The sequence below is a fragment of the Sphingopyxis sp. USTB-05 genome (assembly GCF_023822045.1).
Classification (GTDB): domain Bacteria; phylum Pseudomonadota; class Alphaproteobacteria; order Sphingomonadales; family Sphingomonadaceae; genus Sphingopyxis.
Map to the genome: position 1 here is coordinate 3,457,744 of NZ_CP084712.1, position 57,671 is coordinate 3,515,414.

42 protein-coding genes (2 of these 42 only partly in view) are annotated in these 57,671 nt (G+C 65.0%); 26 read left to right on the top strand and 16 right to left on the bottom strand.

Features of this window, described 5'->3' with window-relative positions:
- On the bottom strand, positions 1 to 872 hold the 5' portion of the coding sequence (locus KEC45_RS16170; protein ID WP_062176582.1) for an NAD(P)H-quinone oxidoreductase. The gene continues 109 nt to the left of window position 1, outside the view; the window shows 872 of its 981 coding nt (coding positions 1–872); it begins with the start codon at positions 870 to 872; its stop codon lies beyond the left edge, outside the window.
- A 139-nt stretch (positions 873 to 1,011) separates the two neighbouring features.
- Between KEC45_RS16170 and KEC45_RS16175 the strand changes: the two genes are divergently transcribed.
- Complete coding sequence (locus KEC45_RS16175; RefSeq protein ID WP_062183336.1) at positions 1,012 to 1,209, top strand: DUF1192 domain-containing protein; 198 nt, start codon at positions 1,012 to 1,014, stop codon at positions 1,207 to 1,209.
- A 46-nt stretch (positions 1,210 to 1,255) separates the two neighbouring features.
- Here the strand turns inward: KEC45_RS16175 and KEC45_RS16180 are convergent, their stop codons facing one another.
- Positions 1,256 to 2,740, bottom strand: a complete 1,485-nt coding sequence (locus tag KEC45_RS16180; RefSeq protein WP_062176579.1) for a heme peroxidase family protein — start codon at positions 2,738 to 2,740, stop codon at positions 1,256 to 1,258.
- 193 nt (positions 2,741 to 2,933) lie between these two features.
- Positions 2,934 to 4,406 carry an ATP-binding protein gene (locus KEC45_RS16185; RefSeq protein WP_238586529.1) on the bottom strand — a complete coding sequence of 491 codons (1,473 nt, stop codon included), beginning with the start codon at positions 4,404 to 4,406 and terminating at the stop codon, positions 2,934 to 2,936.
- A gap of 278 nt (positions 4,407 to 4,684) precedes the next feature.
- Between KEC45_RS16185 and KEC45_RS16190 the strand changes: the two genes are divergently transcribed.
- On the top strand, positions 4,685 to 4,954 hold the full coding sequence (locus tag KEC45_RS16190; protein ID WP_062183329.1) for a hypothetical protein: 270 nt from the start codon (positions 4,685 to 4,687) through the stop codon (positions 4,952 to 4,954).
- Between the two features lie 319 nt (positions 4,955 to 5,273).
- Here the strand turns inward: KEC45_RS16190 and KEC45_RS16195 are convergent, their stop codons facing one another.
- Entirely contained in the window at positions 5,274 to 8,348 is a 3,075-nt protein-coding gene (locus KEC45_RS16195; protein WP_062176576.1) for a TonB-dependent receptor, read from the bottom strand.
- Positions 8,349 to 8,526: 178 nt separating this feature from the next.
- Here KEC45_RS16195 and KEC45_RS16200 point away from each other — a divergent pair, with 178 nt between their 5' ends.
- The 10 genes from KEC45_RS16200 to glnA all read left to right on the top strand — a co-directional run bounded on the left by KEC45_RS16200 (position 8,527) and on the right by glnA (position 27,291).
- Positions 8,527 to 8,859 (top strand): phosphoribosyl-ATP diphosphatase, encoded by a 333-nt coding sequence (locus tag KEC45_RS16200; protein WP_062176573.1) that lies wholly within the window; start codon positions 8,527 to 8,529, stop codon positions 8,857 to 8,859.
- An 11-nt stretch (positions 8,860 to 8,870) separates the two neighbouring features.
- Positions 8,871 to 9,248: a histidine triad nucleotide-binding protein gene (locus tag KEC45_RS16205; protein WP_062176570.1), complete on the top strand. Its 378-nt coding sequence runs from the start codon at positions 8,871 to 8,873 to the stop codon at positions 9,246 to 9,248.
- A 136-nt stretch (positions 9,249 to 9,384) separates the two neighbouring features.
- A complete protein-coding gene (locus KEC45_RS16210; RefSeq protein WP_062176566.1) occupies positions 9,385 to 15,225 on the top strand; it encodes an alpha-2-macroglobulin in 5,841 nt (1,946 codons plus the stop codon).
- Positions 15,226 to 15,390: 165 nt separating this feature from the next.
- Positions 15,391 to 17,529: a penicillin-binding protein 1C gene (gene pbpC / locus KEC45_RS16215; RefSeq protein ID WP_062176564.1), complete on the top strand. Its 2,139-nt coding sequence runs from the start codon at positions 15,391 to 15,393 to the stop codon at positions 17,527 to 17,529.
- A 103-nt stretch (positions 17,530 to 17,632) separates the two neighbouring features.
- Positions 17,633 to 19,171, top strand: coding sequence for an amino acid permease (locus KEC45_RS16220; protein ID WP_062176561.1), 1,539 nt, complete (start codon positions 17,633 to 17,635; stop codon positions 19,169 to 19,171).
- 404 nt (positions 19,172 to 19,575) lie between these two features.
- The gene (gene clpA / locus KEC45_RS16225; RefSeq protein WP_062183326.1) at positions 19,576 to 21,915 is read left to right on the top strand and encodes an ATP-dependent Clp protease ATP-binding subunit ClpA; all 2,340 of its coding nucleotides are present in this window, start codon (positions 19,576 to 19,578) and stop codon (positions 21,913 to 21,915) included.
- Positions 21,916 to 21,977: 62 nt separating this feature from the next.
- Complete coding sequence (gene map, locus KEC45_RS16230; RefSeq protein ID WP_062176558.1) at positions 21,978 to 22,817, top strand: type I methionyl aminopeptidase; 840 nt, start codon at positions 21,978 to 21,980, stop codon at positions 22,815 to 22,817.
- Between the two features lie 236 nt (positions 22,818 to 23,053).
- Entirely contained in the window at positions 23,054 to 25,240 is a 2,187-nt protein-coding gene (locus tag KEC45_RS16235; RefSeq protein WP_062176555.1) for a PQQ-dependent dehydrogenase, methanol/ethanol family, read from the top strand.
- Positions 25,241 to 25,468: 228 nt separating this feature from the next.
- Positions 25,469 to 25,807, top strand: a complete 339-nt coding sequence (locus KEC45_RS16240; protein ID WP_037518110.1) for a P-II family nitrogen regulator — start codon at positions 25,469 to 25,471, stop codon at positions 25,805 to 25,807.
- A 71-nt stretch (positions 25,808 to 25,878) separates the two neighbouring features.
- Positions 25,879 to 27,291 (top strand): type I glutamate--ammonia ligase, encoded by a 1,413-nt coding sequence (gene glnA, locus KEC45_RS16245; RefSeq protein ID WP_062176552.1) that lies wholly within the window; start codon positions 25,879 to 25,881, stop codon positions 27,289 to 27,291.
- Between the two features lie 64 nt (positions 27,292 to 27,355).
- Here the strand turns inward: glnA and KEC45_RS16250 are convergent, their stop codons facing one another.
- Together KEC45_RS16250 and KEC45_RS16255 are read right to left on the bottom strand one after the other, a co-directional pair.
- Positions 27,356 to 28,006 (bottom strand): hypothetical protein, encoded by a 651-nt coding sequence (locus KEC45_RS16250; protein WP_252171148.1) that lies wholly within the window; start codon positions 28,004 to 28,006, stop codon positions 27,356 to 27,358.
- A gap of 8 nt (positions 28,007 to 28,014) precedes the next feature.
- On the bottom strand, positions 28,015 to 28,227 hold the full coding sequence (locus KEC45_RS16255) for a helix-turn-helix transcriptional regulator (protein ID WP_062176548.1): 213 nt from the start codon (positions 28,225 to 28,227) through the stop codon (positions 28,015 to 28,017).
- 142 nt (positions 28,228 to 28,369) lie between these two features.
- Here KEC45_RS16255 and KEC45_RS16260 point away from each other — a divergent pair, with 142 nt between their 5' ends.
- The 6 genes from KEC45_RS16260 (at position 28,370) to KEC45_RS16285 (ending at position 35,335) form a co-directional block, all read left to right on the top strand.
- Positions 28,370 to 28,888, top strand: a complete 519-nt coding sequence (locus tag KEC45_RS16260) for a hypothetical protein (protein ID WP_062176546.1) — start codon at positions 28,370 to 28,372, stop codon at positions 28,886 to 28,888.
- A 108-nt stretch (positions 28,889 to 28,996) separates the two neighbouring features.
- A complete protein-coding gene (locus KEC45_RS16265; RefSeq protein ID WP_062176543.1) occupies positions 28,997 to 30,466 on the top strand; it encodes a PQQ-dependent sugar dehydrogenase in 1,470 nt (489 codons plus the stop codon).
- Between the two features lie 82 nt (positions 30,467 to 30,548).
- On the top strand, positions 30,549 to 31,859 hold the full coding sequence (locus tag KEC45_RS16270; RefSeq protein ID WP_062176540.1) for a M20/M25/M40 family metallo-hydrolase: 1,311 nt from the start codon (positions 30,549 to 30,551) through the stop codon (positions 31,857 to 31,859).
- A gap of 95 nt (positions 31,860 to 31,954) precedes the next feature.
- Positions 31,955 to 33,388: an aldehyde dehydrogenase family protein gene (locus tag KEC45_RS16275; protein WP_062183323.1), complete on the top strand. Its 1,434-nt coding sequence runs from the start codon at positions 31,955 to 31,957 to the stop codon at positions 33,386 to 33,388.
- A gap of 104 nt (positions 33,389 to 33,492) precedes the next feature.
- Complete coding sequence (gene argJ / locus KEC45_RS16280) at positions 33,493 to 34,719, top strand: bifunctional glutamate N-acetyltransferase/amino-acid acetyltransferase ArgJ (protein WP_062176527.1); 1,227 nt, start codon at positions 33,493 to 33,495, stop codon at positions 34,717 to 34,719.
- Between the two features lie 4 nt (positions 34,720 to 34,723).
- Positions 34,724 to 35,335, top strand: coding sequence for a glutathione S-transferase family protein (locus KEC45_RS16285; protein WP_062176524.1), 612 nt, complete (start codon positions 34,724 to 34,726; stop codon positions 35,333 to 35,335).
- A gap of 41 nt (positions 35,336 to 35,376) precedes the next feature.
- Here the strand turns inward: KEC45_RS16285 and trxA are convergent, their stop codons facing one another.
- The 8 genes from trxA to ahcY form a co-directional block, all read right to left on the bottom strand.
- Entirely contained in the window at positions 35,377 to 35,697 is a 321-nt protein-coding gene (trxA, locus tag KEC45_RS16290) for a thioredoxin TrxA (RefSeq protein WP_062176521.1), read from the bottom strand.
- Positions 35,698 to 35,730: 33 nt separating this feature from the next.
- On the bottom strand, positions 35,731 to 39,222 hold the full coding sequence (addA, locus tag KEC45_RS16295) for a double-strand break repair helicase AddA (RefSeq protein WP_062176518.1): 3,492 nt from the start codon (positions 39,220 to 39,222) through the stop codon (positions 35,731 to 35,733).
- Positions 39,219 to 42,227: a double-strand break repair protein AddB gene (gene addB, locus KEC45_RS16300; protein WP_062176514.1), complete on the bottom strand. Its 3,009-nt coding sequence runs from the start codon at positions 42,225 to 42,227 to the stop codon at positions 39,219 to 39,221. The genes addA and addB overlap by 4 nt, the downstream gene beginning before the upstream one ends.
- Positions 42,220 to 42,939: a nucleotidyltransferase family protein gene (locus KEC45_RS16305; protein WP_238586527.1), complete on the bottom strand. Its 720-nt coding sequence runs from the start codon at positions 42,937 to 42,939 to the stop codon at positions 42,220 to 42,222. The genes addB and KEC45_RS16305 overlap by 8 nt, the downstream gene beginning before the upstream one ends.
- A complete protein-coding gene (locus KEC45_RS16310) occupies positions 42,936 to 43,907 on the bottom strand; it encodes an aminoglycoside phosphotransferase family protein (RefSeq protein ID WP_062176507.1) in 972 nt (323 codons plus the stop codon). The genes KEC45_RS16305 and KEC45_RS16310 overlap by 4 nt, the downstream gene beginning before the upstream one ends.
- A complete protein-coding gene (gene tsaE, locus KEC45_RS16315) occupies positions 43,904 to 44,356 on the bottom strand; it encodes a tRNA (adenosine(37)-N6)-threonylcarbamoyltransferase complex ATPase subunit type 1 TsaE (RefSeq protein WP_062176504.1) in 453 nt (150 codons plus the stop codon). Before tsaE ends, KEC45_RS16310 begins: the two co-directional genes overlap by 4 nt.
- The gene (locus KEC45_RS16320; RefSeq protein WP_062176501.1) at positions 44,353 to 46,716 is read right to left on the bottom strand and encodes a PAS domain-containing sensor histidine kinase; all 2,364 of its coding nucleotides are present in this window, start codon (positions 46,714 to 46,716) and stop codon (positions 44,353 to 44,355) included. Before KEC45_RS16320 ends, tsaE begins: the two co-directional genes overlap by 4 nt.
- Before the next feature lie 171 nt (positions 46,717 to 46,887).
- Complete coding sequence (gene ahcY, locus KEC45_RS16325) at positions 46,888 to 48,303, bottom strand: adenosylhomocysteinase (protein ID WP_062176498.1); 1,416 nt, start codon at positions 48,301 to 48,303, stop codon at positions 46,888 to 46,890.
- Positions 48,304 to 48,696: 393 nt separating this feature from the next.
- Between ahcY and KEC45_RS16330 the strand changes: the two genes are divergently transcribed.
- On the top strand, positions 48,697 to 49,095 hold the full coding sequence (locus tag KEC45_RS16330) for a hypothetical protein (RefSeq protein WP_062176495.1): 399 nt from the start codon (positions 48,697 to 48,699) through the stop codon (positions 49,093 to 49,095).
- 105 nt (positions 49,096 to 49,200) lie between these two features.
- Here the strand turns inward: KEC45_RS16330 and KEC45_RS16335 are convergent, their stop codons facing one another.
- A complete protein-coding gene (locus KEC45_RS16335; protein ID WP_062183320.1) occupies positions 49,201 to 49,764 on the bottom strand; it encodes a YqgE/AlgH family protein in 564 nt (187 codons plus the stop codon).
- Positions 49,765 to 49,894: 130 nt separating this feature from the next.
- Here KEC45_RS16335 and KEC45_RS16340 point away from each other — a divergent pair, with 130 nt between their 5' ends.
- The 4 genes from KEC45_RS16340 to KEC45_RS16355 all read left to right on the top strand — a co-directional run bounded on the left by KEC45_RS16340 (position 49,895) and on the right by KEC45_RS16355 (position 53,286).
- Positions 49,895 to 50,377 carry a peroxiredoxin gene (locus tag KEC45_RS16340; protein ID WP_062176492.1) on the top strand — a complete coding sequence of 161 codons (483 nt, stop codon included), beginning with the start codon at positions 49,895 to 49,897 and terminating at the stop codon, positions 50,375 to 50,377.
- A gap of 179 nt (positions 50,378 to 50,556) precedes the next feature.
- Entirely contained in the window at positions 50,557 to 52,038 is a 1,482-nt protein-coding gene (locus tag KEC45_RS16345) for an AMP nucleosidase (protein ID WP_062176489.1), read from the top strand.
- Positions 52,035 to 52,805: an SDR family NAD(P)-dependent oxidoreductase gene (locus tag KEC45_RS16350; protein WP_062176486.1), complete on the top strand. Its 771-nt coding sequence runs from the start codon at positions 52,035 to 52,037 to the stop codon at positions 52,803 to 52,805. Before KEC45_RS16345 ends, KEC45_RS16350 begins: the two co-directional genes overlap by 4 nt.
- A 187-nt stretch (positions 52,806 to 52,992) precedes the next feature.
- Positions 52,993 to 53,286, top strand: coding sequence for a hypothetical protein (locus tag KEC45_RS16355; RefSeq protein WP_252171149.1), 294 nt, complete (start codon positions 52,993 to 52,995; stop codon positions 53,284 to 53,286).
- A 152-nt stretch (positions 53,287 to 53,438) separates the two neighbouring features.
- Here KEC45_RS16355 and KEC45_RS16360 read toward each other — a convergent pair whose 3' ends face one another.
- Positions 53,439 to 54,659 carry a polyhydroxyalkanoate depolymerase gene (locus KEC45_RS16360; RefSeq protein WP_062176480.1) on the bottom strand — a complete coding sequence of 407 codons (1,221 nt, stop codon included), beginning with the start codon at positions 54,657 to 54,659 and terminating at the stop codon, positions 53,439 to 53,441.
- A 275-nt stretch (positions 54,660 to 54,934) separates the two neighbouring features.
- Here KEC45_RS16360 and KEC45_RS16365 point away from each other — a divergent pair, with 275 nt between their 5' ends.
- The 3 genes from KEC45_RS16365 to KEC45_RS16375 form a co-directional block, all read left to right on the top strand.
- Positions 54,935 to 55,192, top strand: a complete 258-nt coding sequence (locus KEC45_RS16365; RefSeq protein ID WP_062176477.1) for a YjhX family toxin — start codon at positions 54,935 to 54,937, stop codon at positions 55,190 to 55,192.
- Between the two features lie 143 nt (positions 55,193 to 55,335).
- Positions 55,336 to 57,135 (top strand): ABC transporter transmembrane domain-containing protein, encoded by a 1,800-nt coding sequence (locus KEC45_RS16370; RefSeq protein WP_062176474.1) that lies wholly within the window; start codon positions 55,336 to 55,338, stop codon positions 57,133 to 57,135.
- A gap of 30 nt (positions 57,136 to 57,165) precedes the next feature.
- Positions 57,166 to 57,671: the 5' portion of a DUF1993 domain-containing protein gene (locus KEC45_RS16375; protein WP_062176471.1), read on the top strand. It continues 31 nt past the right edge of the window; only the first 506 of its 537 coding nucleotides appear in the window; the start codon lies at positions 57,166 to 57,168; its stop codon lies off the right edge, out of view.

The window sequence follows — 57,671 nt, forward strand, 5'->3', positions numbered from 1 at the left end:
CGGCCCTCGGCAAGGCGCGGCCAAAGCGTGCGGTGAATCTCGTCGGCGAGCGACGCCTTGAAATCGGCGCTGCGCGCGCGGAGCGTCGAACCCGTCAGCGTCAGCCGGCGGCGCATCACATCGGCGATGTCGAACTCGCCCTTGGCGCCCCGCTGGAAAGCGATCGAGACATGGCGGCCGTCTTCGGCAAGGCAGGCAAGATTGCGCGGCAGATAATCGCCGCCGACCATGTCGAGCACGACGTCGACGCCCCTGCCATTGGTAAAGCCCTTCACCGCCTCGACATAATCCTCCGCCGAATAGTCGACGGCAAGATCGGCGCCGAGAGCGGTCGCCGCGGCGCATTTCTCAGCGCTGCCGCAGGTCACGATGATCCGCACATCGAACAATTTGCAAAGGCCGATCGCGGTCGTGCCGATGCCGCTGGTGCCGCCATGGACCAGCACGGTCTCGCCGTCGCGGACATAGCCGCGCTCGAACAGATTATGCCACACGGTAAAGACGGTTTCGGGCAGCGCCGCCGCCTCTTCCATCGAAAAGCCCTTGGGCACCGGCAGGCAGCTACCGACCGGCGCGGTGCAATATTCGGCATAGCCGCCGCCCGCGATCAGCGCGCACACCGCCTGGCCGAGGAGTTCGGGATCGCCGCCCGGGCCGACCGCGACCACCGTGCCCGCAACCTCCAGCCCGGGAAGGTCCGATGCGCCCGGCGGCGGCGGGTAAAAGCCCATGCGCTGCAACACGTCGGGGCGATTGACCCCTGCGGCGGCGACGCGGATCAGCACTTCGCCGGGTCCGGGCTGCGGTACGGGCCGCGTCTGCGGTTGCAAAACCTCGGGTCCGCCGGGCTCGCTGATGGCGATGGCGGTCATTTCTGCTGGCACGCTCGTCACTTGGTACAATCCCCCACTGGTCCACTCATTCCCGCACCCCTGCCCCGCCTTATTGACAGTGCTGCGACACGGGTCAACAGTCGCGCGCCTTTTCGGCCTCAGGATCAGGAGGATGCGCGTGGACGATGACGACCTTCCCCGCCGCCGCGACGATGTGTTGACGGCGCTGACCAGACAGCCGCTCGATCCGCTGTCGGTCGACGAACTCGACGACCGCATCGCCGCGCTCGAGGGAGAGATTGCGCGCATCAAGGCGCATCGCAGCGCCGCGACGAGCCAGAAGGCCGCCGCCGAAGCGCTGTTCCGTAAGAGCTGAACGGGAAATCGCCGACGCCCGCAAGGGACGCCGGCGACATCGCCCCTTACGCGACCTCTGCGTAGCGAAGCAGGTCGATCATCCGAAAGTCGTCGCCTTTCTTCGAAGCGTCGACCGTCGGCAGGAACGGCTGCCATTCGGGGTCCTGCGACAGATAGGATCCCTTGTCGCCCTGTAGCAGCCCCAGGAACACCTCGGTGACGATCCGCGCCCCGACCGGCCCCAACCGCTCGCCATTTTGCGTCACCTGCGCCTCGCGCAGGATATAGAACCACAGCGGCGTCCGGTCGTCGAAACCATGCGGCTTGAGGTCGGCAAGATCGCCCTTCGACAATTCGGGCAGCTTCATCGCGCGCGCCACCCGCTGTCCCGACGGCAGCGAAAAGGTCAGGTGGCGGAGCAGATTGCGCTGCGCGAGCGAGGCCGGGTTCGATTTCGCATCGGGGTTGGGCACGACCGATCCCGGCAGGCGGAACAACGAAGTCGACAAAGTGGAATCGATCTTCTTGTTCGGTTTCACATTGCCGTCGCTGAAATCGAAGAAGGTCGGCCAATCGACGAAGCGCCGCGGCGCGCGGCAGCCGCCCGACAGATCGTCGGGATCGTTCGGATCCGACGGCGTCGGGGTAAAGATCATCGCAAAGAACGGACTGCCGCCATTGCCGGTGAAATTCGCGCGATACGACGGCCGCACCTGGCTGTGCCCGAAACGATAGGCAGCGACCGAAAATTCGACCGGGATATAAGGCTCGTTGTGCCAGCTATAATATTTGCGGCCGTTCGTCAGCACATCGTCGACCACCGCGTCGCCGCACGTCTTGCGCAGGAATTCATGGACGATGATCCACTGATAATGCCAGCGCACGATCCGCTGCGCCTCCGCGAAAATCTCGTCCGAACCGGTCAGCTTGATCTTGGTCTTCACATATTCGACGACTTCATTGTGAAACTTCAGGAACGCGACCTGAAGCTGGCTGATGATCAGATTCTCGTCGTCGCGCGGGTCGCCGATCAGCGCGACTTTCTGGCTGTTGCGCGGCACGTCGAACTTGTTCGCCGTCCCTGTCGGCTCGAGCAGGAACTTGCCGCCCTTGCCGCCCTGCGTGTCGTACAGATGCGGACTGCCGCCGGGTCCCGCGCCATACACATTGTCGAGGCCAAGGCTTGGGGTGCGAAAATTGGCGATCTGTTCGGGATCGACCTGCCGCTCGAGGCTCGATGTCGGGTCAAAGGTCATATCATGGTCAAGGAATTGGCCGAGAAAGGTGAACCCCGCAGTCAGCGTCGGATTGTCGCTATTCTTCGCCGAAAGCGCCGGGTTGGTGATCAGTTCGGCGGGGGTCTTGGTCAGATTGTCCTTGGCATCCATGATCCCGCCCACCTTGCCGATTTCCATCAGCGCGGCGCGTACATCGGGGGTGTCGGCGGCAAAGGGCGGCAATTCGCCGAACATTCGGCCAAAGCGGCCAGCATCGGAATATTTGGAGCGCGGCGGAACGATGTCGCGCGGATATACGCCGTGACGAGGCATGGCAGTCTCTCCTCTATGGTTATGGTCTGGATTCGGGACGATCCACCCACCAAGGAGAGCTGGCATCCGCTGTTTTAGGCGCGAACCTGCGGACCGGATTGCGCCGATCCGCGCCCGGTCCCAAGATTTTAGGTGCCTAATTCGCGATTAACATGCCCGGTCGCGGCGGAATCGCGACGGAATGAGGGTTCGCCTATTCGGCCTCGGTGCTCAGCCCGAGTTCGGGGATGCCGATCGACCGCCGGCCACCGAAATCGGCGCGCACGACGATCACGCCCTGCTTTTCCATATATTCGACCAGGCGGCGGATGCGCCCCGGCGATCGGCTGCCATAGGCGCGGCCGAGGATCTCGTCGTCGGGACAGGGTTCGCCGTCCATCGCGGCGCGCGCGATCTGCAGAAAGGGCGCGAACATGTCGTGCGGCAGCCGGTCGGCGACGGCGAGCATCTCACGCCAACGCGGCTCGGCGGGGTCGAACACCCCACCCTTCGCCAAGGCGAAGCGACGGCGAAAGGCGGCAAGGTCGAGCGGCACCTTCTTCAGCTTCTGCATCCGGCAGCGCACCGAAAAATCCTGATAGAGGAAGGATTCGGGCTGAAACGCGCAATCGGGGTCGGACAGCATTTCCTGCAAAGTCTCGATCACCACCGCATCGCTTTGCTCGGCTTCCTCGACCGCGTCGATGATGTTGAGCACCGGCGGCGCATCGAGATCCTCGTGCAGCCCTTCGCTCGCCGCGATCCGCTCCAACAACTCGCTTGCCGCGACCGGTTCGGGTTCGGGCGCAAAGACGCGCGGGGCGACCGGCGCCTCCATCTCGGTGAACAGCATCGATCGCATATCCTCGCCCCCCGCCGACGGCAGCGGCATCAGGCCGTGCGTCCCAAGGCGCGTCGAGGTCTGCGTCGAACCGATGCGCACGGCGATCGGCCGGCGCGAGATCGCGGGGCCGAGCCCCAGGAAATGCCCGCGCTCCAGGTCGCGGATCGCCTCGGCCTGCCGCCGCTCCATGCCGAGCAGGTCGGCGGCGCGCGCCATGTCGATGTCCAGAAAGGTGCGCCCCATCAAGAAATTGCTCGCCTCGGCGGCGACATTCTTCGCAAGCTTGGCCAGCCGCTGCGTCGCGATCGCCCCGGCCAGACCGCGCTTGCGCCCGCGGCACATCAGGTTCGTCATCGCCGACAGGCTCGCGCGGCGAACATTGTCGGCGACGTCGCCCGCGACGCTCGGCGCGAACATCTGCGCCTCGTCGACCACGACCAGCGCGGGGAACCAATGCTCGCGCGGCGCATCGAACAGCGCGTTCAAAAACGCCGCGGCACAGGTCATCTGCGCCTCGATATCGAGCGATTCCAGGCTGAGGATGATCGACGCGCGATGCTCGCGGATGCGCGCGCCCATCGCGGCGATCTCGCGCTCGTTATAATCGCCGCCGTTGATCACGACATGGCTGTACGCGTCGGCAAGCGTCACGAAATCGCCCTCGGGATCGATCACGATCTGCTGCACCAGTTCGGCGCTTTCCTCCAGGATGCGGCGGAGAAGATGCGACTTGCCCGACCCCGAATTGCCCTGGACGAGCAGGCGCGTCGCGAGCAGTTCCTGCACGTCGATGCGTACGCCCTGCCCCGCGGCGTCGGTCCCGATGTCGATGCTGGTCTTCACAGGCGCCGCCCTATCGGGGCGCTCGGGCAAAGACAACCGCATCGACACCCTTCCCCCTCGATGGGGGAAGGATACGCAGCCTTGTCGCGAAGCGACTAGGTGAAGTTGGATGGGGGTGATGGTGCGTCCTTCAACCAAAGTTCAGGGGCGCAACCGCACCCCCACCGCTGCGACTAGCGAACAAGTTCGCAAGTCTCGCAGCCTCGCCCATCAAAGGGGGCGGGCAATGAGCTCCGATGGGGTTTTCCAATCGGCCAAATTCGGCCAAAGACTCGATCATGGATTTCGACGACCAGCTCCGCCGCTATTTCGGAACCGCCGACATTGCGGCGATCCACCCGGAGGCCCACGCCGCGGGCACCGAACGCATGCGCGTCGACTTCGGGCTCGAAACCAATCCCGGCCGCCGCTTCGCGCTTTGGGCGTTGATGTACATGCTCGGCGTCGCGCCCGACCTCGACGTCGCCTTCAAGGACGAGGGCGAGCGCAACGTGGCGCGCGACTTTATGGATTTGGTCGACAGGTCGGGCGAAGCCGAAGCCGGCTAAGGGCCCGAAATCGCCCAATCTTTCCTCGTCACCCCGGACCTGATCCGGGGTGACGCTTGAAATCGAAGCCAGTCCGTGCGGAAGAAAAGCGGCATCCCGGGTCAAGCCTGGGATGACGAAAGGCAGGGAGCAACCGGGAGCTGCTCTATATATCCTCGTCACCCCGGACTTGATCCGGGGTCCCGCTTGAGGTCGAAGTCAGTGAATGCGTCAAAAAGCGGGATCCCGGATCAAGCCCGGGATGACGAGAGACAAGAAACGGCGGAAATCAGGCGATAGAGATGTCCCCCCCTTCGCCGGGGAGTACAATGTCTCAGCGCTAAATCTTGCCGCGCACGCTCAGGAAAAAGCGGCGCCCCAGATAATCATATTGCGTGCCGAACGCCGGCGCCTGCCCGATAACCAGCGGCGTCGCGGTGATGACGGTCGATACGCGCGGCGGCGGGGTGTCGAACAGATTCGCGACGCCAAGCGTGATGCGGAACCGCTCGGCAACATCGCGGCTCAGCGACAGCGAGTGATAGAAGGTCGCGGGCACGCTGACGTCGGGGCAGAAGCGCCCGCCCGGACGGAAGCTTGAGGTGCGGCATGCATCGCCGCCCTGCGCCTTCAGCAGATCCGCTTCATTCGAAGCCGCGCCGGTGACGTCGATTCCATAGAAGAGCGTCCAGCCGTCTTTCATCCAGCCAAGATTGAAATCGCCGACCCATTTCGGATTGCCGATCTTGCCATTGTCATTGACCTCGGTGCCGGGGAAGAGCGCGACCTTGTCCTTCACCTGCCAGGTCATCTGCGCGCGGAAGGCGAGCGAACCGAGCTTGCCCAGATCCTGATCGATCGCAAGCGACAGGTCGACGCCGCGGTTCCACTGGCGGCTGATGTTGACATAACGGTCGGTGACGGTGGCGACGCTCTGCGCATCGGGGCCCGTGGCGGTACGCGTGAACAGGCCGCACAGCGGCTCGTCGGCGACGTCGGAGTCATAACAGCCGCGCAGGATATTGCCGGCGCCGAGCAAAGTGATCTCGTCCTTCACCTCGATATCGAAATAGTCGACCGCTAGCCGCGTCTTGAGTCCGCCCCACAGCGCACCCGACAAATCGGGGGTGAGGATGACCGACACCGTTTTGGCGGTCGAGGTTTCGGGCTTGAGCTGACCGATGCCGCCGCCCGATGCGATGACCGCCGGTCCGAAGCCGCCGGCGAAGGTCGGGCTGATGCCGTCGGCGGCGCAATTGTCGAAGATGCGCTGGGTGATCGCTCCCGCAGCCAGCCGCGCGCCGGTCTGGATGCACGGGTCGATCGCCTGCTGGCCAAGGAAGCCGGTCTGGTCGTTGAGGAACAGCTCGAACAGCGCGGGCGCGCGGAACGAAGTGCCCCATGTGCCGCGGAAGCGCAGCCAGTCGGTCACCGCCCAGTCGGCGCCGACCTTCCAGGTCGTATCGCTATACTTGTCCTGCACACCGTCGCCGCGCGTCGCCTCGACATGCGTATAGCGCGCCGCACCCGACAGCGTCAGCCGCTCGATCATCGGCACGCCTTCGAGCAGCGGCACTTCGACCTCACCGAAGAGTTCCTTCGACACGGTGTGCCCCGCGGTGATGCCGGAGGTCGTGAAATTGGCGACATTGCCGGCAAGCGTTGCCTCGCCCGGCGTGTCGTTGATCTCGTCGCGGCGGATATTCGCGCCGAACGCCACGCCGACCGGCCCCGCGGGCAGGTTGAACAGCTTGCCCGTCAGCAACGCCTCGGCAGAGGTCTGCTTGAATAGGGTCCGGCCCGTCTCGCGGCCCATCAGGAATGCGCGCTCGGCCGGTGTGAAATCGCCGCGCAGCACGCGCGGATCGGTGAAGTCGATATCGATGCACGGCACGCCGCGGATCGCCGTCGTCGTCCCGGCGCACGATCGCGTGCGGAAGGTCTGCGACGCGAGTGCGTCCTGATAGATCACATCCTGCGTATAGCTCGCGTCCGAACGGCTGTGCTGACCGCTGACATCCCATTTCCAGCCGCCGGCGATCTCGCCGCGCAGGCCAAGCACGCCCCGATAATAGTCGACATCGGTGCTGCTTTCCGACTTCACCACTATCTGCGGACGCAGGATGAGGTTGCCGCCGAACTCCGCGTTGAACGGGTCGCCCATGTCATTGGGGTCGCAATTATATGCGGTCGGGTCGCAGAGGAAAAAGGGCAGCATCGACGCGCCGGTGAACTGGTCGACCGTCATCACTTGAAAGCTGTTGTTGTGCGACTTGCGGTTGCTGAACAATGCTTCGCCATAAAGCGTTATGCCGTCGGTCACGTCATAGGCGCCCTCGGCGAAGGCGCTGATGCGCTTCACCCCCGAAAACACGTCCATATCCTGCTCGGCGGGGGTGAATTTGTTGAGCGCGCCGGTCGAGGGGCCGTCGAAATTGAGCCCGAAGAAATTGGCGGGGCCAAAGACGCCGATCGGATTATAGACGTTGATCGGCATGCCGACGCCCGCGAATTCGGCGCCATATTGGCCGTAAGGGATCAGCTGGCCGTTCGGGGCGAACAGCCCAGGCTCAAATGCCGGAAAGCCGTTTTGATCGACGCCGGTGAAATCGCTGAAGGCGATCGCATTGCCAATCGTGCCGCTGCACTGCGGGCGGCCGGTGCGGAAATCGACGATGTCGGCGCGGCTGCCGTCGGCCTCGCGCTTCAGATATTCTTCGGCGCAGAAAAGGAAACCGCGGTCGCGGCGGGTCAGGCTCTGCTGGCGGAAATAATCGACCGTCGCGAAAAAATGGCCGCGATCGAACGTCTTGCCAAAGCTCGCGTCGACGCCATAGCTTTCACCGCCGCCATGCTCGGTGACCGACGAAAAACCGCCGCCCTCAAAGCCGTTCAGGTCGTTGCGGGTCAGGATGTTGACGACGCCGGCGACGGCGTCCGAACCATAGATTGACGAGGCGCCCGTCTTCAGCACCTCAACCTGCCGCACGACCGAAAGCGGCAGTACGTTGAGATCGAACGGCGCAACCGAACCACGAACCCCCGCAGGGCCTGCGCGGCGGCCGTTGATCAGCACCAGCGTGCGCTCGGCACCCAGCCCGCGCAGCGACACCGTCTGCACATCATTCCCGCCATTGGCGACGAAGCGGTTCGAAATCGCCGAGGTGATCTGGATCGATCCCTGCGCTGCGGGGGTCGACTGCAGGACATCGGCCAGTTGGACCAGCCCCTGCAGCTTCGCGCTCTCGGGATCGATGATCTGGATCGGGTCGGCGCTGGTAAATTCGCTCTTCGCGATGCGCGAGCCCGTGACGACGATTTCGTCACCGCTCTGCGCCGCTGCGGGCGAAGCCGCGAGCGCGATCACCGAGGCAGTCGCTGCCAGAAACACCGAAGGCTCCGTGCCCATTTTCATAATCTTCGTCCGATTTCCAAAGTTGATCCCGCCCCCCGGCAGGGCGGAAGCTACGCGAACAGGCGTTTCGATATGGTTTACGCTGCAGTAAGTTTTCGCGGCGCCGCCGCCCCGCTTGTCGGGACGGCGCGGCGCGGCTAGGCACGCTGGCGAATGAGCGGCGCGAAGGGATCGGGCGATGAGCAGGGCAATGGGCGAGACGCTGGGACGGCTGGAAGCGGTCATCCACGACCGGCTCGCGGCGGGCGCGGCCGACGCTTCCTATGTGGCGAGCCTCGCCGCAAAAGGCCGCGGCAAGATCGCGCAAAAGCTGGGCGAAGAAGCCGTCGAGGCGGTGATCGCTGCCGTCAGCGAGGATGATCCCGCGCTGATCGGCGAGGCGAGCGACCTCGTCTTCCACCTTTCCATCCTGATCGCCGAGCGCGGGCTGACGTGGGACATGATCGCCGCCGAGCTCGACCGCCGCCACGGCACCTCGGGTCACGCCGAAAAAGCCAGCCGCCCTCAATAGGAGCTCTCCTTATGCCGATCGACGCGACGCTTCCCTATGACGACAGCAATATTTTCGCGCGCATCCTGCGCGGCGAACTGCCGTCGAAAACCGTCTATGAGGATGAGTTTGCGCTCGCCTTCCACGACATCAACCCGCAGGCGCCGCTCCACATCCTCGTGATCCCCAAGGGCGCCTATGTGAGCTGGGACGATTTTTCGGAGCGCGGCAGCGATGCCGAGATCGCGGGCTTCGTCCGCGCAGTGGGCCAGGTCGCACGCGATCAGGGCCTCGTCGCCCCCGGCTACCGCCTGCTCGCGAATATCGGCGTCGACAGCCACCAGGAAGTCCCGCACCTCCACGTCCATATTTTCGCGGGGCAAAAGCTCGGACCGATGCTCGCGCGCTGATATTCGGGCGCCGTCTATGACCGCCGTCACAGCATTTTCCCGCACCGCGACTAACCGTGCGCCATGCGCGGCGACGGGTGGACTTTGCCCCCCTTTTCCAGCAGGATGATGTCCGACTGAACCGGGGGATTTGACGATGAGCATCGGATGGCGCGCGCTGGCTACGACATTGGCCAGCAAGGCAAAATTGGCGCTGATCGTCCCGCTCGGCCTCGCAATGGCCGCGACCGCCGCCGACACCGTGCCGCAGGTGACGCTCGCCACCGCGGGCAGCTCGGGCACCGGCGACGGCACGATCACGCGCTTCACCCTGCGCTTTTCCGAGGACATGGTCCCGCTCGGCGATCCCCGCGCCGCCGCCCCCGCGACCAACGACTGCAAATTGCCCGCGACCGGACGCTGGGTCGACACGCGCACCTGGGTGCTCGAATTTGACAAGCCGCTCCCCGGCGGCCTCGCCTGTCATGTCGAACTGCGCGACGGGCTCAAGACCGCGCGCGGCGTGTCTGTCGTCGGCAACAGCCACTTCGCGCTCGATACCGGCGGCCCCTCGGCGCGCGCTGTCCTCGCGGGCGGGATGAACGGAGATATCGAAGAGGATCAGGTCTTCCTCGTCGCCACCAATGTCGCCGCCGATCGCGCCTCGGTCGGCCGCTTTGCCTATTGCGCCGTCGACGGTATCGGCGAGAAGATTCCCGTCGACGTCCTGCCGCGCGAGACGGCAACGCAGATTCTGACCGGCCTCGGCGACAATAATTGGTCGCGCCAGTCCTTCACCTATGACGCCGGTCTGCCGCAGCGCCTTCCCGCCGCCGGCCCCGACCGCGAAGCTGCGCTCGACCGCATCGTCCCCGTCAAATGCCGCCGCCCGCTGCCCCCCGGTCGCGAGATGGCGCTAGTCTGGGACGCGCGTATCAGCCAGGCGGGCGTGCCCAGCCGCACCGCGGGCCGCGACCAGCGCTTCGACCATGATGTGCGCCCCGCCTTCACCGCCAAAATGTCGTGCAGCCGCATCAATCCGCAGGCAGGCTGCAACCCGATCAAGGATGTGACGCTCAGCTTCGCCTCGCCCGTTTCGCGCGAAACGATCCTTGCCGCGACGCTCAACACCAGCGACGGCAAGAAATTGACGCCCAAGATCGACGACGACGACAAGAATGACGCCTGGCTGACGAGCGTCCGCTTCACCGGCCCGCTGCCGCAAAATGTCGACGCGACGCTCGTCCTGCCCGCCGACGTCACCGACCAGAGCGGCCGCAAGCTGCAAAATCAGTCGAACTTCCCGCTGAAATTCCACATCGACCGCGCCCCGCCGCTCGTCAAATTCGCCGCCGAATTCGGCATTCTCGAAGCCGGCGAAGGCGGCGTGCTGCCCGTCACTGTCCGCGGCGTCGAAGGCACGATGGTTCAGTCGAACCTCAAAATGCCCGCGACCGCGCTCAAGGTCGGCGACGATGATGCCGCGATCGCACGCTGGCTGAAGCGTGTCGATGACGCCGACGACACCGACTATCGCGAGGAAAAGGACCGCACCGGCAAAGAGGTCACGGTCAATTACACCGGCACCAAATCGGTCTTTGCCGACGCCCCTGCGGGCGGCGAACGCCGCGAAATGCAGCTGTCGCCTCCCGGCGGCGGCAAGGAATTTGAAGTCGTCGGCATCCCGCTGACCGAAAAAGGCTTCCACGTCGTCGAGATCGCCAGCCCCGAACTGGGCGCCGCGCTGCTCGGCCGCAAATCGACGCGCTATGTCGCGACCGCGGCGCTCGTCACCAATATGGCGGTGCATTTCAAATGGGGCCGCGAGGGTTCGCTCGCATGGGTGACCGCGCTCGACACCGGGCTTCCCGTCGCGGGCGCCGAAATCCGCGTTTCGGACAGCTGCACCGGGCGCCTGCTCGCGCGCGGCACCGCCGACAAGGCGGGGCGCCTCGCCTTTGCGGGCGGCTTGCCCCAGCCCGAAACCTATTCGAGCTGCGAGGAAGATCCCGATCCGTCGACCAGCGAGGGCCATGCACTGATGGTCAGCGCGCGCGCGGGCGATGATTTCAGCTTCACGCTCACCGATTGGGGTGACGGCATCCGCCCCTATGACTTCGACTTTCCCTATGGCTGGTCGGAACGGAACGACATCCTCCACACCGTCTTCGACCGCGCACTCGTGAAAGCGGGCGAGACGGTGCATATGAAGCATCTGCTCCGCCGCCCCGTCGGCACCGGCTTCATGACGCCACAGCCGCTCGCGGGCAAATTGCGCCTCGTCCACCGCGGCTCCGACACCGAATTCGAAATGCCTTTCGCCATTGCCGCGACGGGCAGCGGCGAGACCGTCTGGGACGTCCCCGCCTCGGCGCCGATGGGCGACTATGAACTTGTCTTTGTCACCAAGGATAAGGATGGCGAGGACAAGACGATCTGGTCGGGCCAGTCGGTCCGCGTCGACGAATATCGCCTGCCGACGATGAAGGCGACGGTCACCGGGCCAAAGACGTCACCCGTGCGTCCGACCGCCGTGCCGCTGTCGCTGTTCGTCGGCTATCTGTCGGGTGGTCCCGCCCCGAATATCCCCGTCGAGCTGCGCACCAACTTCCAGTCGAGCTGGTCGCCGCCGCAGGATTACAAGGATTGGGATTTCGACGGCCAGCCGGTCAAGGAAGGCGTCGTCCAGCTTGACGACAGCGGCGACGAACCCTCCGCCGAACTGCCGCTCGCGCGCTCGGTGCCTTTGAAGCTCGACGCCAATGGCGCCGCGACGACCAGCGTCGCAGTCGACCAGCCGATCACCGAACCGACGCTGATGGCGGTCGAAATGGATTATGAGGATGCCAATGGCGAGACGCTGACGTCGAGCCGCCGCATCACCCTCTACCCCTCCGCCGTCCGCCTCGGGCTCAAGACCGACGGCTGGCTGATGCGCGACAATGATCTGCGCCTCAATTTCATCGCGCTCGATTTGGACGGCAAGCCGATTTCCGGCAAGCGCGTGCAGGTCGCGCTTTATAATCGCGAAATCATCACCGCGCGGCGCCGCCTGATCGGCGGTTTCTACGCCTATGACAATCAGATGCGCACGACGCGCCTCGATGCGACCTGCACCGCGACGACCGACAAGCTTGGCCGCGCAAGCTGCGCGATGGCACCCGGCATCTCGGGCGAAGTCACCGTCGTCGCAACGACCGTCGACGCCGACGGCAACGAAGCGCGCGCCGTCCGCTCGGTCTGGCTCGCGGGCGACAATGAATGGTGGTTCGGCGGCGACAATGGCGACCGCATGGACGTCATCGCCGAAAAGCCGCGCTATGCCGCCGGCGACACCGCCAGCTTCCAGGTCCGCATGCCGTTCCGTGAAGCGACCGCGCTCGTCACCGTCGAACGCGAGGGCGTGCTGTCGAGCTTTGTCGTTCCTTTGAAGGGCACGAATCCGGTCGTGAAGCTCAAGCTTCCCGCAACCTATGCGCCCGACGTCTATGTCTCGGTGATGGCGGTGCGCGGGCGCGTGACCGGCGACGAAAGCTGGTTCCGCAAGATGAAACGCGCGGTCGGTTTCAAGATCGAGAATAGCGAAGGTGCCCCGCCGACCGCTTTGGTCGATCTGGCCAAGCCCAGCTATCGCATGGGCATCGCGCGCATCAAGGTTGGGTGGGAAGGCCATCAGCTTGGCGTGAAGGTTTCGGCCGACAAGGAGAAATATTCGGTCCGCGAGACCGCCAAGGTCGCGATCGAGGTCAAGACGCCGGGCGGCAAGGCTCCCAAAAATGCCGACGTCGCCTTTGCGGCAGTCGACGAAGCCTTGCTCCAGCTCGCGCCGAACGAGAGCTGGCAGGTCATCGACGCGATGATGGGCGAACGCACGCTCGACGTGCTCACCTCGACCGCGCAGATGCAGGTCGTCGGCAAGCGCCATTATGGCCGCAAGGCGCTCGAACCGGGCGGCGGCGGCGGCGGCGACCTGTCGGGCCTGACGCGCGAGGATTTCCGCCCCGTGCTTCTGTGGAAGGGCAATGTTCCGCTCGACGCCAAGGGCCGCGCGACCGTCGACGTGCCGCTCAGCGACAATCTGTCGGGCTTCCGCCTCGTCGCGATCGCGACCGACGGATCGCAATATTTCGGCACCGGCGAGACCACCGTCCGCACCGTGCAGGATCTCGGCATCTTTGCCGGGATGCCCGAACTCGTGCGAACCGGCGACACCTATGATGCGCGCTTCACGCTGCGCAACGGCACCGACAAGCCGATGGAGGTCACCGCGACCCCGACGCTGTCGCCCGCCGTCGCCACCGCGCCGCCGCTGACCGTCACGATCCCCGCGGGCGGCGCCGTGCCGATCAGCTGGTCGATGACCGCGCCCGAAACAACCGGCCCGATCGAATGGACGGTCGAAGCGGTCGCCAAGGGCGGCAAGCAGCGCGACCGGCTTGTCTTCGAACAGACCGTCGAACCCGCCGTCCCTGTCGAAACCTGGGCCGCCAGCCTGTTCCGCGTCGGCCCCAATACGACGCTGCCGATCGGCATCCCGGCGGGCGCGCTGCCCGGCGGTTATGTCGATATCGCACTTGCGGGCACGCTCGCGCCGCCGCTCACGGGCGTGCGCGACTATATGAGCGCCTATCCCTATAATTGCTTTGAACAGTCGACTTCGCGCGCAATTGCGCTCGGCGACATCGGGCGCTGGCAGGCGCTGGCGGGCGCGATGCCGACCTATCTCGATGACGACGGACTGCTGCGCTATTGGCCGAACGAGCGGCTCGAAGGGTCGATCGAGCTCACCGCCTATGTGCTCAGCATCACCGCGGCGAACGGCTTCGCGATCCCCGAGGCGTCGAAGGCCAAGATGGTCAAGGCGTTGCAGGCGGTCGTCGACGGGCGCCTCACGCGTAAAGGCTATGGCCCTTACGACATCCGCCCGGTCCGCATCGCGGCACTCGCGGCGCTCGCACGCAATAACGCGTCGAGCGCGCAGCTCGTGTCGGCGATCGACGTCGCGCCGATCGACATGGCCACCAGCACGCTCGCCGACTGGCTCGTCGCGATCGAACGCACCCCCGGCGTCCGCAATGCCCCCGCCTTGCGCACCGCGGCCGAGGGCGAGCTTCGCAAGCGTCTCGTCTACGAAGGCACGCGCCTCGACCTCGTCGACGATGCCAAGGCACCGTGGTGGATGATGACCAGCGGCGACGAAATGGCGATCAAGGCTTTGGAGGCTGTGCTGGGCCGCAAGGGCTGGGAAGATGACGCGGGCAAGCTGATGGTCGGCGTCGCGCAACGCCAGCGCAAGGGCCATTGGGACACCACCCCCGCCAACGCCTGGGGCGCCGTCACCGTTCGCCGCTTCGCCGAACTTTATCCGGCAAATGCGATCACCGGCGTCACCAACGTCAGCCTTGCGGGCGGCACCGCCTCGCAAAGCTGGCCGCTCCCCGCCGAGCCCATCTCGCCGCTACGCGTTGCCCTGAACGCGGCGACGATGAGCCTCAAGCATGACGGCACCGGCGCACCATGGGCCACGGTCAGCGTCAAGGCGGCGGTGCCGTTGAAGGAACCGCTCAACGCCGGTTACCGGATCAAGCGCTCGGTCAGCATCGTCAAGGCGGCGAACAAGGATCAGCTGACGCGCGGCGACGTGATCAAGGTGCGGATCGAGGTCGTCGCGGCCGCGGGCCGGACGTGGGTCGTGATCAACGATCCGATCGCGCCGGGCGCAACGATCGTCGGCAACCTCGGCGGCCAGTCCGAAATGCTCGGCAGTCAGGCCAGCGGATCGGGCGCACAGCCAAGCTATGTCGAACGCGGCAAGGACAGCTGGCGCGGCTATTTCGGCTGGATGCCCGCGGGCACCCATGCGGTCGAATATGTCGTCCGCTTGAACGGCTCAGGCCGCTTCACTCTGCCGCAGACGCGCGTCGAAGCGATGTATTCGCCCGCGATCCGCGGCCAATGGCCAAACGCCCCGATGACGGTGGCGAGCGTCGGGCAGTGATGTCGGGAGGCTTTGCCTTGACGTCATCGCGAGCGTTTTTCTCTTCCGTCATTGCGACCCCGGACTTGATCCGGGGGAAGCAATCCAGAGCGGCTTGTCGCACCCTGGATTGCTTCGCTCCGCTCGCAATGACGAGATGATGGGTGACGGCTAGGCCCCTCATCAATGACTATTTGGACCAAATTCCCGCACTGGCGCGATGCTCTCGCATGGCTCGCGCTCGGCGCGCTCATTCTCGTCACCGTCGCGCATCTCTTCACCCGCCCCCCGGCGATGCCCGACTATGCCGAGGTCCGCGCCGACTGGCGCCCCAGCGAAGCGTGGCTCTATGACCGCGACGGCCGCCTGCTCGACAGCGAGCGCGTCAATTTCCAGCGCCGCCGCCTTGCTTGGGTGCCGCTGAATAACATCAGCCCTGCCGTCCGCGATGCCGTCGTGCAAAGCGAGGATCGCCGCTTCTGGTCGCACGGCGGGGTCGACTGGCTCGCAATCGCCAGCGCGATCCGCGCGAGGTGGACCGGCGACCGCTCGCGCGGCGCTTCGACGCTGGCGATGCAGCTCGCCGCCTTCATCGATCCCACGCTCGCGCAGCCGGGCAAGCGCGACTGGCGAACGAAGATTCGCCAGATGCGCGCCGGTCAGGCGCTCGCCGCGCATTGGTCGCACGACCAGATGCTCGAGGCTTATTTCAACCTCGTGCCGCTGCGCGGCGAGGCGCAAGGGATCGGCGCGGGCGCGCAAAGTCTGTTCGGCAAGAAGCCCGCCGAAATGAACCGCACCGACGCCGCGCTTTTCGCGGGGCTTCTCCCCAATCCGGCCGCCGACGCCAAAGCGCTGGGCCGCCGCGCTTGCCGCGTCGCGAAGGCGAAGGATTGCGCCGCGGTCCGCGCCGCCGCCGCGACATTGGTGTCGGGCGAACATGCCGCGCGCTTCGATCGTGCGCTCGCGCCGCATCTCGCGGTCCGTCTGCTCGACAAACCCGGCAAGCGCGTCACGACGACGATCGACCGCCGTATCCAGACCGCCGCAATCGTCGCGCTGCGCCGCCAGCTCGCCGGGCTGGGTTCGGACCGTGTCCGCGACGGCGCGGTCGTCGTGCTCGACAATGCGACGGGCGAAGTGCTCGCCTATGTCGGCGGCGTCGGTTTGAAATCGACCGCCGCGTCGGTCGATGGCGCAAACGCGCGGCGGCAGGCGGGTTCGACGCTCAAGCCGCATCTTTACGCGCAGGTCATCGAACATGGCTGGCTCACCGCCGCGTCGATCCTCGACGACAGCCCGGTCCAGCTCGACACCGCGTCGGGGCTCTATGTCCCGAAAAATTACGACCACAGCTTCAAGGGGCCGGTCAGCGTGCGCCACGCGCTCGCCTCGTCGCTCAACGTCCCCGCGGTCCGCGCGCTCGTGATCGACGACGTCCAGCAATTCCGCGACCGCCTCTGGGCGCTCGGCTATCATGGCCTGGTCGAGGATGGTGAATATTATGGCTTCAGCCTGGCGCTCGGATCGGCCGAAGTTTCGCTCGTAGAACAAGCCAATGCCTTCAGAACATTTGCAAATATGGGGAAGTGGTCGCCGGTCAGCTTTGACATTACGCGGCACCTTCGCCAACATCCGCCACGCCAGATCGTCAGCCCTGCCGCCGCCTTCATCGTCGGCGACATCCTTGCCGACGCCTCGGCGCGCACCGACGCCTTCGGCTCCGACAGCGCCCTCCGCCTCCCCTTCTGGGCCGCCGCCAAGACGGGCACATCAAAGGGCATGCGCGACAATTGGTGCATCGGCTGGTCCGACCGCTTCACCGTCGCCGTCTGGGTCGGCAATCTCGAGGGCGATTCGATGCGCGCCGTCTCGGGCACCTCGGGCGCCGCACCCGTCTGGCGCGACGTGATGCTCGCGCTCCACGCTGGCACCCCCGGCAAGCCTCCCGCCATGCCGAGCGGGGTCGAAGTCCGCCAGATCACTCTCTCCGGCACCCGCGAACCGCCGCGCCGCGAATATTTCATGGCGGGCACCGCGCAAAGCGAAATGGCCGCCGCCCCGCAAGCCGCGCGCCGCCCGCGTATCACCAGCCCGGTCAGCGGCAGCGTCTACGCGCTCGACCCTGACATCCCGATCGACCGCCAGCGGCTCGCGGTAACGGTGAGCGGATCGGTCGCTGGCTATCGCCTGATCCTCGACAAGAAGCCGCTCGGCGACGCCGATGCGGGGCAACAGATCCTGCCGCGTCCCGGGGTTCATATGCTCGCGCTAGTTGATCCGGGCGGCCGAATGATTGACCGCGTGCGCTTTACGGTACGGTAAGCGGCACCAGCCCCTGAAATTAAGTTGCGCTGACGCGCGGAGCGGCTAGTCTGTCCCGCCAAGAGAAGGGGCGGCAGTTTCAGCCGCTCACAAGGGGAAGATTATGCTATTTGACCGCGTAAAGCCGTTGGATGCCATTTTGGCGACAGCGGAAAAAAAGTCGCTTACGCGCACGCTCGGCGCCTTCCAGCTCACGATGCTGGGGATCGGCGCCGTGATCGGGACCGGGATTTTCGTGCTGACCGCCGAAGCCGCGCAAAAGGCTGGTCCAGGCATGATGATCAGCTTCATCATTGCCGGCTTCGTCTGCGCCTTTGCCGCGCTCTGCTATGCCGAAATGGCCTCGATGGTCCCCGTGTCAGGCTCGGCCTACACCTATAGCTACGCCGTCATGGGCGAACTCATCGCATGGATGGTCGGCTGGGCGCTGATCCTTGAATATGCGGTCGCCGCAGGCGCCGTTTCGGTCGGCTGGTCGGGCTATGTCGTCGGGCTGATCGAACATGCGTTCAGCATAGACATACCTTCGGCATGGGTGCTCGGACCGTTCGACGGCGGGATGATCAACCTGCCGGCGATGTTCATCGCGGGCCTCGTCACGATGCTGCTCGTCATCGGCACGCGCGAATCGGCGACGATCAACGCGATCCTCGTCGTCATCAAGGTGCTGGCCCTGACGCTCTTCATCATCCTCGCGGTTCCCGTGATGAATATGGAGAATTTCGAACCCTTCGCACCGCTCGGCATCGGCGGCATCGGCGCCGCTGCGGCCTCGATCTTCTTCGCCTATGTGGGCTTCGACGCGGTCTCGACCGCGGCCGAGGAAACGAAGAATCCGCAGCGTAACATGCCGATCGGCCTGATCGGCAGCCTCGCGATCTGCACCGTCTTCTATCTGCTCGTCGCCGCCGGTGTCATCGGCACCGTCGGTGCGCAGCCGGTTGGCATCGACGCCGCCGCGGGCCATGCGCTTGAACCGGGCAGCCGCGAACTCGCCGCTGCATGCGGCGCGATCGGCGACCAGGCGGTCGTCTGCTCGAAGGAAGCGCTGGCATGGACGCTGCGCGAAATCGGCTGGCCGCAAATCGGCAACCTGATCGGCCTCGCCGCCGGCCTCGCCCTGCCGTCGGTCATCCTGATGATGATGTTCGGCCAGACCCGTATCTTCTTCGTCATGAGCCGCGACGGTCTGCTTCCGCAGGCCTTCTCGAAGATCCATCCGAAGTTCAACACGCCGCACGTGATCACGATCATCACGGGTATCGCGGTCGCCTTGTTCGCCGCCTTCTTCCCCGTGGGGCAGTTGGCGAACATCTCGAACTCGGGTACGCTCTTCGCCTTTGCCGCGGTGTCGATCGCGGTGATGGTGATCCGCCGCACCGATCCGGGCCGCCATCGTCCGTTCAAGACGCCGCTGATCTATATCACGGCGCCGATTGCGATCCTTGGTTGCCTCTATCTCTTCTTCAACCTCGACCAGAAGAGCATCAACCTCTTCCTGATCTGGGCCGCGATCGGGCTGGTCGTCTATTTCGTCTACAGCCGTTCGCGCAGCCACGTGGGCCTCGGCCATGTCGAAGTGCATGAAGACGACGCGGACGCACCCCCGCCGCCGGTCCCGCCGGCACCGTCGTTCAACTGACGGTTTGAAACGCTAAACGGAAAGGGGGCTTCGGCCCCCTTTCTTTTTGCTGGGAGTCCGGGGTGGGCGAGGACTGCTAGCGACCTCTTTTGGACATGCTCCATCATCGTCACTCCGGACTTGATCCGGGGTCCCGCTTGATACCGGAGCCGGCGGGCGCGCAAAAAAAACGGGATCCCGGATCAAGTCAGGGATGACGAAGGAAGAACAAGCCACGCCCGCTCACCCCAATGATGCGCCCACACCCCAAATTCCGAACACCCCGTTAACCGCGCCGCAACCGCCGTCATCGTAATTTCACAAAGCCGACCGCTTTTCCCTTGCGGTGGGGCGGCGGCATCGCCACGTTGCATTTCTAAGGGGGCCGCTCTCCCCGGCCTGGTCCCCGCAAGGAGATGAAGACCATGCCGTCCTTTTCGGAAAGCCTCGAAAAGACACTACACAACGCGCTGAAGGCCGCTTCGGAGCGTCACCACGAATATGCGACGCTCGAGCATCTGCTCTATGCGCTGATCGATGACGATCATGCCGCCGAAGTGATGCGCGCCTGCGGCGTCGCGCTTGACGACCTGCAATCGGCGGTCGTCCACTATCTCGACACCGAGCTCGACAGTTTGAAGGTCGAAGGACATAGCGACCCATCGCCCACATCGGGCTTCCAGCGTGTCGTCCAGCGGGCGATCCTGCATGTCCAGTCGTCGGGCAAGGATGAAGTGACGGGCGCCAACGTCCTCGTCGCCTTGTTCTCCGAACGCGAATCCTATGCCGTCTATTTCCTGCAGCAGCAGGATCTGACGCGCCTCGACGCAGTCTCTTATTTGAGCCACGGCGTCGGCAAGGGCGGCAAGCCCTCACCGCAGGCCGAGCCCGAGGAAAAGGAAGAGGCCAAGGAAAAGGCCGACGGCAAGAACAAGAAAGAAACCGCGCTCGACCAGTTCACCGTCAACCTCAACGAGAAGGCGAAAGGCGGCAAGGTCGACCCGCTGATCGGCCGCAGCGCCGAGGTCGATCGCACGATCCAGATCCTCTGCCGCCGCAGCAAGAACAACCCGCTTTATGTCGGCGATCCCGGCGTCGGCAAGACCGCGATCGCAGAAGGTCTCGCGCGTAAGATCATCGAAGGCGACGTGCCTGAGGTGCTGCTGCCCGCGGTGATCTATTCGCTCGACATGGGCGCGCTGCTCGCGGGAACGCGCTATCGCGGCGATTTCGAGGAACGGCTGAAACAGGTCGTGACCGAACTCGAAGGCCTGCCGCACGCGATCCTGTTCATCGACGAGATCCACACGGTGATCGGCGCAGGTGCCACCTCGGGCGGCGCGATGGACGCGTCGAACCTCCTCAAGCCCGCTTTGTCGGGCGGCGTCATCCGCTGCATCGGTTCGACGACGTACAAGGAGTTCCGCAACCATTTTGAAAAGGACCGCGCCTTGCTTCGCCGGTTCCAGAAGATCGACGTGGTCGAACCGACGCTCGAGGATACGAAGAAAATCCTCGCGGGCCTGCGCAGCGCGTTCGAGGCGCATCATCAGGTGCGTTACACGCAGGACGCGATCAACGCAGCGGTCGACCTGTCGGCGCGTTACATCAACGATCGTAAATTGCCCGACAAGGCGATCGACGTGATCGACGAGGTCGGCGCGATGCAGATGCTGGTCGCGCCGTCGAAGCGCAAGAAGACGATCACCGCCAGGGAAATCGAGGCCGTGATCGCGACGATGGCCCGCATCCCGCCCAAGTCGGTGTCGACCGACGACAAGGCAACGCTCGCCAGCCTCGAAACCGACCTCAAGCGCGTCGTGTTCGGCCAGAACACCGCGATCGAGGTGCTCTCGTCGGCGATCAAGCTGAGCCGCGCGGGTTTACGCGATCCAGAAAAGCCGATCGGCAACTATCTCTTCTCGGGCCCCACCGGCGTCGGCAAGACCGAGGTCGCCAAGCAGCTCGCCTCGATCATGGGCATCCCGCTCCAGCGCTTCGACATGTCGGAATATATGGAACGCCATTCGGTCAGCCGCCTGATCGGCGCGCCGCCGGGCTATGTCGGCTATGATCAGGGCGGTCTGCTTACCGATGCCATCGACCAGAATCCGCATTGCGTGCTGCTGCTCGACGAGATCGAAAAGGCGCATCCCGACCTGTTCAACATCCTGCTGCAGGTGATGGATAATGGCCGCCTTACCGATCACCACGGCAAGACTGTCGACTTCCGCAACGTCATCCTGATCATGACGACCAACGCGGGCGCCAGCGACATGGCGCGCGAGTCGATCGGTTTCGGCCAGTCGACGCGTGAGGATGTGCAGGAAGAGGCGGTGAAACGCATGTTCACCCCCGAATTCCGCAACCGCCTCGATGCGATCGTACCCTTCGGCTATCTGCCGCCCGAGGTTGTCGCGCGCGTCGTCGACAAGTTCATCCTCGAACTCGAACTGCAGCTCGCCGACCGCAACGTCCACATCCAGCTCGACGATGCGGCGCGCGAATGGCTGACCGGCAAGGGCTATGACAAGCTCTATGGCGCGCGTCCGATGGGCCGCCTGATCCAGGAAAAGATCAAGCAGCCGCTCGCCGAGGAACTGCTCTTCGGCAAGCTGGTCCACGGCGGCGAGGTCAAGGTAAAGATGAAGACCGGCGAAGACGCCCATGTCGGCAATCCGCTCGCCTTCGAAATCACCCCCGCCGCGCCCAAGGCCGGCAAGGGCAAGGCGAAAGCCGACAAGACGAAGAAGGCTGCGGAGTAAGGTGACGGGGCGGCCGATGGCCGCCCCTCGCTTTTTCAGCCTCCAGCGACTATATCACTCGCATGTACGACTATGTCTCCGTAACCGCTGCCGACGCCGCGGCCCCCGCCCGTGTTCGCGACGGCACGATCAAGCTGCATGACGAAGCTGGCTTTGCCGGCATGCGCAAGGCGGGCCGGCTGTCGGCTGAAATCCTCGACGCGCTCGTTCCCTTCGTCCAGCCCGGCGTTACCACCGCCGCAATCGACGACCTTGTCCGCACGATGATGCTCGATGGCGGCGGCATCCCCGCGACATTGGGTTATCGCGGTTTTACGCATAGCTGCTGCACCAGCATCAACCACGTCGTTTGCCACGGCATCCCCGACGACAAGCCGGTACGCGAGGGCGATATCGTCAACATCGACGTCACCAGCATCGTCGACGGCTGGCACGGCGACACCAGCCGCATGTATCTGGTCGGCGATGTGCCGATCAAGGCGAAGCGCCTCGTCGAGGTCACTTACGAATGCCTGATGCTCGGCATCGAGCAGGCAAAGCCCGGTAACCGCATGGGCGACGTTGCGCACGCGATCCAGACCCACGCCGAGCGACATCGCTATTCGGTCGTCCGCGATTTCTGTGGCCATGGTCTCGGCCAGATGTTCCATGACGCGCCCGAAGTCGTCCACGCCGGCCGTCCCGGCACCGGACCGGAATTGCGCCCCGGCATGTTCTTCACCATCGAGCCGATGATCAACACCGGCAAATATGCGGTGAAGATGCTTGCCGACGGCTGGACCGCGGTCACCCGCGACCGTTCGCTCTCGGCGCAGTTCGAGCACAGCATCGGCATCACCGAAACCGGCTGCGAGATTTTCACCGCCAGCCCCAAAGGTCTGAACGCGCCGCCCTGGCAATAATCCGCGTGACGACTCCAGTTTCTTCATCCCGGACTTGATCCGGGGTCCATGACTTTCAACGCGGCGCTTGCCTGCACACACCCCGAATCAAGTCGAGCGAGCCACGTGTCTCGTTCGAGGGTCACGATAGGAGAGCCCCCCGCCCTCACCCCCCATTTTCCCGCTTGCGCACATGCGCCTTCGGGCGCAGTCTTGACGTTAACGTCAACGATAGGCGTCGAACGGGAGAGCAAGGGATGGCGAAACGGGTCTTTACGGCCGCGCTGCTGGGCTGCGCGGCACTGGCACTGGCTTCATGCAACGCGTCGAAAAACGACAGTGTTTCAGGCGGCGGATCGATCGACGATGCCGAGAAAGCCAGTGAGACCCTCCTCAAGACCGGCGGCAATGGCGATAATTGGGGCGCGATCGGTTACAGCTATGACGAGCAGCGCTTCAGTCCGCTGACCGATATCAACGACGAAAATGTGGGTGAGCTCGGTATCGCCTGGACAGCCGACCTTGACGATGCGCGCGGACAGGAAGCAACGCCCGTCGTCGTCGACGGCGTAATGTATGTCACCCATGCCTGGTCGAAGGTCAGCGCTTGGGACGCCGCGACCGGTAAATCCTTGTGGAAGTTCGACCCCAAGGTCCCCGGCGAGCGAGCGGTTTCTGCTTGCTGCGACGTCGTCAACCGCGGCGTTGCGGTGTGGGGCGACAAGGTCTTCGTGGGCGCGCTCGACGGCCGCCTGATCGCGCTCGACAGGAAGACCGGCAAGGAACTGTGGTCGACGCAGACCTTCGACACGTCGAAACCCTACACGATCACGGGCGCGCCGCGCGTCGTGAAGGATATGGTGCTGATCGGAAACGGCGGCGCCGAATTCGGGGTGCGCGGCTATGTCACCGCTTATGACGCCGACACCGGCAAGGAGCGCTGGCGCTTCTACACCGCGCCCAATCCGACCAAGGCGAAGGACGGCGCGGCGTCCGATGACATCTTCGCATCAAAGGGTAACGCGACCTGGTCCGATAAAGGCGAGTGGCAGACCTCAGGCGGCGGCGGCACCGTCTGGGACGCGATCGTTTACGACAAGGATCTGGACCAAATCTATCTGGGCGTCGGCAACGGCAACCCATGGAACCATGGCACGCGCTCGAATGGTGAGGGCGACAACTGGTTCCTGTCCTCGGTCGTGGCGCTCGACGCCACGACCGGCAAATATAAATGGCATTATCAGGAAACGCCGGGCGAGACGTGGGATTATACCGCAACCCAGCCGATCATCCTCGCCGAACAGGCGATGAACGGCAAGCCGACGAAGGTGCTGTACCATGCACCGAAGAACGGCTTCTTCTTCACGATCGACCGCACCAGTGGCAAGTTGATCGACGCCAAGCCCTTCGTTGACGGGATCAACTGGGCGACGGGTTACGACCTCGCCAGCGGCCGCCCGATCGAGAATCCCGAGGCGCGCTTCTACAAGACCGGCAAGCCGTTCATCGCGATCCCCGGCGCGCTTGGCGCACACAACTGGCACCCGATGAGCTACAATCCGAAAACCGGCCTCGTCTATATCCCCGCGCAGCAAATCCCGCAGGGCTATCTCGCCGACATGACCGAACTCGACAAACGCAAGGTCGTCGGGTTCAACATCGGTACCACGCTGACCGGCACGATGCTCCCCGACGACAAGGCAGCGTTCCGCGCCGCGGTCGCCGCGACCACCGGGCGGCTGGTGGCATTCGACCCGCGCACCGGCAAGGTCGCATGGGCGGTCGACCACCCCGCGGCGTGGAACGGCGGTACGATGACCACGGCGGGCAATCTTGTCTTCCAGGGCACCAGCCTCGGTCGCTTCCGCGCCTATACCGCCGACACCGGCAAGCAATTGCTCGACCTCGACATGCAATCGGGGATCGTCAGCGCGCCCTCGACCTTCCGCGTCGGCGGCGTGCAATATGTGGCGTTCATGACGAGCAAGGGCGGCGCCTTTCCGCTTGTCGCCGGGGTCGCGGGCGGCGCGACGCGCAAGATCCCGAACATCCCGCGCCTTGTCGTGATGAAGATTGGCGGCACGGTGAAACTCCCTGCTCCGCCGTCCTCCGCCGCGCTCGCATGGAACCCGCCGCCGATGACCGCATCGCCGGCGCAGGTTTCGGCAGGCAAGGCGCATTTCGGGCGCTATTGCATCGTCTGTCACGGCGACAGCGCGATCGGCAACGGCTTCACCCCCGACCTGCGCGTCTCGGGCACCCTCGCCAATGCCGAGGCGTGGAAGGGCGTCGTAATCGGCGGCGCCCTGAAAGACCGCGGCATGGTGAGCTTCGCCAATGTGCTCACCCCCGCCGATGCCGAGGCGATTCGCGCCTATGTCATCGAGCGGTCGAACTGGACCAAAGCCAATCTGGCCGACTCCTCGGCGCCGATGGGACGCTGACTGCTCAAAATTTAGGCAGCCGAAGAACGTCGTTGCCCAGCCCTTGGGCAGCAGCGTTCTTTCGTTTCAAATTTCTTACCAAATCCCCGCGATTCGCCAATTGGCACGGCTTTTGATTGGTGCAAGATGGCGGGACATCGCACCGACTCGACGGCAGACCGGACCAGGCACGCCTGATCCGGCTTGACGCGCAAGGAGCGGCGGCCAGCCCAAAGGGGGACGAAAAGCGTGAAGAAGATTGAGGCGATCATCAAGCCGTTCAAACTCGACGAAGTGAAGGAAGCGCTGCACGAAGTGGGTGTCAGCGGCATCACCGTCACCGAGGCCAAGGGTTTCGGACGGCAGAAGGGTCACACCGAACTGTATCGCGGCGCCGAATATGTCGTCGACTTTCTGCCCAAGGTGAAGCTCGAAGTCATCGTCGAAGACTCGATGGCGGAACGTGTGGTGGAGGCGATCGCCGCCGCTGCGCAGACTGGCCGCATCGGCGACGGCAAGATCTTCGTCATCCCGGTCGAAACGGCGCTCCGTATCCGCACCGGCGAACGCAACGAGGACGCGCTTTAATCTTTCGCATTTTTCGAAAACCCGACAACCCCCGGCACGCCGGACCATTTCGCAAGAAGGAAGCATAGACGATGGCTACGAAGCCCAAGGATATCATCGCGCGGATCAAGGAAAACGACATTGAGTGGGTCGACCTGCGCTTCACCGACCCCAAGGGCAAGTGGCAGCACCTGACCATGGTCGCGTCGATCCTCGGCGAGGACGAACTCGAAGACGGCCTGATGTTCGACGGCTCGTCGATCGAAGGCTGGAAGGCGATCAACGAGTCGGACATGATCCTGAAGCCCGACCTCGATGCCGTCTATGATGATCCCTTCTCGGCCACCCCGATGCTGGTGATTTTCTGCGACATCGTCGAACCGTCGACCGGCGAAGGCTATGCCCGCGACCCGCGCACGACCGCGAAGCGCGCCGAGGCCTATGTCGCCTCGACCGGCATCGGCGACACCGTCTATGTCGGCCCCGAAGCCGAATTTTTCATGTTCGACGACGTCCGTTTCGAAACCGGCTACAACAAGTCGGGTTTCGAGATCGACGATATCGAACTGCCGACCAACACCGGCCGCAGCTATGAGGGCGGCAACCTTGCGCACCGTCCGCGTGCCAAGGGCGGCTATTTCCCTGTCGCGCCGGTCGACAGCGCCGTCGACATCCGCGCCGAAATGGTCTCGACGATGCTCGAAATGGGCCTGCCCTGCGACAAGCATCACCATGAAGTCGCCGCCGCGCAGCACGAACTGGGCCTCACCTTCGGCACGCTGACCGAAACCGCCGACCGCATGCAGATCTACAAATATGTCGTGCACCAGGTCGCGCACGCCTATGGCAAGACCGCGACCTTCATGCCGAAGCCGATCAAGGACGATAATGGCAGCGGCATGCACACCCACATCTCGATCTGGGAAAAGGGCAAGCCGCTCTTTGCCGGCAACGGCTATGCTGGCCTTTCGGACATGTGCCTCTATTTCATCGGCGGCGTGGTCAAGCATGCCAAAGCCCTCAACGCTTTCACCAACCCGACGACGAACAGCTACAAGCGCCTCGTCCCCGGTTTCGAAGCTCCGGTGCTGCTCGCTTATTCGAGCCGCAACCGTTCGGCCTCGTGTCGCATCCCGTACGGTGCGGGCGCGAAGTCGAAGCGCGTCGAGTTCCGGTTCCCCGACGCGATGGCGAACCCCTATCTCTGCTATTCGGCGCTGCTGATGGCGGGCCTCGACGGTATCCAGAACAAAATCCACCCCGGCGACGCGATGGACAAGAATCTGTACGACCTGCCGCCCGAAGAGTTGAGCGAAGTCCCGACCGTGTGCGGAAGCCTCCGCGAAGCGCTCGACAGCCTGCTCGCCGACCACGACTTCCTGCTCAAGGGCGACGTGTTCAGCAAGGACCAGATCGAAGCCTATGTCGAACTGAAGTGGGACGAGGTCTATCGTTTCGAACAGACGCCGAGCCCGGTCGAGTTCGACATGTACTACAGCGCCTGATCCGACAGGGTCAGATCGCCTAAGGAAGGGCGTCCGGTTCGGGGGAACCGGGCGCCCTTTTTCGTCAGCGGGTCATCATTCCGCGCTTTCCGATCGCGACGAACGAACCCAGCAGCAACATAGCCGAAAGCGTCGTGACGACGTCGATCGGTGAGAGCACCGCGCCGAAGCCGAGGAAATCGGCCGCCGCCCAAAGCGACAGAATGACCCAGCTCAGGCAGAAGGCCCACAGGCAGCCTTCGAGACCGAGTTGCCAGCTCAACTCGTCGAAGGCGCCACGCCACCGCCAGCTTGCGCACACGCCCGCGGCGGTCGACAGGAGCAGCGCGCCGATCGCAACTTCGGCGGAAACCGGCCCCGCCGCGAATCCCGGCCCACGCGCCAACGCGAGCAGGACGAGCACGATCCCCGTGATGCCCATGACTGCGGTCGACTGCGCAAGCGTGCTGCGCTCGTCACGCAGTTCGTCGGCATCGCCGACGTTGAGGAGCTTCGCGCCCGCCTGTGGTGCAACAAGGCCGAAGCCTACGAAGGCCCCCATCAGCAGATAGACCAGGCCGACGCCGGCCAGCGCCACGCGCGACGGGCCCATTGCATCGAGCAACCCGGCGCCCGCCAGCGCAAGCGCCGCCGCGGAAAATCCCGCGCCCACCATCGCGCCCACCAGCATCTTGAGGGCCGAAGCCTTGACCTGCGACGCCCGATTTCCTGTCACGGCCTTGTTCATCCTTCGTCCTCCGGCAACCAATGATCGACAAACAGCTCGCGTACCTCGAGCCCGAACAATCGAGCCATGCGCAATGCAAGCGGCAGGCTGGGGTCGTATTTGTCGGTTTCGACCGCGTTGATCGTCTGGCGCGACACGCCGAGCCGGCGAGCGAGTTCGCCCTGGCTCCACGCCGCCTTCTCCCGATATTCGCGAACCCGATTTTCCAACAGCCAAGGCCCTTCCTGTAAAGAACTCTTTACATATCATCAGCCGATCTGTCAAACATACTTTACACCCCGTCGACTTTCTGGCGATTACTTTTTGATAAGCCGAACGCGCTAATAGCAGGACGAATCGGGGGGATATTCAATGTTTCGCATGATAGTTCCGATCATCGCGATGCTGCTTGCAACCGGCTGCGGCAAGATTGCCGAGCTGGCGAACGAGACACGCATCGTTGCCGCGCCGCGCGAGGAGGTGTTCGCGAAGATGTTCGGTAACGACAGCGCCTTCACCGGCTTGCCGCTCGTCACCAACGGCGGATCGACACGGCTCTATGAGCTCATCGTGCAAAAGGGCGAACCCGGATTCGACAAGATGATCCCCGACGAGCGGCCCGATGCGCAAAAGGTGAAGATTGCGGTTGCGATGGAAATCCCGCGCGAAACGCACCTGATCTACAGCGTCGACGATGGCGCGTTGAAGACGGGGCTGAAATTCACCTTTGAAGAATTGGCGCCGGGCCGAACGAAGGTCGCGTTCACGATCGACGATTTGACCGGTGATGGGTCGAAGGGCTTGATGGTGAACCGCTCCGCCCTTCGGAAAATCGCCCGCGACGCGCTCGACAAGCTGGACGATTTCGACGAGGTCAAGGAGCTCGCCTGAGACGAACCGATTCCAATATATAAGTTGGTAAATCAGCGAGGTTGCGATCCCCGCCGATGGGTGACAGGCTGCCCGCCGGGTTCGTTCGATTGCGAAAGGCTGTTGCCCATGCGGATGCGAGTTTTTGCCGCCCTTTTCCCCTTGATCCTCGCTTCGTGCGGCGGCGGCGGAGGGGGCGGAGGCGGCAGCACGCCGCCACCCGCCAGCAACTCTCCGCCCAGCTTCACCTCGGCACAGACTGCAAGCATCGTCGAAAACACCACCAGCGCCTATCAGGCCACCGCAAGCGATCCCGACGGCGATGCGCTGACATTCAGCATCGACGGCGGCGCCGATGCGGGGGTTTTCTCGATTACGTCCGCGGGTGCACTCCGGTTCAACACCGCGCCGAACTATTCCGCGCCGACCGATGCCGATCGCAACAATGTCTACAACGTCCAACTCCGCGTCAGCGACGGCCGCGCGAGTGCGACGCTGACGGTCAACATCACCGTGACCAACAGCGCCGACGGAATCTCGGTCGGGCGCGTGGCGCCCGTCGGATCGACCAGCTTCAGCCGGCCCGTCTATCTTGCGCCGATCCCCGGCGACAGCAACAACGTCTATGTCGTGGAGAATGGTGGCGGGGTCTATCGGTTCAATCCGACGACCGGCAGCAGCACGCGCGTTCTCAACATCACCGATCTTTCGTCGGGCGGCGAACGCGGACTGCTGGGGCTCGCCGTCAATCCAAACAATGTGAACCAGTTGATGGTCGTCGCCACCGGGCCCGACGGCTCGGTGCAGGTCCGCCGCTACACGCTGGGCACCGCGTCGCCTGAGACGACCTATATAACCGCTCTATCGGTTCCGCACGCCGACTCCTCCAATCACAATGGCGGCTGGATCGGCTATGGTCCCGATGGCAACATCTATGTCGCTATTGGCGACGGCGCCACGGGCGGCGACCCCGCGCAGGACACGAATTCGCGCCTCGGCAAGATACTGCGGCTCGCGGTCGATCCGGCGAACGCCAATCGCTTCGTTCCGGCGCCGGGCAATCCCTATATTTCCGGTGGCGGAGACCCCTATGTCTTCGCACGCGGCCTCCGCAATCCGTTCCGGGCGTCCTTCCAGGGATCGACCTTGGTGATCGGCGACGTGGGGGAGAGCAATATGGAAGAAATCAGCATGTTGCCAATCGGTACGCCGGGACTCAATTTCGGCTGGCCCTTCATGGAGGGAACACGCGTCAACCGTGGCACGCCGCCCTCAGGTCTCACGCCACCGGTCGCAGAATATGCGCCCGCCCTCGGCCGCAGCGTGATCGGCGGCTATGTCTATCGCGGACCGATCGCATCGCTGCGCGGACAATATGTCTTTGGCGACTTCATCTCGGCCAATGTGTGGACGCTGCCGTTCGCCGACTTCGCGCAAGGACAGACATTGCCATCGTCGCGTTTCGCCAACCGCAACGACGACTTCAGGCCCGATGTCGACACGCTCCGGCAACTCGCGTCTTTCGGAGAGGACAGCGCGGGCAACCTCTATATCGTCAGCGTGTCGGGCAACATCTTCATGGTGCGTCCGCGAAACTGACGTCGCGGAGCGACTGTCCGGCTGAACGCTTGCCGCGAACGGAAAGGCACGGCACAAGGGCGCCTCCATAGGAGGCCTCCCCATGAAATCATTGCCCTTTGCCGCTATCGTCGCCCTTCAACTCGCGCTGATCCCGGCAGCGCAAGCAAAGCTGTCGAAGGCCGAAAGCGGCATGGCGAAAACGGTCGACGCCGAACAGGCGCGCTCGCTGGCCCTGCTCGAAAAGCTCGTCAACCAGAACAGCGGCTCGCAGAATCTGGAAGGCGTCGAAAAGGTCGGAGCGATGATGCGCGCCGAACTCGAGCCGCTAGGCTTCAAGGTCGAATGGAAACCGATGCGCGATACCGGCCGCGCCGGCCACCTGATCGCGACGCATACAGGCAAGCCCGATGCCAAGCGCCTGCTCCTCATCGCGCATCTCGACACGGTGTTCGAACCCGACTCGCCGTTCCAGAAGTTCACACGCAAGGGCGATATGGGCGAAGGACCCGGCGCGGGCGACGACAAGGGCGGCATGGTCGTGATCGTCGCGGCCCTACGCGCGATGAAGGCCGCCGGCACGCTCAAGGACGCGAATATCGAAATCCACATGACCGGCGACGAAGAGGATTCGGGCAGCCCGATCGAAAAGGCGCGCGCCGACCTGATCGATGCAGGCAAGCGCAGCGACGTTGCGCTCGATTTCGAAGGGCTCGTCCGCGACAATGGCGCGGACATGGGGTCCGTCGCACGGCGCTCGTCGGATAGCTGGACCGTCACCGCCACGGGCAAGAGCGCGCACAGCTCCGGCATTTTCAGCGCCGCGGCGGGCGACGGCGCAATCTATGAGCTGACGCGGATCGTCTACCGTTTCCGCACCGAACTCCCCGAACCGAACCTCACCTTCAACGTCGGGCTGATCGCGGGCGGGCAGCAGGCCGAACTCGACGCGGGCGGCATACGCGCGACGGTGAACGGCAAGACAAACATCATCGCGCCGATCGCAATCGCGCGCGGCGACCTCCGCGCGCTGTCGCCCGAACAAATCGAACGGGTGAAAGCGAAGATGGCCGCGATCGTCGCCGAGCATGCGCCGGGTACCGACGCCAAGCTGAGCTTCGATCCGGGCGGCTATCCGTCGATGGCGCCGACCGATGGAAACCGTGCGCTGCTCGCAAAACTCAATGGCGTGAACCGCGACCTCGGCCTTGCCGAAATGGCGCCGCTCGATCCGCTGAAGCGCGGCGCGGGCGATATCAGCTTCGTCGCCGCCGACGTCGACGGGCTCGCGGGACTCGGGCCGTACAGTACCGGCGACCATGCGCCGGGCGAAGCGGTCGATATCCCCAGCATCAGCCGGCAGGCGACGCGCGCTGCCATCCTGATGTCACGCCTTTCTGCTGAAAAGCGCTAAACTGCCGTCTTTCACAGTTGGCCGCGCTTGATTCATCAGGCACAGTGATTAGGTAGCAATCCGAGACGGAATTGACCGCCGATGGGAGAAGAATGATGAGCACCGAAACGCATCTCAAGCAAAATTACATCGGCGGCCGCTGGGTCGACAGCAAGGGCGGCAAGCTCCACGACGTCATCAACCCCGCGACCGAAGAAGCGGCCTCGACCGTCGTGCTCGGCACTCCGGCCGACGTCGACGATGCTGTCGCCGCCGCAAAGGAAGCCTTCAAGAGCTTCTCGCAGACGACGCGCGAAGAGCGTCTCGACCTGCTGAACCGCATTGTCGAAGAGTATAAGAAGCGCGCGCCCGACCTCGCAAAGTCGATGGCATCCGAAATGGGCGCCCCGGTCAGCTTCGCGGGCACCGCGCAGGTCGGCGCCGGCATCGGCGGCTTCATCGGCACGATCGCCGCGCTGAAAGACTTCAGCTTCACCGAAAAATATGCCGCGGGCATGATCGCCTATGAACCGATCGGCGTCGTCGGCATGATCACGCCATGGAACTGGCCGCTCAACCAGATTGCGCTGAAGGTCGCCCCCGCGCTCGCCGCTGGCAACACGATGGTGCTCAAGCCGTCGGAAGAATGCCCCGGCAACGCGGTCATCTTCGCCGAAATCCTCGACGCCGCGGGCGTGCCGCCGGGCGTCTTCAACCTCGTGCAGGGCGACGGCCCGACGGTCGGCAACGCGATCAGCGCGCACCCCGGCATCGAAATGGTGAGCTTCACCGGATCGACCCGCGCCGGCATCCTCGTCGCCAAGGCGGCGGCCGACACCGTTAAGCGCGTCCATCAGGAACTCGGTGGCAAGTCGCCGAACATCGTCCTGCCCGACGCCGATTTTGCCGCTGTGTTGCCGCCGACGGTCCAGGGCGTCCTGGTCAACACCGGTCAGAGCTGCATCGCCCCGACGCGCATTCTCGTCCAGAAGGACCGCGAAGCCGAAGCCGTTGGCGTGATCAAGGCAATGTTCGACGGCACCTCGGTCGGCGATCCGCAGGCCGAGGGTGGCCACATCGGCCCCGTCGTCAACAAGGCGCAGTTCGACAAGATCCAGGGCCTGATCCAGTCAGCGATCGACGAAGGCGCGACGCTCGAAACCGGTGGCACAGGCCTGCCCTCGAACGTCAACCGCGGCTATTATATCAAGCCGACGGTCTTCTCGGGCGTCACGCGCGACATGCGCATCGCCAATGAGGAAATCTTTGGCCCCGTCGCGACGATCATGGCCTATGGCGACCTCGACGAAGCCGTCGATATCGCCAACGACACCGAATATGGCCTGTCAGCGGTCATCTCGGGCGATCCCGCGAAGGCGGCCGGCCTGGCGCCGAAGCTGCGCGCCGGCATGGTCGCGGTCAACGCATGGGGCCCCGGTCCGGGCGCGGCATTCGGCGGTTACAAGGCGTCGGGCAACGGCCGTGAAGGCGGCGTGTTCGGCCTCAAGGACTTCATGGAAGTGAAGTCGATCAGCGGCATTCCCGCCTGATCTCAATATCCTCCCTGCGGCGCAGCCGTGGGGAGGATCAAGCCCCCTCCTCTGAAGAGGAGGGGTTTTGCGTTGGGGGAAGAGCGGCTATGCGCGGGTCCATCATGACGACCCGCTCACCGCTCGCCCCCGAATCTTTTCCCGCCCTCCCCGACATCGCCGGGGTTACGCGCCGCGTCGCGCGCGCGCAGTACAAGAATTGGGACCGCTGCGACCTCACCTATGTCGAGCTTGCGCCCGGCACCGCAGTCGCGGGCGTATTCACGCGCAACGTCTGCTGCTCGTCGGAAGTCGAGCTCGGCCGCGAACAGGTCAAGGGCGGCAAAGGCCGTGCGCTGATCGTCAACGCTGGCAATAGCAATGCCTTCACCGGTTATCGCGGCCGCGAGGCGGTCGAGCAGATCATGGCTCAGGTCGCCGGGCATCTCGGCTGCGACGCAAACGAAGTCTTTGTAAGCTCGACCGGCGTGATCGGCGTACCGTTGCCCAAGGACAAGGCGCGCGCCGGCGTCGAGGCCGCACTGACCGCCGCCGTCTGCTCGTGGGAAGCCGTCGCCGAAACCATCGGCACCACCGACACCTTTGCCAAGGGATCGGGCGCCAGCGCAATTGTCGGCGGCACGACCGTGCAGGTTGCTGGCGTGGTCAAGGGATCGGGCATGATCGCCCCCGACATGGCGACGATGCTCGGCTATATCTTTACCGACGCCGCAGTTGCGCCTGCACTGTTGCAGGAGATGCTGAGCGAGGCGACCGGGGGCAGCTTCAACAGCATCACCGTCGACAGCGACACCTCGACCAGCGACACGGTGCTGCTGTTTGCGACGGGACAGGCCGGCAATGCGCCGCTCAATACCCGCGACGATCCGGGCGCCGATGCGCTTTACGCCGCGATCCGCGCCGTCGCACTCGACCTCGCGCATCAGGTCGTGCGCGACGGCGAAGGCGCATCGAAGTTCATCGAAATACAGGTGACGGGCGCCACCACCGACGACAGCGCCAAGCGCGTTGCGCTCGCCATCGCCAACTCACCGCTGGTCAAGACTGCGATCGCGGGCGAGGATGCCAACTGGGGCCGCGTCGTGATGGCGGTGGGCAAGGCGGGCGAACCCGCCGACCGCGACAAGCTTGCGATCCGCTTCGGCGATCATTGGGTCGCAAAGGACGGCCTGCCGGTCGACGGCTATGACGAGGCGCCGGTGGCCGCGCATCTGAAAAGCCAGGACATCCGCGTCGGCGCAGATCTCGGTCTCGGCGAAGGCCGCGCGACCGTTTGGACCTGCGACCTGACGCACGGCTACATCAGCATCAACGCCGACTATCGGAGCTGAGCCGATGCTCACCATCTGGGGCCGCCTCAACTCGCACAATGTCAAAAAGGTCGCATGGTTCGCCGTCGAACTCGGCCTGCCCTTCGAACGCCACGACGTCGGCGGACAGTTCGGAATGGATGCCGCCTATCTGGCGAAGAACCCCAACGCACTGATCCCGACGATCGAGGACGACGGCGTCATCCTGTGGGAATCGAACGCGATCCTGCGCTATCTCGCCGCAAAACATGGCGGCGAGCGATTTTGGGCTGCCGACCCGGCGGCCCGCGCAGTCGCCGACAAATGGATGGACTGGCAGATCGATTATGCCGAAGGGCAGCGCGACGCGTTCGTGAATCTGGTTCGCAAGACAGCCGAACAGCGCGATCCGGCGGCGATTGCCGCGTCAGCCGAACGTTGTGCCAAGCGAATGACTGTCCTCGACGCCGCGCTGGGACAGTGGCCCTGGCTTTCGGGCGCGGATTTCGGCATCGGCGATATCCCGATGGGCGTTTACGTCCATACTTGGCTCTCGCTCGAAATCGAGCGGCCCGCACTCCCTCATCTCGAGGCGTGGTACGCGCGGCTCAGATCACGGCCAGGCTATGCCGAACAGGTCATGATTCCGCTGACCTGAAAACAAAAAGGCCCCGGTTTTCGCCGGGGCCCTTGCATCAGTTACAGCGCGCCTTCGAGCCAGCCCTTGAGCGCGCTCTTCGGTGCCGCACCGACCTTGGTGTCGGCGATCTCGCCATTTTTGAACAGGATCATCGTCGGAATGCCGCGCACGCCATATTTGGCGGGGGCGTTCGGATGATCGTCGATGTTCAGCTTTGCGATCACGACCTTTTCGCCCAGTTCGTCGGCGATTTCCTCGAGCGACGGGCCGATCATCTTGCACGGGCCGCACCATTCGGCCCAGAAATCGACGAGCACGGGGGTGTCGCTGTCGAGGACGTCTGCCTGGAAGCTGTCGTCGCTGATTGCCTTGGTACCCATATGTTGGACTCCTGAAATATCGTTGCCCCCAAACTAGGGCGTCGGTGCGTCCGGCTCAAGGGCTGAGCCCGGCAAATTCGCCTTGGTTGCCGTCAAGCCCGGCTTGTGTGCATCGAGCAACGCGTCGTCCAGCCGGATCAGCCGGGCAGCCGCCGTATAGAGCAACGCCGCCTCGACTCGCCGGCCCGGAAAAATGGCGGCAAGCGCATCGCGATACGCGGCCATCTGGCGAAGATAGGCGGGCTGAACGTCGGCAGCGCTCGCCGGCACATGTCGCCCCGTCTTGTAATCGACCACCGTCACGGTCCCATCGGCGACGAGCAGCCGGTCGACGATGCCGGCGACGACGACGCCGTCCACCACCGCCGACAGGGGCACTTCGGCGAGCGAATCAGGTCCGAACAGCCCCGCATGCGCGGGATCGTCCAGAACGCCCAATACCTCGTCCACCATTGCCCCCCGCGCGCTGTCGTCCAGCGCCGCCGCCTGCATCTTGAGCCAATGTTCCGCCGCGATACGTCGACGCGCGGGCGCCACCGGCGGCAACCGTTCGAACAGTGCATGAAGCAGCAGGCCACGCTCGACTGCAACCGACCGTTCGCCGCCCTGCGGCGGCGATGCGACATCGTCCTCGCCCAGCGCGGACGGCGCAAGCGGGCGCGGCGGGCGTGCCTCTTCTGGGGCGGGCTTCGTCGCCCAATCGGGGATAACCACTCCAGGCGTCCCGGCAACCGGCTTGTCCCGCCGCCGCGCCCACGCCTTTTCATTCACGGCATGGACGCGCTTTTGCCCCCAGCGCGGTCCGGCATCCTGCCAATCGCACCCCATGCCTTCCATTACCCGGTCGACCGCCGCATGCCAGCACAGTTCGGGCAGCGAACGATCCTCCTTCTTCGTGACGCCGGTAACTATGAGCAATTCCTCGGCCCGCGTCATCGCGACATAGAGCAGCCGCCAATGTTCCTCGATCTCGGCGCGCGCCTTGGCATCATGGGCGGCGGCGATCGCGCCGTATCGTTCGTCGCGCCCCATGCCGAACACGGGCAGCCTGTCCCAGCCTTCGAACGACAGGTCGAACCCGCGCTGGCGCTGCTCCGGGTCGTCGGTTGCATCGGCAAGGATGACGATCGGCGCCTGCAACCCCTTCGACCCGTGCACGGTCATCACGCGCACGACATCGCTGCGGGCTTCAGTCTGGCGCTTGATATCGACACGACTCGCCTCGACGTCGCTCAGAAAGGCGAGCAGCGAGGGGATATGCAATCGCTCGAACGCAAGCGCCTGGTTCAGCAATTCGTCGATCGGATCGCGCGCCTCGCGCCCCAGCCGCGCATAAAGCCTCCGACGCCCCTGCATCGGTCCCGACAGCACGTGATCGAGGAAACGATAGGGCGTCGTGAAATCGGCCATGCCGAGCAATCCGCGCAGCGCCGTCATCGTCGAGGCGGGCACTTCGGCTTCGCGCGCGCGAAGCTGCTCCCACAAGGCGCGCTTGCCGCGGCCGTGGGCAAAGCCGAACAGATCATCCTGCGACCAGCCGATCAACGGCGACACCAGCAGCGCAGCAAGATTGAGATCGTCGAGCGGCTGGATCGCAAAACGCATCGCCGACAACAGGTCCTGCACGCCAAGCGGCTGCGTCAGCGCAAAGCGGTCGACCCCCGCGACGGGCACGCCAAGCGACTGCAACCGTGCAACTATCCGTGCCGCCAGGTCGCGGCGCCGACGGACGAGGATCAAAATATCGCCGGGCGCGACGCTGCGCCCGTCCTTGCCATGCTCGATCCAGCCCTGGACCTCGTCGGCAAGCGCTCGCGATAACCTGAGGCTCGCGGGATCGTTCGCGGGGGCGAGCGGATCGCCGCCGCCCTCCTCGGGCATATCCTCGTCCGCGCCTTCTTCGCTCTCGCCCTCGGCCGCTATCGCCTTGCCCACGGGCAGCGGCTGCCACAATTCCACACGTCCTGGATGCGCGCTGCGGAACGGCAGATGCGGCGGTTCATCGCTCGCGAGCCCCATCAGCCCGGTCCCGCCGCCCGCGACCCATTCGTCGACGACATCGAGCACCGCTGGGCTTGAACGATAATTTGTGACCAGGTCGACCTCAGCGAAGGGCTGACCACCGTCAGCCGCCCATTCGCCGAAGCGGATGCGTGCCGCCTCGAACGCGGCGGGCTCAGTTCCCTGAAAACCGAAGATCGCCTGCTTTCGGTCACCGACGGTGAACATCGTGCGGACGCGCCCGTCCTTTGCGCCCTCGCCCGCGAAAAACTCGTCAGCCAGCGCAGCGACGATCGCCCACTGCCGCGTATTCGTATCCTGTGCCTCGTCGACCAATATATGGTCGGTGCGCTGGTCGAGCTTGAAGCGTACCCATTCGCCGAACTGGCCGAGCCGCAGCAGCGACCCGGCGATCGCAATTAGATCGTCGAAATCGGCGAGCCCGCCCTCGCGCTTCGCCAGTGCATAGGCCTCGGCAAAGCGGCTCCCCAGATCCCACGCCGCAGCCAGTTCGTCGGCAACCCGCATCGCGGTCGCCGAAGCAAGCAGGCTTTGCGCCGCCTCGACGACGCGCACTGCGCTATCCAGACAATCGGTCATCCGCCCCTTGTCGCCCGCGAAATCGGCGCGCAGCTCGCCCTTGCCGGTGAGGAAACAGCCAAGCAGGTCGCGGAGCGTCGCTGCACGGGCCGGCGCATCGGCGGCCAGCCAGCGCGCCATCGCGTCCGCACAGCCGAGCCCCGTCTTCGTCCCCCAATTCGCGCCGCTCGCCGCGACCATGCCGATATGCGCGTCGCTGATAGCTCCGTCCGCGATCCTCCCCGCCAGCCAGGCGTCGGGATCGCCATCGGGCAGCCGCAGCGCCGCGCGCAGATCATGTGCACGCGGCGGCAGGACGCGCGTCTGGAACGGCGCGGCAAAGGCGTGTGCGCAACGGACAAGGAACGCCATCGCGGCATCCTGCCCCATCCGCCGCGACAGCATCGCAGCCTGCCCCCGCATTGCGTCGCCGTCGGCGCCGGCCTCGGCGAGCAGCTTTCCCATCACTTGCCGCTGCAACTCCGCCGCCTCACCCTCTTCGAGCGCGCGAAAGCCCGGCATGATCTTCGCCTCGAGCGGGAAGCTCGCGAGCAGCGTCTGGCAGAAGCTGTGGATCGTCTGGACGCGGATCGCGCCCGGGGCGCTGTCGATCACGGTGGCAAAGAGTGAGCGAGCACGATCGAGGACGCCCGGTTGCTGCCAATCGGCGCCGAGCGCATTGAGGTCGACCCGCAAGTCGGCGTCGCCCATCCGTACCCACAGGGCCAGCCGCTCGTGGATGCGGTGCGCCATCTCTGCGGCGCCCGCCTTGGTGAAGGTGATGCAAAGGATCGCGTCGGGCGCGACCCCCGCTAGCATCAACCGCAGCACCCGTGCCGACAGCACCTGCGTCTTGCCCGTCCCCGCCGAAGCGCCGAGCCAGACATGCTCGCCCGGCTCGGCCGCTGCCTGTTGGCCGGGATCGAGATCGTGGAGCCGCGTCATGGCAGTTCGCCGCCCAAATCTCTGCCACGCCCGAACCATTCATCACGGCGCATCAACTGGTCGTAATCGGTAAAGCGCTTTGCATTGTCGCCCGGCGCGAACGCGCCGTCGCCGAGCAAATAGGAGGCAGTCAGTTCGGCGAACGCGTCATAGGCCCGCGCAACCGCCTCTTCGGCAGTTTTGAGCTTGCGCCGCGACCCATGCGTGGCCGCGATGCTGCCGTCGACAGCTTTGGCGCGGTCGGCCTTCAGGCTCCAATATTCGAGCGCGTTGATCGGTCCTGCGGCCACGCCGTCAACCTTGCCCATTTCGGCGAGCAGCCCGAGCAGACCCAATTGATTATCGAGCCCACCCGCCGCCGCGCTGCCGCTCGGCGCCGCCCCTGTCTTGTAATCGACGATGGCAAGACTGCCGTCGGACAGCCGGTCGATGCGATCGGCCTTGCCTGACAGGCGAATGCCGTCGAGTTCGTGCATGCCGCTAGCCTCTGTCGCGATCGGCTCGCGCCCCTCGATGCGGGCTTCCCACACGCGCCCTGCCGCCCAGCGCAGCGCCGGCTCGATCCGCGGGAACCAGAATGCGCGCGCGAGCGCATCGAGCGCTGGGTCGTCCAGCAGGCGGCCGAGTTCGACCTCGAGCGCGTCGGGCGTCGCCCCGGCGCGCTGCCAATCCTCCATGAACGCATGGACGCGCGTGCCGAGCCACCGCGGATCGGGGCCGGCGCGCAGCGGATCGAGCACCGACAGCCGCAGGATGCGTCCCGCGTAAAAGGCGTAAGGATCCTTCGCAAGCAGGTCGACGCCGGTGACGCTGATATGGTCGGGCCGCGCGTCGACGGGCGGCCGCGGCTCCGGCATCCGCGCGGGCGCGATTGGCCCCGCCGGCACATCGAGCGCCGCCGCCAGTGCCGTGACACTGTCGCCGCCCACACGCGCTTCGGGCAATTCGCCCGCAAGCGCCGCGAGCCGCAGCCAGAAGCGCGATGCCACCGCCGGGTCGCCGCCGCTGCGCATCGCGCGCGTCACCACCACCTTGCGCGCCGCAAAAGCGCCCGCGAAATCATGCGCTGCCGCGCCCTGCTGGCGTTCGGGCGCGGCAAGCCCCAGCATTCGCCGGATGCCCGGTGCAAGCCACGGGTCGGGGCTTTGCTGCTGCGGCCAGCGACCTTCGTCGAGCCCGCCGAGGATCATCACATCGGCGCGCTGCAACCGCGCTTCGAGCAGCCCCCAGATGAACAATCGCGGATGCCCGCCATAGGGCGGCCGCACGCTTTCTCCCGACAGGAGATCGGTCAGCATCGCTGGGAAATCGTCGGGCGCTACGAGCGCCGGTCCGTCGCCCTTCGCGAGCGCCCAGCGATCGAAGATTTCGGACAGCGCGCGGCCCGCGTGCCCTGACCACACGCCGTCGCCGGTCAACCAGCCGAGCGCCGACTGCAATGCGCCGAGCAAAACCGATGGCGGTGCGGAGGCGCCCGCTTCAAACGGCGCGAGCGCCGCTCCGAGCCCTGCGACGACATCGTCCCACCATGGTTCGATCGCCTGCGCTGCCGAATGACCGCGCGCCTTCGGATCGGCGGCGAGCGCCGCGATACGCGCCGTAACCCCGCCCCAGCCCGGCACCAGTCCGGGGCCGCGCAGCACCAGATCGAGCCGCCGCACCTGATCGAGCCAACCGAGCCTTGTATCGCCCGCACGCACGAGCGGATGGCCGAGCAGCGCGATCAGGCGCACCGGGTCGAACGCCGCGGCGAATTCGGCGAGCGCGAGCAGCAGCGCGCCTGGCGGTGTCTGTCCCAGCGGTTGCCCCGCGCTGTCGTCGACCGATATGTCCCAACGTGCGAGCGCCGCCGCGACACGCGTCGCCAGTCCCCGGTCGGGTGTCACCAACGCCGCCGTGCGCGCAGGCGTTTCGAGCGCCGCGCGCATCATCAGCGCAATTCCCTGCGCTTCCTGCCCGTCATCGCCGAACACTGCGGCAGTCACCCCGGCAATGCCCTCGCCCAGATCGCGCGCCTGCTGCCAGCGGGCGGTGTAATCGGCGGGCGCGAACAGCAGCGAGGTGAAGGACGCACGTGCATCGGGGCCGTCAAAGGGAGAGGCTGCGTCCCACGACTGCACCTCGTCCCGCGACACGCCCATGCGACCAAGCAGCAACTTCAGATGATATTGCGGATGCGTTTCAAGCGGCCGGTCGCCGGGTTTTTCGGGATCCGTTTTCACCGGCCCCAGCGCTTCCCATTCCTCGCCCGCCATGCCGATGTCGAGCCCCGGCAGCACGACCATCCCCTGTGGCAGATCCGCAACGGTGCGCAGCAGGCGCGCTATCGCAGGCGCCGCTGTCGTCACGCCCGCCGCGACGACGAAGCGTGCGGGCGGTGCCACGCGCCATCCGCGGCTCACCCGTTCAAGCAAACGGTTGCGGCGGTCGGCGCGATCGATATGGCCGGTTGTCGCGAGCAGCTTTGGCCATTGATCGACGAGCAGCGACAGCCGCCGCCACGACGCCTGCCAATGCCCCGCCAGATCGCCGAGCGCGCTTTCGATATCGGCCAGCCGCGCGGGCGCGACCTCCTCATAATGCAGTTGGTCGATCACGCGCCCCAGCCCCTCGGCAAGCTGGAAGGCGGCAGCGCCGGTGATCGGGTCTTCACCCGCCGGAACATGTTTCTCTATCAGCCCCGCAAGCATCAACCTCCGCTTCAGCGCGTCGATCGCGGGCGGGATTGCGTCGCTCTCATCGATGGGGTCGAGCGCGAGGGCAACGCTCTCATCAAGGTCGGCGTCGCCGATCACCGCGAGCCTGGGCATCAGCAGCCCCGAACCGCTCGCGCGCACGAACGCCGCCTGCACCGCGCTCCGCGCGCGATTGCTCGGCAGGATGATCAACCCGTTCGCCAGCCCGAGCGCGCCGTCGGCATATCGCGCGATCAGCCCCGCCGCGAGCGCATCCGCAAAGGCCCGTTGGACCGGAATGGAAAAGATGGTGGGTTTGGCGTCAGCCATCCGTCAGTGCGGCTTCGGTCGGCGCAATGCTCGCCGGAGTGCCGACATCGAACCATTGCCCCATATGCGACAGGCCGTAAAGCCGCCCCGCCGCAATCGCGCGGTCCCACAAGATGTTCGTCGAAAACGCTCCCTCAGGCGCGTCATCGAGCAGCCGCGGCGAGATGAGCTGGATGCCCGTATAGACGAAGGGCGCGATCCGTCCCGGCTTGCGACGCGACAGCTTGCCGTCGCCGTCCATATGGAAATCGCCGCGCCCGCCATGCCCCGTCGCGCTCGCCTGCCGGATCAGCAGCAACAGCGCGTCCATCTTGTCGCCATCCCAGTGGCGCGCGAGATGGCGGATGCTGTCCTGCGGCCCGTCGGTCCAGATATTGTCGCTGTTGACGATCAGGATCGGATCGCCGGTAAGCTGCGGCAGCGCTTTGACCATCCCGCCGCCGGTTTCCAGCAGCAGGTCGCGCTCGTCGGAAATCGCGATCGTGAACTTGCGCTTCTGCGCCGCCAGATGCGCCTCCAATGCGTCCGCCAGATAATGGACATTGACCACGACATGCTCGACACCCGCCGCCTCGATCCGGTCGAGGCTGTGGTCGATCAGCGCCTTGCCCGCAACCCGCACCAGCGGCTTTGGCCGCGTCGCGGTCAGCGGGCGCATGCGCTTGCCGATGCCCGCCGCCATCACCATCGCACTTTCGATCTTCACGCTCACAGCCAAGCCTCCGCCCGTTTCGAAGCGGGGACATTGGCGTCGAACCATTGCCGAACGGGGACAAGCGCCGGATGCGCGAGATCGCGTTCGAGCAGCCCCCACATGCGCGGCTGGAAGCTTTTATAATGCGGCTTGTTGTCGCGTTTCCACAGGCGGACAAAAACGCCGAGAATGCGCGTGTTGCGCTGCGCCGCGAGCGCCCAATAGGCACGCTCGATATCCTGCCCGGTCGCCGTCTGGTAACGCGCCAGCATTGCGGTCTCGACCGCCGGACTCACGTCGCGCCGCGCATCTTCGAGCACCGAGGCGAGGTCATAGGCGGGATGCCCAACGAGCGCGTCCTGAAAATCGAGCAGGCCATAGTGCGCGATGCCGTCCTTGCCCGGTACGAGCATGATATTTTCGGCATGATAGTCGCGCAGCACGGTTACCCTGGGCAAACCGTCCTGTTCGACCGGCGTCAGCACCTCGGCCCAGGCAGCGCGAAACGCATCGCGATCGACCTCGATATCCAGTGCCGGACAATACCAGTCGCTGAACAGCATCACCTCGTCGAGCCATTGCTCCAACCCATGTACCGGCAGTCCGTCCATCGGCGGCCGCGCATGCAGATGCACGAGCAGGTCGGTAACGCCCGCATAATAGTCAGCCTCGGTGTGCGGCGCCTCGTCGACCGTCTCACGCAGCCGCACATCGCCGAAATCGTCGATCAGCAGCAGGCCCTGCTCCAGATCGCGCGCGAGAATCGTCGGCGCGGTCAGTCCCTGTTCGCACAGAAATTCGGCAACCGCGATGAACGGGCGCGGGTCTTCATGCGGCGGCGGCGCATCCATCAGCACTGCCTGCCGCCCCTTATCGACGACACGGAAATAGCGGCGGAAGGACGCATCGCCGGCGAGCGGCAAAATCTGGGCATCGCCCCAGCCATGCGCGGCAAGAAAGGCGGGCGCGTGGGCGGGCGGAATCATGGGAGCGGCCATCTTGCTCCCCAAGCCGCAGGCACATCGGCTGTCAAGACGCGCGCGTCACCTTCACCCGAAATCCGGAGCAGCAGCGCCCCGGGCCAGCCGTCTTCGCCCAGTCGCTCGGGCCATTCGATCAGCAGCGCTCCGTCATAAAGATAATCGTCGAGGCCAAGTTCGATCAGTTCATGCGCATCCTCGATCCGGTACAAATCGACATGCGCGATGGGCAGGTCGACTTCGGGCGGCGCATAGGGTTGGACGATCGCAAAAGTCGGACTTGGCGCCTCACCGGCCAACCCCCGCTCCTTCAGCATCGCACGCGCCAGCGTCGTCTTGCCCGCGCCGAGATCGCCCGATAGCAAAATGACATCGCCGGGCCGCAACGCCGCACCGATCGCCGCGCCGATCCGCTCGGCCTCGCCCAGGTCATATTGCGTGGAGAAGTTCGTCATGCGCCGCGCGGCAGACTGATGCGCACGAGCGTGCCCTGCCCCTGCTCGCTCACCACTTCCATCGTCCCGCCATGCGCCGCAACGAGCTGCCGCGCAAGCGCGAGGCCGATGCCGCCCGTCGCGGTGCCCCCCTGTTGCCCCTTGGCGACCGCAACGGCCGTCTCGGGCATCCCGGGGCCATTGTCGGACACGATGATGTCGATCCCCCGCGCATCGCCATCGGCATGCAGCAGCACGCGTCCGCCGGATTTACGCGACGGCGCGGTAAAGCGAACCGCGTTGTCGAGCAATCCTGCGACGAGGCGCGACAGGCGCGGCGCATCGCCGTCGATCTGGCCGAGGTTTGCGGAGATGTTACCCACCAGCTCGACCTTCTCGCTATCGGCAAAGGCTTTGGCGTCGGCCAGCGCATCTTGCAGCAGCCCACGGATATCGACCGGCATACGCTCGACCGCAAGCGTCCCCGCCTCACCCTGTGCCAGGTCCAGCACATTGTCGATCTGGCGCCCGAGCACGCCGACCGAATCCATGATCGCATCGATATAGGCGCGCTGCTGGTCGCCGAGTTTGCCGGCATAGCCCGCCTGCAACATCTCGCCGAAGCCGCCGATCGAGGTCAGCGGCGTCCGCAGTTCGTAACTCATCCGCGACAGGAAAGCGGTCTTCGACTTGTCGGCCGCTTCAAGCGCCTCGTTGCGTTCGCGCAGCGCGCCTTCCATTTTCCGGCTCGCGGTGATGTCGAGCATGATGAGCAGCGCATTGCCGTCTGGCAGCGGGATCGATGCAAAATCGAAATGGCGCCCGTCGGCGAACCGGACTTCTCCGACGCGTTGCTGCCGTTCGAGCGTCGCGGCGCGGATGACCTCCTGCACGATGCTGATCTGGTTCGGTTTCGCGAGCCGGTCGGCCAGCCCGCCCATCAACGCGTCGACTCTCGGGTGCGCCGCAAGCGTCGGCTCGTCGATGCCCCAAAGGCGGCGGAACCGCTGGTTCCACAGATGCAGCCGCCCGTCGGGCGCGAACACGGCGACCGCCTCGAACAGATTGTCGAAGGTCGCAGTACGAACTCGCAGCAATGTATCGCGCGCGCCCGCAAGCTGCACCTGCTCGGTCTTGTCCTCGGCGATCAGCAGCAGGCCGCCATCGGGGGTAGGTTGCGCAACGACGTGAAGGTGCGTGCCGTCGCGCAGCAACCAATCCTCTTCGCTCGCCTCGGCCTGCGCGAACCAGTCGACATGCGCCTGGCGCCATTCGGGATAGTTGCGCACCTCGGGCGTCCGCCCGCCCTCGCGCCAGGCGTCGAGCAGCCGCGCGAACGGAAGCGCTTCCGCGACATCGTCGGCTTCCAGCGCGAACAACCGGCGGAACGGCAGATTGGCAAAGCTCAGGCCCTGATCGGGACCGAATTGCGCGACCGCCGCTGACAAACGGTCGAGCAATTCACGCTGCGTATCGACAAAGCGGCGATGCGCACCGCGTTCGGTTTCGAGTTCCTGAATGTCGATCGCATAGCCCGCAACACCGATCACGCGCCCGCCCTCGGGCGCCAGCGGCACATCGACGACGCGCATGATGCGGCGCTCGCCCTGGATCGTTACCGGGATCGTACGCATTTGCGCCGAACCCGCCACGCGCGCTTCGTCGGCGGCTTCGGCGGCGCTGATCCCCGCGACGGTCTCGCACAGCTCGATTCCGCCGTCGATCACCGCGGTCGCGCTCTTCGCTTCGACCGCGCGGACATAGGCATTATTCACCAATGCGAGATTGAGGTCGGTGTCGCGGAACCACATCGGAAAGGGCGCGGCCTCGATCAGTCCCGACAGTGCCTCGAAGGCCGCCATCGCTTCGCCGCGCTCGCGGCGTGCGTGCGCAAGCGCCTGCTGCCCATCGGTCGCATCGCTCAGCCACAGCAATACGCCGCCCGGTCCGCCGACCGCCTGCGGTGCAGCGGCCCCATGAACGATAATCGTGCGGCTGCTGCCGTCGGGCTTCAGGCTCAGCGAGAACGGCTTGGCGCCCCGTTGCGCTCCCAGGATCGCCTGGCGCAGCGCGTCGTGAGCAGCGGCATCGAGCCCGCTTCCCAATCCGCGCAGTTCATCAAAATTTCGCGGCCCACGGTCCAGCCCGAGCCAGCGTCCAAGCCGCTCGCTAGCCTCGATCCGCCAGTCGGCCCGCACAATCACGGGAAGCTGGGGTGACGCCTCGACGAGGCTCGCCAGGCGCTCGGCCTGCCCGGCGACGAATGCCGAGCGGCGCTGCATCGCGATCCCACGCACCGTAGCCCACACGCCGGCGATGAACCACAGCGCCGCGAACAGGCCGAGGGCGAACAAAAGCTCCGGGGAAAGCGATCCGCTCATCCCGCTTCAAATCCACCTTTGTCCGAATATCCCGCGCGCATGATCGCCTGCCCTAAAGACGATGGAGTCATGTTTCAATCGCATGTCATACGGATCGGCGCGCCGCATCGTCCGATGGGCGCGCCGTCCACAGTTTTCTATCGGTCGAAAGAGGGGCCAGCCCTCGTCCGATCAATAACGATAATGGTCGGGCTTGAACGGGCCTTCGACCGGCACGCCGATATAATCGGCCTGCTTCTGGCTCAGTTGGCTAAGCTTCACGCCCAGCTTTTCGAGGTGAAGCGCCGCGACCTTTTCGTCGAGATGCTTGGGCAGGACGTACACGTCATTCTTGTACTGCTCGCTACGCGTCCAAAGCTCGATCTGCGCAAGCGTCTGGTTGGTGAAGCTCGCCGACATCACGAAGCTCGGGTGGCCCGTCGCGTTGCCCAGATTGACCAGGCGGCCCTTCGACAGGATGATGATCTGCTTGCCGTCGGGGAACTCGACCAGGTCGACCTGCGGCTTCACTTCGGTCCACTTGTAATTGGCGAGCGCCGCAATCTGGATCTCGCTGTCGAAGTGGCCGATGTTGCAGACGATCGCCATATTCTTCATCGCCGCCATATGTTCGGCAGTGATGACGTCGGCGTTGCCGGTCGCGGTGACGAAAATGTCCGAACGCTTGACCGCTTCGTCCATCGTCACGACCTCGAAACCTTCCATCGCCGCCTGCAGCGCGCAGATCGGATCGATTTCGGTGACGAGGACGCGGGCACCGCCGTTACGCAGCGACTGCGCCGAGCCCTTGCCGACGTCGCCGAAGCCCGCGACGGTCGCAACCTTGCCCGCGAGCATCACGTCGGTGCCGCGGCGGATCGCGTCGACCAGCGATTCCTTGCAACCATAAAGATTGTCGAACTTCGACTTGGTGACGCTGTCATTGACGTTGATCGCGGGGAAAGGCAGCTCGCCCTTCTTCGCAATGTGGTACAGGCGGTGGACACCGGTCGTCGTTTCTTCCGACACGCCCTTGATCGCCTTGACCGTCTTGGTCAGATAGCCGGGGTGCGCGGCAACGAACGCCTTCAGCGCGCGCTGCATCTCGATCTCTTCTTCATTCTCGGGCGCCGGCATGGTTTCGCCGGCTTCGAGCTTCGCACCCCACAGCGCGAACATCGTGGCGTCGCCGCCGTCGTCGAGGATCAGGTTGCAGGTCGTGCCGTCTTCCACACCCCAGTCAAAGATGCGGCCGACATAGTCCCAATAATCGGCAAGGCTTTCGCCCTTAACCGCGAACACCGGCACGCCCGACGCGGCGATCGCGGCGGCGGCATGGTCCTGGGTCGAGAAGATGTTGCACGTCGCCCAGCGAACTTCGGCGCCGAGCGCGGTCAGCGTCTCGATCAGCACTGCGGTCTGGATCGTCATGTGCAGCGATCCGGTAATGCGCGCGCCCTTCAGCGGCTGCGCCGCGCCGAACTCGCTGCGCAGCGCCATCAGGCCCGGCATCTCGGTTTCGGCGATGTTGATTTCCTTGCGCCCGAAGTCGGCGAGACCGATGTCGGCGATCACATAATCATGGGTGTCGGCGGCGAGAGTAGCCACGGGGGATTCTCCATATTGCTATTCGACCGCAGGCGAGCGGCCACGAAATTATCGTGCGCGCCCTAGCCGAAACACCGCCGCCGATCAAATATAAACTTTTCTTTATATCGCATATGGGAACCGCCTCGACGCCCGACTGCCGACACGCGAATCGGCGCGCAAAATGCACGCACCCCCAGAAAAAAATTTTGCCGGCCGCAATTGTGACAATCCGTGCCGCCCAATTGTGACACGGAGTCGCGGAGCCCAAGATTCTGAAAATCCTGACTTATAATGCGCCTTGCGTTTAGCTTAATTCGATATTGTGACAACAGTGTTACAAACCCCCGAAAATATTGACTTTTCCTGCGCTGCGCGAGAAAATCGGTGAAAGTTTTCGGGGAGATACGAAAGATGAAAAAAATTCTGCTGCCGCTCTTTGCCCTGGCTTTCGCAAGCCCTGTCGCGGCGCAATCGATCGTCGTCGTGACCGCTGCGCAGCCCGATTCGGACGCGCTGCCGGTCGCCTTTGCCGAGTTGAAGGCAGGCGAAAACCGCGCCGCGGTCGACAAGCTTATCGGGGAAACGACGCTCGACGCGCGCGACCCGTCACGCCTCATCAATCTGGGTACCGCTTACGCTCGTCTGGGTCGCACCGTCGAAGCCGCCGCAGCCTATGACACCGCGATCGGCAGTCCGATCCGCTACGACGTCGAACTCGCGAACGGCGACTATGTCGACTCGCGCTGGGCCGCGCGCACGGCACTCGCAAACCTCAATCAGGGCAAACCGCTGCTCGCATTGGCTCGATAAAAGAAACAAGGAAGCGTCGCCCCCGCGGAGGCGGGAGCCGCGGGAGGCCTTAACGCTACACCGATAACGACCCCCGCCTTCGCGGGGGCGACGGCTAGCTGGAGCTTAGGCCTCGCCGCCTTCTGTCGTCAGCAAGCGGGCGTCCACTCCCGCTTCGGCAAACGCCGCCTGCCACCGTTCGGCGGGCGGCGTTTCGAATAGCAGGCCGTCGCTGCCCGGCGTTACGTGCCAGCCATGGCGAACGAGCTCGCTTTCGAGTTGCCCCGGCGACCATCCCGCATAGCCCAGCGCCACCAGCCAGCGCGACGGGCCACGCCCCTCGCCGATCGCGCGCAATATGTCATGCGAACTCGATACCATCCAGCGATCGCCAACCTGTACGGCCTCCTGCCCACCCCAATCGCGGCTGTGCAGCACAAAACCGCGCGACGGCTCGACGGGTCCGCCAAGGAAAACCGGCTGGTCGAGCGGAACCTCATGTTCGATTTCGAGCTGGTCGAGCACCGCGCCGACGGTCATCCCGTCGATCGGCTCGCCGATGCCGATCCCCATCGCGCCCTCTTCGTCATGGCTGATCATCGCGATCACCGAATGCTCGAAACGGGGATCGCCGATGCCCGGCAGCGCAAGCAGCAGCTGGCCGGTGAACCAGGTGGGGTCTGTGCTCATGACGTCACCATGCCTTCTTGCGGCGACATGGTCCAGCTTTTCGATCAATTCGCGCCGCGCGCTTGACTCGCCGTCCGGCACATCCAATGTCACCGCCACCAAAATCCCCTCGATGAAAGGATGCCGACCAATGACGATCCAGACCGGAGACAAGCTTCCCGACGCGACCTTCGTAAAGGTCACCGAAAGCGGCCCCGAACAAGTCACGACCGCCGATTATTTTAAGGGCCGCAAGGTCGCGCTCTTTTCGGTTCCCGGTGCCTTCACCCCGACCTGCTCCGCGAAACACCTGCCGGGCTTCGTCGACAAGGCCGATGAGCTGAAGGCCAAGGGCGTCGACGAGATCGTCTGCACCGCGGTCAACGACGCTTTTGTGATGGGCGCGTGGGGCAAGAGCGCCAGCGCGGGCGACAGCGTCACGATGCTCGCCGACGGCAATGGCGCGTTCGCCGAAGCCGTGGGCCTCACCATGGACGGCACCGCCTTCGGCATGGGCAAGCGCGGCCAGCGTTTCTCGATGATCGTCAACGACGGCGTGGTCGAACAGCTCAACGTCGAAGCGCCGGGCGAATTCAAGGTGTCGAGCGCCGACCATATGCTCGAACAGCTCTGATTTGTGGGAGGGGCGGCGCGGTCGACGCGCCGCCTTCTCCTTCTTCGACACCCGGACTTGATCCGGGGTCCCGCTTCTGCAACGTCGCTCAGCGGGACCCCAGGTCAAGCCCGGCGCGACGCAATTGGGGGAGGCCGCCCCTCTTCCCTTTTGTCATAATTTCGTGCAACAGCGTCGCGATGACAGCCAACTCATCGCAAGACAGCACCGATCCCACCGCCCTCGTTGAAGGGATCATCACCGAGCTGCAGGACCGCTTCCGCGCTTCGGTTTCCAATCTCAAATCTGCCATCGCCGCCTATGTGCACGATCGCACCCTGCCGCCGGCCGACGCCGCCGCGAAGGGTCTGTTCGACTATCCGGCGATCCGCCTGACGACAACGGGCGAGCAGCGCGAGGGCCAGAAGGGCCACAATCTCGCTTTCGGCCGCTTCGAGCGTGCAGGCGAGTTCGTCACCACCGTAACGCGCCCCGACCTGTTTGCCGACTATCTGCGCGAACAGCTCATGCTCCTCGCGCGTCACTATGACATCACGCTCGAGGTGACGCGCACGGGGCAGCAGATCCCCTTCCCCTACGTGCTCGACGCCAGCGATGGGTCGGACATGGGCGGGGTCACGCCGCTCGAATTGGCCCGCCATTTTCCGACCACGGAACTGGCCGACATCGGCGACGAGCTTGCCGACGGCCTGTTCGGACAGGACCCCGCGGCATCGCAGCCGCTCGCGCTGTTCGATGCGCTGCGCACTGACTTCAGCCTGGCGCGCCTCCGCCACTATACCGGCACTGCGCCCGAGCATTTTCAGCGCTACATTCTCTTCACCAACTACCACCGCTATGTCGACGAGTTCGTCGCCTGGGCAGGGTCGCAGGTGGGGCAGGGTCGCTATACCGCGCTCGCGGGCGCTGCGGGCCTCTATGTCGACCAACCCGGCGTCAACGCCAGCGCGCTCGTCGCCGACAGCGCCTGGCGCCGGCACCAGATGCCCGCCTATCACCTCATCGCGCCCGACGGCGGCGGCATCACGCTGGTCAACATCGGCGTCGGCCCGTCGAACGCAAAGACGATCTGCGACCATCTCGCGGTGCTCCGTCCGGAGGCCTGGCTGATGATCGGCCACTGCGGCGGCCTTCGTCCCAGCCAGCGTATCGGCGACTATGTTCTCGCCCACGCATATCTGCGCGACGACCATATCCTCGACGCGGTGCTGCCGGTTGCCATCCCGATCCCGCCGATTGCCGAAGTGCAGGTCGCGCTCGCGACCGCCGCCGAAACGGTGTCCGGCGCCACCGGCGCCGACCTCAAGAAGCGCATGCGTACCGGCACCGTCGTCACCACCGACGACCGCAACTGGGAGCTGCGCTACACCGACAGCGCGCTGCGCTTCTCACAATCGCGCGCGATCGGCATCGACATGGAATCGGCAACGATCGCCGCGCAAGGCTATCGCTTCCGTGTCCCCTACGGCACCCTGCTCTGCGTCAGTGACAAGCCGCTCCACGGCGAACTCAAGCTGCCTGGACAGGCAAACCGCTTCTACGAAGAAGCAATCGCCGCGCATCTTCAGATCGGCATCCGCGCGTGCGAGACGATGCGCGACGAAGGGGCCAAGCTCCACAGCCGCAAACTGCGCGCTTTCAACGAGCCGCCGTTCCGGTGAGCGGGGCGCCGCTGTCGCGCTCGGTCGCAGGCCGCGTCGCCATCGTCACCGGTGCGGCGAGCGGCATGGGCCGCGCGACCGCGCTGCTGCTGGCGAGCGAAGGCGCGAAGGTCGCAGTGACGGATCTCGACCTCGCCGCATGCGAGGCCGTCGCCGCCGAAGCCGGCCCGAACGCCAAGGCCTTCGCACTGGACGTCGCCGAAGGCGAGGCGATCAAGGCGACCGTCGCCGCCATCGCCGCGCATTTTGGTGGCATCGACATCCTCATCAACAACGCCGGCGTCTCCAGCTTCGCCCCGCTTGACGCGGAGGATGACTATGAGGCGATCTGGCACCGCGCCCTCGCGGTGATGCTGACCGCGCATCAGCGCATGGTCCGCTCCGCGCTGCCATTCCTCCGCAAAAGCGACGCTGCGCGCATCGTCAACATTGCCTCGACCGAAGGCCTGGGTGCAACGCCGGGCGACACACCATATGTCGCGGCAAAGTCGGGTGTCGTCGGCCTCACCCGCGGCCTCGCGGTCGATCTTGGCAAGGACGGGATCACGGTCAACTGCATCTGCCCCGGCCCGATCCGCACCGGCATGACCGACAAGGTCCCGGAAGAAGACAAGGCCGTTTTCGCAAGACGCCGCACCGCGCTCCGCCGCTATGGCGAACCTGAAGAAGTAGCGCATATGACACTCAGCCTCGTGCTGCCCGCCGCAAGCTATATCACCGGCGCGGTAATCCCCGTCGACGGCGGGCTGATGGCGCGGAACGCCTGAGGGACTGCTTTGGGGTGGCGAGCGGACATCCCGTCCCCCACTTCCGTCATCCCGGGCTTGACCCGGGATCCCGCTTTTTGACGCATTCACTGGCTTCAGCCTCAAGCGGGACCCCGGATCAAGTCCGGGGTGACGAGGATGTGGAGGGCAGCAACTGGTCGATTGCGCCTCATCCGCAAGATGGCCTATGGCCACCGGCGGTGAACGAAAAGGGAAAACAATGGCCGCGTCATTTTCAGCAGACGAGCGACGCGAGCATCTTGCTTATTGCGTCCAACTGTTTGGCGGGACCACCGCATTCTCGCGGCGCCTTGGCATAGACGAGCGGGCCATCCGCCGTTTTATCAATGGCGAGCGGCCCCTTGGTGACGGGCTTTTGGAAGACACCGCAAAGGCATTGCGCCTGCTCATCGATGAAGCAACCGCGGCCGAAGCACAGATCGCTGCCACGTTGCGCTTTCCGCCGGCCGATCCATCATAGCTGAAATCGGGCGTTTCCTGCTATTCAGTCGCCCACTCGCGTCATCTCGGGCTTGACCCGGGATCCAGCTTTTTTTCGCTCACTGACCCTGGCATCAAGCGGGACCCCGGGTCAAGCCCGGGTGACGATATGAAAAGGCCCGCAACCAGTCGTTACCCGCCGTTGCTACGAATCCACTTTTCAACAACCGGCGCAATCTCCTCGCGCCATTTGCGGCCGTTGAAGATGCCGTAATGGCCGACGCTCTTCGCCATCAGATATTTCTTCTTTTCGGCCGGTAGCGCCTTGGCGATGGTCAGCGCCGCCTTGGTCTGGCCGATCCCCGAAATATCGTCGCGCTCGCCCTCGATCGCCAGGATCGCGATATCCTCGATCGCGCCGACGTCGACCGGCTGACCGCGATGCGTCATCTCGCCCTTCGGCAACAGGTGGCGCTGGAACACGATGTCGACCGTCTGCAGATAGAATTCGGACGTCATGTCGCACACGGCGCGATACTCGTCGTAGAATTCCTTGGTCTTGTCCGCGCTCTCGCCGTCGCCGTCGACCAGATGTTTGAACATCTCCCAATGGCTCATCATATGATTGCCAAGGTTCATCGACATAAAGCCCGCAAGCTGCAGGAAGCCCGGATAGACGCGGCGGCCCGCGCCCGCATACCAGGCGGGCACGGTCGCGATCACATTTTCCTGGAACCAGGCATAGGGCCGCGTCGTCGCATGCTCGTTGACCGCGGTCGGTGCCTTGCGCGTGTCGATCGGCCCGCCCATCATCGTCAACGTCTTCGGCCGGCACTTATTCTTGTTCGCCGCCATGATCGCCGCGGCGGCAAGGCTCGGCACCGACGGCTGGCATACCGCCAGGACATGCGCGCCGGGGCCGATATGTTCCAGCCAGGAAATGAGATAATCGACATAGTCGTCGAGGTCGAACTTGCCGGCTTCCAGCGGCACGTTGCGCGCGTCGCGCCAGTCGGTGATCCACACGTCATGGCCCGGCAGCATGCGTTCGACCGTGCCGCGCAGCAGCGTCGCATAATGGCCCGACATCGGCGCGACGATCAGCAGCTTGGGCGCGTCCTTGGTGCCCTTATGCTTGAAATGCTTGAGCTGGCCGAACGGCTTGCGCGCCTCGATCGCTTCGGCGACGCGCACCGTCTCGCCATCGACGACGGTCTCATACAGTTCGAACCCGGGCTTGCCGCGCGGCGCCGCGGCATGCGCGAACACTTCGAGCGCCGAGGCGAACATCGGGCTGCCGCTGAAATAGCCGAGCGGATTCGCCGGATGCTGCATCGCCTGCGCGCCCGCCGTCGCGAGCGCACTCGCCCCGGCAAGCCAATTCTTCTGCATGTCAAACGCGTGATACAGCATATTCAGATCGTTCCTTGCGTAGCCCGGCGGCGCTCTTCGGCGCCTGCTCATTGATTAGCAGTCTAGGGGCTCGATCTCATTGTGCAATGCATCAAAATCATTGCGGGACGTTCCGAATGCGAATATTCGGTGCAAAGCGGCGCATGATGCGCCGATGGAGTGAATATGTCTGAGATTGCGGGCAACCGCTAACATCCCGGCGAAAACGGGATGTGCGCTGCGTGCCGACCCCCGGTCGGTGCGCTGTTGTTGCATGCAAAATCCGGACATATCCCATGAATATCTCGAAAGCGGAGCAGCGTATGCTCCATGTGCTGGCGCAGGGTGGCATGATCCGCCATCGCCGCGACGAAAGCGGCCATATCATCGAGGCGCTCTGCTTCACCCGCGACGGGCATGTGCTCGCCAATACCGGCCTGTCGCTGTTCAGCCGCTTGCGGCGGCGCGGCTTCATCGGCTCGCAGGGCGGCGCACCGTACCGCATCACACAGGCGGGGCTTCGCGCCGTGCGCGCGCAGCTTGATAACCGCTGACAAAGGGGGAGCGCGGCGCCGGTCGCCGCGCTCCCTTGCTGCGCTCCCTTAGCGCTCCCATGCAGCGCTGCTTCAAACCGCTTGAAGCAGGGGCGCATTCTGCGTCGTTGAGCCCGGTCCCCGGCGCTGCTAGGGCCGATGCGATGGCCAGCCAACCCGACCTGCCCGCTGCAAAAGCGACCGCCGAACCCCGCCGCAAACTCGGCAGCCTGCGCATGGTGTGGCACTATGCCAGCAACTATCCGCTCCAACTGGTCATCGCGGCGATCGCGCTCGGGATTGCGGCGCTCGCGACGCTCGCCATTCCCTATCAATTCAAGGCAATGATCGACAGCGGCTTCATCGCCGGCGGCGGCGATGTCGCGCCGCATTTCCGGCTCTTCTATGCCATTTGCGTCGCCCTCGCCCTCGCCACCGCGCTCCGTTTCTATTTCGTGAGCTGGCTCGGCGAACGCACCGTCGCCGACATCCGCCAGGCCGTGCAGCAGAACCTGCTGCGCCTTGCGCCCGGCTTCTTCGAGGAAAACCGCCCGTCCGAAATCGCCTCGCGCATGACGTCGGATACCGCGATCATCGAACAGGTCGTCGGCACCACCGTCTCGGTCGCCTTGCGCAACACGGTGATGGGCATCGGCGGCATCATCTATCTGTTCAGCCTGTCGCCGAAACTCACCGCGGGCATTTTGCTCGGAATTCCGGTCATCATCCTGCCGATCGTCCTTCTCGGCCGCCGGCTCCAGAATGTCTCGCGGACCAGTCAGGACCGCGTCGCCGACATCGGTGCGACGACCGCCGAGCAGATGGGGGCGATGAAGATCGTCCAGGCTTTCGGACAGGAAGCGCGAGAGGCCGACCGCTTCTCGGTGGCGGTGGAGGCGAATTTCGCGACCGCGAAGCGCCGCATCCGCCTCCGCGCGATCATCACCGCGACGGTGATCGGCCTCTTGTTCGGCGCGATCACCACCTTGCTCTGGTACGGTGCCGAGGGCGTCGCCGCCGGCACAATCACCGGCGGCACGATCGCCGCCTTCGTCCTCACGGGCGGTCTCGTCGCGGGTGCGTTCGGCGCGCTCACCGAAGTCTATGGCGACCTGCTTCGCGCCGCGGGCGCTGCCGAGCGATTGAGCGAATTGCTCAACGCCGAGGCGAGCATCGCCCCGCCCGCGAACCCCAGCCGCTTCCCCGAACCGCCTGTCGGCACGCTCGAATTCGCGAATGTCGAATTCCACTATCCGACCCGGCCCGACGCCCCTGCCCTCCATGATTTCAGCCTCGCGATCCGCCCGCGTGAGACGGTTGCGATCGTGGGCCCCTCGGGCGCCGGAAAGTCGACGCTCTTCCAGCTCGCCGAGCGTTTCTACGATCCGCAGCGCGGCCAGATCCTGCTCGACGGCGTCCCGCTCGTCGACGCCGACCCCGCCGATATCCGCGCCCGCATCGCGATGGTGCCGCAGGAAACGGTCATCTTCGCCGCCTCGGCGCGCGACAATCTGCGTTACGGCAATTGGGCCGCGAGCGAAGACGACCTCTGGGATGCCGCGCGTGCCGCCAATGCTGAGGATTTTCTGCGCAAGCTTCCGCAAGGTCTCGACACCTTCATGGGCGAAGGCGGCGCCCGCCTCTCGGGCGGCCAGCGCCAGCGCGTCGCGATCGCGCGCGCGCTCCTCCGCCGCGCGCCGCTCCTTCTCCTCGACGAAGCGACCTCGGCACTCGACGCCGAATCCGAAAAGCTCGTGCAGGATGCGCTCGAAACGCTGATGGCGGACCGCACGACGATCGTGATCGCGCACCGTCTCGCCACCGTGCGCGCCGCCGACCGCATCATCGTGATGGATGACGGCCGTATCGTCGAAGAGGGCAAGCACGACGAACTCGTCGCCGCCGACGGCCTCTACGCGCGCCTTGCCCGGCTCCAGTTCCAGGACAATCTCGCCGCCGCCTGACACAGATTCGATCGATCGAAGGAAATGACGATGCTCTACGACCTGACCGTACCGGCGTTCCAGAATGGCCTCAGGGCCTTGTCGGGCGAGCTGTCCAAGGCAAGCACCTGGAGCGCCGACAACGCTATCGGCGAATTGCAGTTCGCGGTCGCGCGTCTCGCCCCCGACATGTTCCCGCTCGCCTCGCAGGTGCGCTTCACCTGTACCCAGGCGCTGCAACCGCTCAGTCGGCTCGGCGGGATCGCGATCCCGGAATTTCCGGACGACGCGCCCGACTTCGCCGGCATGCAGGATCAGATCGCCGCGACGCTCGCCATTCTCGATGCCGTCGACCGCACCGCGCTCGGACAGGATGCCGACCGGCCGGTCAGCTTCGACCTGCCGAACGGCATGACCTTCGACATGACCGCGTTTGAATATGTCCGCGACTGGGCGGCGCCCCAATTCGCTTTCCACCGCGTCGCCGCCTACGCCGTCCTGCGCCACATGGGGGTGCCGCTCGGCAAGGCCGATTATGTCGGCTATATGATGCGTTA

Coding starts and splice junctions, on each gene's coding strand:
- KEC45_RS16180 (WP_062176579.1), bottom strand. CDS start 2,740: ATGCCTCGTCACGGCGTATATCCGCGCGACATCGTTCCGCCGCGCTCC.
- KEC45_RS16190 (WP_062183329.1), top strand. CDS start 4,685: ATGGATTTCGACGACCAGCTCCGCCGCTATTTCGGAACCGCCGACATT.
- KEC45_RS16195 (WP_062176576.1), bottom strand. CDS start 8,348: ATGAAAATGGGCACGGAGCCTTCGGTGTTTCTGGCAGCGACTGCCTCG.
- KEC45_RS16200 (WP_062176573.1), top strand. CDS start 8,527: ATGAGCAGGGCAATGGGCGAGACGCTGGGACGGCTGGAAGCGGTCATC.
- KEC45_RS16205 (WP_062176570.1), top strand. CDS start 8,871: ATGCCGATCGACGCGACGCTTCCCTATGACGACAGCAATATTTTCGCG.
- KEC45_RS16210 (WP_062176566.1), top strand. CDS start 9,385: ATGAGCATCGGATGGCGCGCGCTGGCTACGACATTGGCCAGCAAGGCA.
- pbpC (WP_062176564.1), top strand. CDS start 15,391: ATGACTATTTGGACCAAATTCCCGCACTGGCGCGATGCTCTCGCATGG.
- KEC45_RS16220 (WP_062176561.1), top strand. CDS start 17,633: ATGCTATTTGACCGCGTAAAGCCGTTGGATGCCATTTTGGCGACAGCG.
- clpA (WP_062183326.1), top strand. CDS start 19,576: ATGCCGTCCTTTTCGGAAAGCCTCGAAAAGACACTACACAACGCGCTG.
- map (WP_062176558.1), top strand. CDS start 21,978: ATGTACGACTATGTCTCCGTAACCGCTGCCGACGCCGCGGCCCCCGCC.
- KEC45_RS16235 (WP_062176555.1), top strand. CDS start 23,054: ATGGCGAAACGGGTCTTTACGGCCGCGCTGCTGGGCTGCGCGGCACTG.
- glnA (WP_062176552.1), top strand. CDS start 25,879: ATGGCTACGAAGCCCAAGGATATCATCGCGCGGATCAAGGAAAACGAC.
- KEC45_RS16260 (WP_062176546.1), top strand. CDS start 28,370: ATGTTTCGCATGATAGTTCCGATCATCGCGATGCTGCTTGCAACCGGC.
- KEC45_RS16265 (WP_062176543.1), top strand. CDS start 28,997: ATGCGGATGCGAGTTTTTGCCGCCCTTTTCCCCTTGATCCTCGCTTCG.
- KEC45_RS16270 (WP_062176540.1), top strand. CDS start 30,549: ATGAAATCATTGCCCTTTGCCGCTATCGTCGCCCTTCAACTCGCGCTG.
- KEC45_RS16275 (WP_062183323.1), top strand. CDS start 31,955: ATGAGCACCGAAACGCATCTCAAGCAAAATTACATCGGCGGCCGCTGG.
- argJ (WP_062176527.1), top strand. CDS start 33,493: ATGACGACCCGCTCACCGCTCGCCCCCGAATCTTTTCCCGCCCTCCCC.
- KEC45_RS16285 (WP_062176524.1), top strand. CDS start 34,724: ATGCTCACCATCTGGGGCCGCCTCAACTCGCACAATGTCAAAAAGGTC.
- trxA (WP_062176521.1), bottom strand. CDS start 35,697: ATGGGTACCAAGGCAATCAGCGACGACAGCTTCCAGGCAGACGTCCTC.
- addA (WP_062176518.1), bottom strand. CDS start 39,222: ATGACGCGGCTCCACGATCTCGATCCCGGCCAACAGGCAGCGGCCGAG.
- addB (WP_062176514.1), bottom strand. CDS start 42,227: ATGGCTGACGCCAAACCCACCATCTTTTCCATTCCGGTCCAACGGGCC.
- KEC45_RS16310 (WP_062176507.1), bottom strand. CDS start 43,907: ATGATTCCGCCCGCCCACGCGCCCGCCTTTCTTGCCGCGCATGGCTGG.
- tsaE (WP_062176504.1), bottom strand. CDS start 44,356: ATGACGAACTTCTCCACGCAATATGACCTGGGCGAGGCCGAGCGGATC.
- KEC45_RS16320 (WP_062176501.1), bottom strand. CDS start 46,716: ATGAGCGGATCGCTTTCCCCGGAGCTTTTGTTCGCCCTCGGCCTGTTC.
- KEC45_RS16330 (WP_062176495.1), top strand. CDS start 48,697: ATGAAAAAAATTCTGCTGCCGCTCTTTGCCCTGGCTTTCGCAAGCCCT.
- KEC45_RS16335 (WP_062183320.1), bottom strand. CDS start 49,764: ATGAGCACAGACCCCACCTGGTTCACCGGCCAGCTGCTGCTTGCGCTG.
- KEC45_RS16340 (WP_062176492.1), top strand. CDS start 49,895: ATGACGATCCAGACCGGAGACAAGCTTCCCGACGCGACCTTCGTAAAG.
- KEC45_RS16345 (WP_062176489.1), top strand. CDS start 50,557: ATGACAGCCAACTCATCGCAAGACAGCACCGATCCCACCGCCCTCGTT.
- KEC45_RS16355 (WP_252171149.1), top strand. CDS start 52,993: ATGGCCACCGGCGGTGAACGAAAAGGGAAAACAATGGCCGCGTCATTT.
- KEC45_RS16360 (WP_062176480.1), bottom strand. CDS start 54,659: ATGCTGTATCACGCGTTTGACATGCAGAAGAATTGGCTTGCCGGGGCG.
- KEC45_RS16365 (WP_062176477.1), top strand. CDS start 54,935: ATGAATATCTCGAAAGCGGAGCAGCGTATGCTCCATGTGCTGGCGCAG.
- KEC45_RS16370 (WP_062176474.1), top strand. CDS start 55,336: ATGGCCAGCCAACCCGACCTGCCCGCTGCAAAAGCGACCGCCGAACCC.